Origin of the sequence: Francisella sp. SYW-2 (assembly GCF_008711475.1) — a bacterium.
GTDB classification, from domain to species: domain Bacteria; phylum Pseudomonadota; class Gammaproteobacteria; order Francisellales; family Francisellaceae; genus Francisella; species Francisella salimarina.
In genome coordinates this window covers 1-50,321 of the sequence record NZ_VXKO01000012.1, presented here as the reverse complement: position 1 = coordinate 50,321, position 50,321 = coordinate 1, and the positions used below count along the sequence as shown (strand labels likewise).

Below are 50,321 nucleotides of genomic sequence, written 5' to 3'. Positions count from 1 at the left end.
TGTGCCAATTGAATATTTCAGATAGACTTCCTCTTAGCTGATTAAAGTACTTTTTCATCTTTCGCAAATAATGAATATATAAGGCTTTAATCAGTCCTTTCAATATTTTTTATCGTGTACAGAGAGCGATATCATTTAGATATTGATTCAAAGCACCTTTCGAGTGCCCAAATTCCTTTTTACCATTAATTAATAATATTTTTTTCATATATTTTGCCAATAATAACTAGATAATAGCCAAGTTAATCAATTGGCTTCCTTGACAGACAGCACCAGTATTATGAATACTAATTACAACACCACCATAAGGTAGAATTAAGTCTTTCTTTTGCATGGTAGATGTCTGAATATATTGACCAATTACATCTCCAGCTTTGAATATATCACCTGGCTTTATAAACCATTCATATAATCCACCTTCAATTGCTTTTAGGTGTTTATAGTTAGCTCCATAGACATGATGTCTAATATCAGTATTCAATAAATTTGTATCAAAAGGTGAATCGATAATATCTTTGAATTTCAGGTAATTAAGAATGCCCTGAGTTTGCATTTTAGCATTAGCGAAATTTATATACTCTTCAGAGCCTAATTCAAGTGTATAACCCTCTTTTAGTACTTTTTCATCTCTACCCTGCTTTTTAAACTCTTGAGATAAATGCCACCATGGACAAAATGTAGCTTCATCAAGAGCACCACCAGCTTTATCATTATCTATAATCAACATATCCTTATAGCCAAATTTTTCTGCTGTATATCTTGCAAAATCTGCAGTGTATAAATAAGTAGTAGCATCTGTATCAGTATGTAAATCAAGGACATAATCTGCCTTTTGGGCTTCTCTTTGGACTAGAAGATTTAATCTTTTAGCTCTAGATAGCTCCCACTCATTTGCTAGTTCTTTATCTAATTCTTGCTGTAAAAGATTTTCAAAAGCTTGCTTATACTCCGCTGTAGTAGAGTTGATATGTTCTTTGACAAATGCTGAGTAATCAATAGATGGGTAGAAATAGTATCTATTAAAGTTATCTCCTGTTGCAGAATCAAATCTACCTTGGTGCCCTGCTCCTATAAATACATCTTTACCGATAGGATTACATTGAGGGATTAGATAAACATCGCCTTTTGGCTGATGTTTTTTGAAATACTCAAGAAGCTCAACTATTACAGCATTTCCCTGTAATTCTGAAGCGTGCATACTTGCTTGCATATATACACTTGGTGCTGATGAATCAGAACCTTTGATAGTTATTTTTTCTACATGAATATCTTCACCTGTCGATGATTGACTTACTTTGATTTTTTGTTTGGAAATATAGTTAGACATAATGCTAATTCAATTTTTTATGATTACGTAATTATAGCAATATAAAACTTGTACTATAAGAATATTTACTATCAAAAACATTTATTGACTCAATAAGTATTTACTATTACACCACTAGTTCTAAAATGCTAAAATGACTCAATAAATATTAAAACTTAGTAATAATCTGATGATAAAAGTAATGACATTCAATGCTAATGGTATACGCGCAGCTGCTCGTAAAGGATTTTGGGAATGGTTTGTAGCTCAAGATATTGATTTTTTGTGTATACAAGAAACAAAAGCCCAATTTCATCAGATAGAAAAAGATGAACAGCATTTCCCAGATGGTTATTACTATGATTTTAAAGATGCAGTTAAAAAAGGCTACAGTGGTACAGCTATTTACGCTAAGAAAAAGCCTCTAAAGGTAATCAAAGAGCTTGGCTTAGATTGGGCAGATGATGAAGGCAGATATATTCAATTTGACTATGAAAACTTTAGTATTGCAAGTTTATATCTACCAAGTGGTTCTAGTGGAGATGTTCGCCAAGAGTATAAAATGCAGTTTCTTGAAAAATACAAAGAAATACTAAAAGAACAAGCAGAATCTGGTAGAGATTTTATAGTTTGTGGTGATTTTAATATTGTGCATAAAGAAATCGATATCAAAAACTGGAAATCTAATTATGGCAAGACATCTGGGGTATTACCAGAAGAACAAGCTTGGTTAGATCATATTTTTGATGATCTAGGTTGGGTTGATACTTTCCGAGTGATTAATCATGAGCCATTACAATACACTTGGTGGTCAAATCGTGGACAAGCGCGTGCAAATAATGTCGGCTGGAGAATTGATTATCATATTTCAACGTCTGCTCTAAAAGATAAAGTTGTACCAGATTCTGATTATGTTTACAAAGAGAATTGGTTCTCAGATCATGCTCCGCTAACTATTAGTTATGATTATGAGGTTTAATCTATCAAGGAGCTCTCAAAATGCTTAATAGAACTGTTTTAATTACAGGTGCCACAAAAGGAATTGGATTAGCTACAAGCTTATATTTAAATAATCAAGGGTGGCAAGTTATTGGAATAGCGAGATCATATATTGATAATTTTCCAGGAGAGTTGTTTTTATGTGACTTGGCTAATGAAGAACAAACTGCCTCTACACTCATTCAAATAAATGAGATTCACGGATGTCCGGATGCAATTATTAATAATGTTGGAATAGCTATTCCAGAACCATTTGGAAAAATTTCTATTTCAGCACTTAATGACGTCTATAATTTAAATGTTAGAAGTGCTGTACAAGTATCACAGTTTTTTATTGAAAAAATGAAATTAAAAGAACAATGCAAAATTGTTAATATTGCAAGTAGAGCTATCTTTGGAGTTAAAAATCGTACAAGTTATTCCGCTGCAAAATCTGCTTTAGTTGGATGTACTAAAACCTGGGCTCTAGAGCTTGCTAAGTATGGGATATGTGTAAATGCTATAGCTCCGGGTCCAGTAGATACTGAATTATTTAGAAAAACTAGACCTATTGGTAGTAGTGAAGAAAAAGAAGTTTTAGATTCTATTCCTATGATGCGCATAGGGAAGCCTGAAGAAATAGCTGCAACAATAGCTTTCTTATTATCAAATGAAGCATCTTTTATCACAGGACAAGTTATTTGTGTTGACGGTGGTGGAAGTTTATAACAATGTACTATATTTATATATTCTCAGGTTTGCCAGGAGTAGGCAAAACAACTTTAGCTAAGCAACTAGCTCAGGCTCTGACTAATGTAGCCTACTTCAGAGTAGATACTGTTGAGTACTATCTCAAAAAAGCATATTCGCAAGAGCTAAATAAACAAGGCTATGAAATAGTTTATTATCAAGCTAAGGAAAACCTTGAGCTTGGTAAAAATGTAATTATTGACTGTTGTAACCCTATCTTGGAGTCTCGAGAATTATGGAACTCATTATCACAGATAAATAATACAAAAGTTGTAAATATAGAATTTATCTGTAGTGATAAACAGATTCATCAAAATAGAATAGAAACTAGATATAAATCAAACCCTAATAAGTACCCTACTTGGCAAGATGTTGTAAATAGAGATTATCAATCATGGAAAGAAGACATTATTAGAATCGATACCGCAAAAACTGATATTATAGGATCGTTTAATATACTTATAAATCAACTCGAGGAATATTAATGAAACATAAATTATTTTATAAGTTATTTATTTTATTTGCATTTCTATTTATCACACTAGATAGCTTTGCAGAGAGTTTCAAACAGTATAATGTTTATCTAATCCCAGATACTACAGCTGATAAATATGTTAAAGAATTTGATGATTCTTTAGCTAAAACAAATGTACTAGAAAAATACAAGACTACTCCGTTTATCAAAAATCATCCAGTACATTTGACATTGTATTTAACAAGTTTTCAAAGCAAATATCTTCATAATATTGAGAGTCAGTTAGCTGATCTTGCTAAGAATACAAAATCATTTTTTATAATAGCTACTGGTTTTAGTGCTGGTAAAAGTGGCTTTGTAATGCTCGATATCAAAAATTCTCAATCATTACAGCAATTATCAAACTCTGCAATAAGTAACTTAGCAAAGTACAGAGATAAAGACTATCCTGCCCCAAGTTGGGTTAAATTCTATCCGAGTAAATTAGCATCTTTTGAAAAATATGGTTCACCAAATGCTTTTGCGGAATTTAATCCTCATATAAGTATATTAGCTGCTAATTTACAAACAGATCAAGAAAGAGATAGCTTTGACAAAGATTTTAATGCGATTATCAAAGATACGAAACTAGAACCAATTAGCTTTAAGATTAAAGCAATCGGTTTTGGTGAAGTAGATGAAAATGGACAAGTAACTAAAACTCTACATATTTACAAACTAAATAAGTAAAATTGTATTCATAAAATAAATAGTAAGGAAATAGAATGAGTAATAATCATTTTGATGTAATAAGTTTAGGTGGTGGTTCTGGTGGTATAGCATCTGCTGTACAGGCTGCTAAGTTTGGTAAAAAAGTTGCAATTATCGAAAAACGTGAACTCGGTGGTACATGTGTAAATAGAGGTTGTGTACCTAAAAAAGCTATGTGGTATGGAGCTAATCTAGCAGAAGCTTTAAAACACGATGTCGCAGGCTATGGTTTTGACGTTGAAGTTAAAGGATTTAATTGGGCAAAGCTCAAAGAAAAAAGAGCTACATATATAGGTAATATTCATGGTTTCTATGACAGACTATTAGATAAATGGAACATTACTCATTTTAATAATTGGGGTAAGTTTAAAGATAATAAGACTATCATTCTAGATGATGGTACAGAACTGACAGCAGATCATATCTTTATTTCTCCAGGTGCTTACCCTATTGTGCCAAAAAATATCGAAGGTTCTGAACTTGGTATCACATCTGATGAGTTTTTTGAATTAGAAGAAACTCCAAAAAAAGCTGTAATCGTTGGTGGTGGCTACATAGGTGTTGAGATCGCTGGAGTGCTAAATGCTCACGGTACAGATACAACTGTTATGGTGCGTAGAGATAAGCCATTGATGGAGTTTGATAATTGTATTAGTGATGCTCTGGTTGAATGTATGCAAATGACAAACCTAAATATCATGAATCATACAAATATCATTAAGGTTGAAAAAGCTGGTAGTACTCTAAAAATTACTACTGATACAGGTAAGGTTTTAGAAAATGTTGATACTCTAATATGGGCAACTGGACGCGCGCCAAATACTCATAATTTAGGTATAGAAAACACCGATATAGAAATTACTGATAAAGGTATAATTCCTGCTAATGAATGGTCTGAAACAAATGTTAAAGGGGTGTACTCTTTAGGTGATGCTTCAGGCGTGCCACAACTTACACCTGTAGCTATCAAAACAGGTAGATATCTAGCTCGTAGATTATTTAATGGTGAAACTAATCTAAAAGCTAATCTAGAATATATCCCAACTGTGATTTTCTCGCACCCTGCTATTGGTACTGTAGGATTAACTGAAAAAGAAGCTAGAGATAAATATGGTGATGATAATGTGAAAGTATACAAATCTCGCTTTACAGCTCTATATTGTGCTATCTCTGGTCATAGAATGCCAACCGTTATGAAGCTTGTTGTAACAGGTGATAATGAAAGAGTTGTTGGATGTCATATGATTGGTATAAATGTTGATGAGATGCTACAAGGATTTGCAGTAGCTATCAATATGGGCGCTACAAAGCGTGACTTTGATGATACTATAGCTATCCACCCTACTAGCTCAGAAGAGCTTGTAACTATGTAAGGAAATCTTATGATATTGACTACAGCTGATACTCTTGGTAAAAGAGAAATTATAGAACACAAAGGTCTAGTTACAGGGATAATTGTGCGAACTCCAACTATAACTCAAGGAATACTAGGTGGACTAAAAAATATAATAGGTGGCAAAAATACCTCTTATACTAATGTCTGTAAAGAAGCTAGATTACATGCTGAGCAAGAGATGATAAATCAAGCTCAAGAGTTAGGTGCTAATGCTATACTATACGATATGATTCAAGCAGTTTAGGTGGAACTACTAGTGGTACAGAAGTTTTTTGTTATGGGACTGCAGTAATTGTTAGATAGTTGATATTAAACGTATATTAATACATATTGAATAAAAATATAATCCTCCCTGTTATTTATCATTGTTTTTACAGCTTAAATACTCTATGATGAATTTTTGGCCTTTTTAAAAAGGTTATTTTGTATTGTTCAAAATAGGAGAATAATTGTGACTATTAGTGATGTAAATCATTCAAAAAAAAGTAATCTTACCCCTTTCTGGGTATTGTGGACATTAGAGTTATGGGAGAGATTTGGTTATTATGGTCTGCAAGCTATATTAGCCATATACTTTGCTAAAAAATTAGGCTTCAGTGAATCTGAGGCAATGTTGATTTTTGGTTCATTTTCGGCACTATTATATGGTGGTCCATTAATTGGTGGTTGGATTGGTGATAACTATTTGGGTGCTAAGCGTACGATATTTATCGGAGCAGGAATTTTATTTTTATCTTACCTATCTCTTAGTTTTAGTGCGGTTATAGCAGATTCATTCGGTAGTACAGAAAAAACTGTCGTAATGTACTCATTAGCAGGTGTTGCTATCGGTGGAGGTCTATTTAAAGCTAATCCTACTTCTTTAATTTCAAAATTATTTGAAAAAGGTGACCCAGCTCTAGATGGTGCTATGACTTTATACTATATGGCTGTTAATATTGGTTCATTTGTATCTATGCTTATAACTCCTATATTGGCTGCAAAGTATGGCTATTTACATGCTTTTTTATGCTCGGCATTTGGTATGTTTCTTGGTTTGATTAGTTATACTGTTTTCTATCCGAAAATCCAAAGAATTGCTACAGAAGCTGGTAAGCAAAAAATGTCTTGGATGAAAGTCTTAGTAGTGATTATAGGAGCTTGTATAGCTATATTTATTACAGGTAATATTTTAGAAGATACTACTTTATGTACTAGTATAGTGGTTGTAATTGCAGTATTAGCATTAATATACTTCTTTATGCAAATGTTCAAACAATCTGACCATGAAAGAAAAAGAATGTTAGTAGCTCTAATATTGATTGTTCAGGGAATTATCTTCTTTGTACTATATCAACAAATGCCTACTTCACTTAATTTCTTTGCAGTTAATAATGTTGATCCTCACTTCTTAGGTATGACTGTTCATGGTGAGCAATGGCAGGTACTTAATCCATTAGTAATTGTACTAATGTCACCTTTATTATCTGTAATATATAAGAAGATACCTGGTACGCATGTAACAAAATTCTGCTTTGGTATGACACTATGTGCTATGGCATTTTTAGTACTATACTTCCCACAGTTTACAGCTACTGATGGTATTGTATCTGGATGGTGGTTAGTTGCTAGCTATTTCTTCCAATCTACTGGCGAGCTTTTAATCTCAGCATTAGGCTTATCTATGGTTGCTGAGCTATTCCCACGCAAAATGAGTGGTTTTGCTCTAGGAATGTGGGCTCTAACAACAATGGTTGCTGGTCCAATTGGTGGTTATGTAGGTGCTTTGACAGCTCCAGAAGCAGGTACTGTATTTACAAAAGTAGAAGGTCTAGCAGTCTATGGACATGTATTTTTAACTATAGGAATATTTGTAGCAGTAATCGCAGCTATTATGTGGATTGCTCGCGGATGGTTAAACTCTATCATTGAAAGTACGAGAGTACATTTCGTATCTGAGAACACTCATGGAATGCATGAAGAGAATGCTGTATTACCTACAAAATAATTAATCTTGAGCCTTTGGCTTTCTGACACTTTTATTCTGATGAATTTTTTGTTTTATCTTTTTTGCAAAATCTTTATTATGATTTGAGCTTTTCTTTTGATTAGTGTTTTTATTATTTTTATTAGCTCTTTTGGCTGCTATTATTTTGACTTCATCAATTTTTTTAGCCTTAGTTTTACGTGACATACTTGTAATAGGTACATTATGAGTAGCCTCAAAACCTTCTAACTCTTCTCGTGGTAACAGATGCCCAATTAAATGTTCTATATTTGATAGTGATTCAACTTCATCTGCGCTTACTAAAGAAATAGCTAGACCATCTTGCCCTGCTCTACCAGTTCTGCCTATTCTATGAACATAATCTTCAGCCACATTTGGTAGATCAAGATTGATCACACATGGTAGTTGGGCAATATCAATTCCACGTGCTGCAATATCGGTTGCAACTAAGACGTTTATATCTTTGGATTTAAAATCTGCTAATGCCTTTGTTCTAGCTGTTTGGCTTTTATTACCATGTATTGCACTACTTGTTATACTAGCTTTATTTAGTTTCTCTGATATCTTATTAGCGCCATGCTTTGTACGCGAAAAAACCAAAACCTGATGTAGATCTTGATCTTTTATTAGTGAAATCAGAGCATTAATCTTAGTTGATTTATCTAGTGTATAAATTTTCTGCGTAATCTTTTTGACTGTTGTATTTACAACATCTGCTGATACTGATTGAGGATTATCAAGAAACTCACTTGCAAGATTTTTTATCTCTGGTGAAAATGTAGCTGAGAACATTAATGTTTGTAATTTTTTTGGTAAAAGCTTATGGATTCTTTTTAAATCATTAATAAAACCCATATCTAACATTCTGTCTGCTTCGTCTAAAACAAATGTATTTAAACTATCAAATTTAAGAGCATTTTGACTATATAAATCAAGTAACCTACCTGGAGTCGCTATCAAAATCTCAACTCCTTTGCGTAACTTCATCATTTGAGGATTGATACTAACACCACCAAAAACCACTGCTGAACGAATATGAGTATTCGCTGCATATATTTGAATTTGTTCTTGTATTTGTGCTGCCAACTCTCTTGTTGGAGTTAGGATTAGAGTTTTGATTCGATTTGCTTGAGCTTTTGGTTGATCAAGAAGTCTTTGGATAATCGGTAATGTGAAGCCTGCTGTCTTGCCTGTTCCTGTTTGGGCAGATGCCATGACATCATTACCTATTAGAACTAATGGAATCGCTTTGGCCTGAATTGGAGTTGGTTTTGTATAGCCTTTTTTTTCTAAAGCGCTACATATCAAAGGATTTAAACCTAAATCTGAGAATTGCATGAATTTTTTATTTCCGGTATTTTTTAGCATAGCTATATTAACACTAATAGCCTCTATTTACTCTATAAAGATGAGTTATTAAATAATATAATACCTAAAGCCCATTTAATTAAATTGAAAGCTAATAAAACATGAATGATAAATACTGTTCTAAGCTAGGTAGAGATGTACAACAACATCTCATAAAATTAGGTCTAGAACAAGCTAGAAATTTTGAACTTGATAACGATGCTAAAATTGCTAAGATCTCAAAAGCATATCGTGAAATATTAGATGCTCTAGGCTTACAGACACATGAATTTGAAAAAACACCTTTTAGAGTAGCTAGGATGTTTACTCAAGAAATATTCAATGGCTTAGATTATGCTAATTTTCCAGCTTGTGCATTATATGAGAATGAATTCAAATATGAAGGAATACTTACACAAAAAAACATAACTATAATGTCATTTTGTGAGCATCATTTTGTGCCATTTGAAGGTATTGCTGAAGTTTCATTTATTCCTAAAAATAATAATATTATAGGCTTATGTCGTATCAATAGTATTTGCAACTTTTTTTCAAGACGTCCACAAATACAAGAAAGAATGACTGCTCAAATATTTGAAGCTCTAAAATTCATCCTCTCAACAGATGATGTAAGTGTAAAGATAAAAGCAAAACATACCTGTGTATCATTTAGAGGTACAAATAATCAAAACTCTGAAACATATACCGAAATGCTTGGTGGTATTTTTGCTAAAAAAGAATGATTCTAAAATGAGTAGTTTATTAGATATTGGATTTTTATTTTTTATTATCCTAATAATTGTTTGTATATTTGCAACAGGCTACCTTAGATATTTTGTTATCATTGTAACAATTATCTACTATCTTGTGGGTAATGGCCTTATTGGTAATATCTTGGCTAAACCTATTAGATTAGAATCTACAGATATTAAACAATGTGCGAATACCAAAGCTATAATATTATTAGGGGCTGGTATTAATCAAGCATTTGATAAATTAGAACCTAGCCTCAGTGCTTATGATCGTATTCTTAAGACTGCTGAAGTCTATAACCGATATCCTCAAGATATCATAATAAGTGGTGGCTCTCCATCTGGTTATAAGTTATCAGAAGCTGAAGTTTATGCTGATATTCTCTATAAGTTAGGAATTCCTAAATCAAAAATAAGATTAGAAAAACAATCTAAAAACACTTACGAGAATGCTCAATTTACCAAAAAGATTTTAAGCGATCACAATAATACATATTGCTTAATTACAGGAGGTATTCACTATCAAAGAGCTAAGTTAATCTTTGATAGCTTTAATATAAATACAATAAACATAGCTTCATCTAAAGTAACTCCTGAAATAGGTCTTCTACCTAGTGCATATAATTTTTATATAACGCAGGCTATAGTCCATGAGTATTTGGGAATAGCTAAATTTTACTTAAAAAGATATTTTTAGTTTATTAAAAGATTGAGCCGAGATTGAAGAAAGATTTTAAAACTATATAATGGTATAAATGTTATAATTTTATATTGTGGAATAATATGTTCAAAGAAATGTTATTGAAAGTCGCAATTATATTCGGTCTCACGATTGGTATGCTTTTTTTGCTTTTAGATACATCTGATGCTCATGCAGTTAGCAATCCACCTATTTTAGAGATAGTCTCTTTTAAAACATCAGAAGATACATCTACTAAACAAGTACTCGATTTGTCTAGTAAAGTGACACAAGAGCTAAAAGGATATCAGGGTTTTATAAAAAGGACTCTAACGCAAAATACTGTTAATCCAAATCAATGGGTTGATATCATTGAGTGGAAATCAATAGATGATGCTCATGCTGCTATGAATCAAGCTCTTAAAAATAAAGATGTAGAAGCATTTCTTAAACTAATGAAGAATGGCTCTAAAGTTTATCAAACTAAATCAGAATATTTAAGTATACAGTCTCAGGCATCTTAAGATCTAGAAAGTAAATTACTTTCCTAGATAGGAGAATAACTAGAATGGTTAAACACCTAAAATATTTAATAATTATCATCATATTTATTAGCAGTTATGGATATAGCCAAACAATTAATATTGCTGCTGCGCAGATGCTAATCAAACAACAGTCTTTTGATGAGTTTGCCAAAGATATGAATAGACTAACTAAGCAAGCTAAAGACCAAGGAGCTGAAATTGTAGTTTTTCCTGAAGATAACACGGTAAACTTAATTGATGGTTTACCATGGGGCAAGGATAGTATTATTAAACTTAGTGAATACTATAGTAAAACTAAAAATTTGGTTACCGACTTAGCTAAAAAATACCAGATGATTGTTATAGGTGGAACTATTGCCAAAAATAATGATGGTAAAATATCCAATACTGTTTTGGTAGGTTTGCCCAACGGGCAAGTAATAGAAAATGATAAAATTTATCTAACTCCAGAAGAAAGAAATGTTGGCTATAATAAGTTTGGTAAAAATATACTAGTACTAGATTATAAAGGCACTAAAATTGCTGTTGTAATATGTTATACAAGTGAATTTCCGAATGTCTCTGAACAACTCTCAAAAGTTAAGCCAGATATTATAATCGCACCATCTTACACCAATGATTTGTATGGTTTAAATAGAGTTCATACTGCAATGAAAATGCTATCTATCCAAAATTTTGCATACGGTATAGTAGTTGGTATGGCTTCAGGCTTAGATAAACAAAATACCCAAGGAGTTGATGGTGTAAGTCAAATAATTTTTACATCTCCTCAGAATAAAGCTTTTAAACTCAATCATTTAAATATGGGTAATTTCAATAAAGAAGATGTAGTTGTCGAAAAACTAGATATTACAAAATTACACCAAGCTCGTAAAAATTATGATGCATTCCCTAATGCTGATATTAAATATAATCCAACACTATCGACTAAATTAGTATCTATAGCTCAATAGAAAGATTTTATTAGAATAACTTAAGTTTTAAGCTATAATTTCTACACAGATTTAAATTTAAAAGTTAACTATGAAATATACTAAACTTGGTAAAACTGATATTGATGTTAGTAGAATATGTCTTGGTACTATGACTTGGGGACGTCAAAATACTCAAGATGAAGGCTTTGAGCAGATGGATTATGCTCTTGCTCAAGGTATTAACTTTTGGGATACAGCAGAAATGTATGCAATCCCTCCTACTGCTAAGACTTATGGCAAAACTGAAGAAATAATCGGTAACTGGTTTAAAACAAGGCAGAAACGAAATGATGTAGTATTAGCGACTAAGTTTTCGCCTATGACATGGGCTAGAAATGAGCAAAATCCTATTACTGATAAGACAAACATCATTGATGCTGTAAATAATAGTCTAAAGCGCCTACAAACCGATTACATAGATTTATATCAATTCCATTGGCCGACAAATAGACCTCACTATCATTTTGGCAATTGGTGGGATTTTGAACCTTTAGTAGGTCAACAAAATAAACAGCGTATAATTGATAATATCTATGAAATTTTAGTTACTTGCGATGAGTTAGTTAAAGCTGGAAAGATTAGACATATTGGGCTGTCAAATGATTCAGCTTGGGGGATAAATCAATTTATTAACTTAGCAGAAAAACATAATCTACCACGTCTTGCAAGTATTCAGCATGAATATAATCTGAATCGCCGTAGAGATGAAACGGATATTATGGAGACATGTGCTCTTGAAGAGATATCATATCTTGCATGGTCACCACTTGAACAAGGAGTTTTAACCGGTAAATATCGCAATGGTGCTCGCCCTGCTGGTACTAGAATGTCTGCTGAAATTCTAGATGGACAAGAAGATCGCTATGCTTTTAGATTTGCTACTAATGATGATGCTGTCACTGAATATATCAAAGTCGCTGAAAAACATAATCTTGATATATGTCAAATGGCTATAGCTTTTACAATTAGAAAAGCCTATATGAGTTGTAGCATAATTGGTGCTACATCTATGGAACAACTAAAAACAAATATTGAATCTATTAATCTAACTCTCTCTGATGAGGTTTTAGCTGATATTGAAAAAGTTAGAAGAAAATATCCTGTTCCATTTTAGAAAAAAATACAAATCAAATTTTGGCTATTATTTGTTATAATTTTTACAGTTTCAAATAATTAAAGATAAATATGAAATATACAAAACTAGGTAAAACTAATATTGATATAAGTAGAATCTGCCTTGGAACTATGACTTGGGGGGCACAAAATACTCAAGATCAAGGTTTTGAACAAATGGATTATGCTCTTTCTCAAGGAGTTAATTTTTGGGATACTGCTGAGCTATATGCTGTTCCGCCAACACCTGATACTTATGGTAAGACAGAAGAAATAATTGGTAACTGGTTTGCTTCTAGACAAAAAAGACAGGATGTTATATTAGCTACGAAATTCTCGCCTATTCCTTGGGCTAGAAATGAGGAAAATCCTCAGATAAATCGTGAAAATATTATTTCAGCTGTTGATAATAGTCTTAGAAGATTAAAGACAGACTATATCGATTTATATCAATTTCACTGGACTGTAAATCGACCGAACTATCATTTTGCAGATTGGTGGTCATTTGAACCAGCTCAGGGGGCTAATGCTAAACAACAAATACAAGATAATATTCTTGAAACACTTAAAGCATGTGATGAGTTAATCAAAGCTGGAAAGATTAGACATATTGGATTATCAAATGATTCAGCTTGGGGTCTAAATCAGTTTATTAACTTAGCCGAAGAACATAATCTACCAAGAATAGTTAGTTTACAAAATGAGTATAACTTACTTAGAAGAAGAGATGAAACTGATGTAATGGAGACTTGTGCTATTGAAGATATATCTTATCTAGCATGGTCACCACTACAAATGGGAATTTTAAGTGGTAAGTACTTAGATGGTAATATCCCCGCTGGAAGTAGAATGTCTGATGAGGTTATGGGATCACCTGAGCAGAAAGCTCGATTTGCAACTAGACAGAATGCTACAGTTGACTTGGCTGTTAAAGAATATTTAGAAATCGCTAAGAAATATAATTTAGATGTTTGCCAAATGGCGATAGCTTTCACAATTAGAAAAGAATATATGAGCTCTAGTATAATTGGGGCAACTACTATGCAACAACTAAAGACTAATATTGATGCTATAAATCTTGAGTTGTCAGCTGAAGTACTAGCAGATATCGAAAAAGTTAGAAGAAAATATCCAACACCATTCTAATACAGGTTCAAAACATTGTCCAAAAAAATCTTCCTAATCTTAATATGGTTAAGTGCAGTAGCATTTTATATGTATACTCGCATGATAAATACTTCACTTTCAGCATTTTCTATACCATTGATAAATCAATATGGATTTTCTAGTATTGACATTGCTTTTGCTATATCAATATACAGCATCGCAATGCTAATTATGAAAATACCTGTTGGAGTTATAGTTGATAGATATGGTATTGATATCCCTGTAATGATTGCGATGACAATAGTTCTAGTTGGAACTATAATTTTTGCGTTTCCTACTAACTCAACGACTCTACTGACTTCACGATTTATTATAGGTGTCGGTACAGCTTTTGCTATGATGAGTGCTTATAGACTAACAAGTATTATTCTTAGTAAGCGTCTATTTGCAATTGCAACAGGTTTTATTTATTTCTTTGGCTCGTTGGCAGTTTCTATTTCAGGAGCTCCGCTAAATTATGCTGTTAAACAATACAGCTATACTTACATAGTTTTGACATTAGCAGGTATTATGCTTGTTATATTGATGCTCTACTCTATTAGCAGATTTAAATATGGTAGGATTCCTAGAAGCGATGATATCAAATCATTTAGTGATTATTTTGCTGGTATTAAAGATATTTTCAAAGATAGACAAATAATTTTTACGATACTTTATGCTAGTCTTTTTACCTGTGTATTTTTCAACACTATTGGCTATTGGGGAAATACTATCTTATTAAATACTAAGCTAGCTAGCCAACAAGCTGGTTTAATAGGCAATAGCATTGCATCACTGGCTTCTGGTATTGCTTCAATCGTTGTTGGTCTAATTATTGCTACTCAATTTCTCAAAAGAAGTCATATTTTTATTTTTACATCACTAGCTAGTATTTCAGTTATTATGATCTTTTATACCAACATCAGTAATATTTATATACTTAGTTTGGCTGCATTGTTTTTTGGTATTGGTTTTGGTTTTACAGGTATAGTTTTTGATACTGCAAATAAACGTAAGCAAAGTTATCTTGTCAGCATATTGTCACTACTTTTTTTAGTTGAATATGTCTTAAATAGTATTATTAATCCATTAGCTGCCTATATTCAAAAAGCTTTAGTAGGCCTTGGTTTTGCTACTTTTTTGAGTTATAAAATAGCTTATAGTTTATTCTTGGGATTATTGATTATTGCTAATATTTTAAGCTTTTATATAAAACCTCAAAAAATATAATCAAAGAGCTAAAAAATTCTTTAAAGTTAATAAACCGTATTCGGTCAAATATGCTTCTGGATGATATTGAACACCAAAAATATTTGCATTTTGATGAGCAAAAGACATAATTTCACCACTATCGGTTGAGGCTAAAGTAATCAAAGGCTCTTTAATATCATTAACAATTAAAGAATGATAACGTGTTACAGCAAATTTCAGTGGATGATCTTTATATAATGCTGATGATTGAAGCTGTTTAATCTCTGAGAGTTTACCATGGTATATTTGTTTAGCTTTTATAATTTTTGCACCATAATATTGAGCAATAAGCTGATGACCTAAACATATTCCTAACAAAGGTAATTTTTTTTGCTGACAATACTCAATGATTGGATAGATATTTTTAAGCTCATCTGGATGACCTGGTCCTGGGCCAATAATAATATGTGAATATTGCTCAATATTATCAATTTGCTCATCAGTTTTTACCATTGATACTTGATAGCCAAGATAAGTTATATAATCAACAATCGTACTACTAAATGAATCATAATGATCGATATATAAGACCATTTCAAATCTCCAGATACGCTGGTATTAAGCCTCTGACACTATTGATAAGATATACTTTATCAGCAGTTTTTAGATCATCAAAACTTAGGCTTTTGGATTGCAGTTTGCCTTGAGAAATTAAAGATTTCCTTGCAACACCGGCTAAGACACCATCTTCTAATTTTGGCGTGTAAAGTTTATCATTTTTCTCAATAACTATATTGTGAAACCTAGTTTCAGTAATATTATCTTTTTCATTTAAATAGATAAGCTCACAATTATCTTCATGAATGTATTTGTGATGCATTTGAGTATAAAAGCCTCGTGTCGAACTATGTGTAGTTTTGTGCTGAAATAATTTATTCGCTGAATTTATTTTCTCAGGGCAGATTTTTAGTTTAATAGTTTGTTGATCTGTAGTATTAATTTCAGTATGCTCGATATTTATAGACTTATCATAATGATATTCTAGTCGGATTTTATATTCTTTATCATCAGTTAATTGCTCTACATAGTCATATAGTTGATCTCTAATCTTGCAAATATCGATATCAAAAAATAACTGTCTAGCAGAGTCCTCAAGCCTATCAAAATGTAACTCTAAATTTCTAAATTTATTATGGTAATAAATACTCTCAATTAAGCAAAAATCTGGTTGGTAAATTTGGCGTACAAAGTTTATCTTGGTATTCATTTCTTGCCATTCTGACTGTGCATCTGAATAAACAGTAATACCACCACCTACACCAATCTGTAAGTTATCACGATATTTTTGAATAGTCCGAATAGCAACATTAAAACACATATCATTATTTGGCATAATATAGCCAATGCTTCCGGTATAAACTCCCCTTTTATCTCTCTCTATTTGTTTGATTAGTTCCATAGTTCGTTTTTTAGGAGCTCCTGTAATTGAACCACATGGAAATAAGCCATCTAAAAGCTTTCGAAAAGATATCTGTTTATCTACTTTTGCTGAGATTTGTGAAGTCATTTGTAGTAGATTTTTGTATTTTTCTATTGAGAAAAGTTTATCTACTTTTACAGTATGAGTTTTTGCAATAGCAGATAAATCATTACGCAAAAGATCAACAATTATTAAGTTCTCTGCCCTATTCTTATCACATGATGATAATTCTTGATATATCTTTTGATCTTCTGAATCATTACCTGTCAACTTTGCTGTGCCTTTCATTGGGTTAACAAGTAAATTATTAGCTTCTTTTTTAAAAAAAAGTTCAGGCGAAATTGATATTATATCTGGTGTTAAAAATGGTAAATATGCAGCATATTTAACTGATTGTTGTTGTTTGAGTCTACTATATAACTCATAGCTAGTGAGCTTTGTAGTAGCTAGGATATTTTTAGTTAAATTAATCTGATAGCTCTCACCATTGATAAGTGCTTGTTGAACTTCATCAAAGCTTTTTTGATAATCTGCAAAATTAAGACTATCTATCATCAGATCTATATTTTTATCTGAAACTATATTCTTGGGGACTTCATTTGAATAATTACTAAAAGCGACAAAATGAAGTAATTTACCATCATCAAAATCGCATAAATCATAAAGATTATTATTAAGATAATAACTAGCTTCATAACTTAAATACCCAACTAGATATGAGCCTTGTTGCTGCAGTTCTTCCAATTGCCCAAAAGCTAACTCAAGTGACTCTTTATCGTTAGCTATAACCTCTGCAACCGGATTGTAAAAATAGTAACTTTGCTTATTCGTTAAAGTATCTTCAAGAACCGCAAATTGTGGTAATTGGGTATTACTCATGATTAATCATTTCTTTTAGTTTTTTTCTATCAGTTTTGCCAGTTGTAGTAGTTGGAATTTCATCAATATAAATAATTCCATCTAATTTTTTGTATTCAGCTATGTAATTACCTAGCTTATTATTTATAAACTCTAATGAGTATTGTTCAGATGCCACCAAATATGCCCAGACAGTTTCTCCCCATATTTTATCTTTTTTAGATGTAACTATGCAATTATCTATATTTGGTATTTTCAAAATCGCTGCTTCTAATTCAATTGGAGATATATTTGAGCCACCTTTTATAATTATATCCTTATAACGCCCATAAAAACTAAGCTCATGGCTTTGAGCATCGAAACTACCTATATCTCCTGTTTCTAACCACTCAGTTTGGATATTTAGAGGTAGCATATTATTTTTGATGAAGATTTTACCATAGTCACTATTTTCAAATTTAACTATTTTTACTTGAGTATCTGCAAAAACTTTAACTTTATTAACTGTATTGGCAGATATATTTTGACCATATCCAAAAACCTCTGTCATACCTAAACCATTTAGCAATGGTATACCAAGTTTATTTTCAACTTGATTTGCTAAACTTTCGCTAACTATATCACCAGCAACACTTAGATAGCATAAATTATTGTTACTATAAATATTTTGCTCTAACAAAAAATGATACATTGTTGGTAACAGTGCTAAAGCAGTTACATTATTTTGGTTAATAATCTCTGCTATTAATCTTGCATCAAATTCACTGATAATTGTTATATTTAATCCAATAGCTAATGCTGGTAAGATTTGATAAGAAAAAGCAAAAGCGTGATTTATTGATAATGCTACTAATAAGTGATCATTTTGTTTAAGACCTAAATCATTAATTCTATAATTAGCATATTTGATTATTTGATTAATATCATGAAAATGCTTTTGATAAAACCCTGTTGTCCCAGAACTTACATGCGCTGTTAGAGATCTAGCATAAATCGAATAATCTTGCGTATATTCAAGACTTTCAAAAAACGATGTCGGATTTTCTATATACAATTTATTTACTTCAAGACTAGATATTTTATCTGTAATAAATAAACTATCATCTTCAATTATCGCTGCTAGCTCATTATCAACTAATCTTGGATTGATTGGCACAAAAATATCTATATCTGCTATCCAACTAGCTATATATAAGCTTATAGATAATGGCGAATTTTTTAGATTAGAATATATTTTTTTAGAACCTGATGACTCTAAAAATCTACCTAAACTATATGATTTTTGCAAAATTTCATAATAGCTATATTTAGCATTATCAAAATATATATAAGTATCTTTACCATATTTTTCTATATTTGCTAAAAAATCTCTAAGTTGATACATATTTGCGGGCAATAAGTTATATAAGCATTTGCCAATATGATATATTAAATAACAAAATTTACTCTAATTTATCTAACAAAATGAAACAATCTCTATTTTTATCTAATATGGAAATATATGTAAGTCTTGGCTGTTCTGAAGAGGAAAGATCTCACAAACAAATGATAACTCTAGACTTAGAACTTGAGTTTAGCCAAAACTATAGCGCAAGCAATTCTGATAATCTTGAAGAAACTATTTGCTATTATACTCTGAGAAATAACATTCAACACTTTTGTGATAACGTTAGCTGTAATCTTATAGAGTACTTAGCTAAGCAAATTTATCTGTTTATTGGAGAAAAACATAGAGATATAACAATCAAATACTTGAAACTTAACAAAAAGCCCCCAGTTTCACAGATAGGTTCTGCTTCTTTTATTATTAGGAATTAATGTGCAATATATTATAGGGATTGGAACAAATATTGGTTTCACTATCGAGAATATTCATCTTGCGTTAGATGCTCTAGCATCATACCAGAACATAAGAATTATTAGAAAAGCTAGCTTATATAGTAGTAAAGCATTACTCAAAGAAAATGCCCCAAAAGAATGGGATATTACATTTTTAAATACCGCTGTAAAAATTAGCACCTCTCTCAAACCTCAAGATTTGTTGATAGTTTTAAAAGATATAGAAGAAAAAATTGGTAGAGATCTAGATGCTCCAATTTGGTCTCCTAGGCTTATTGATTTAGATATACTATCAGCTGAGGATTTAGTAGTAGATGCAGCTAAACTTACAATTCCTCACAAAGAATTAATAAACCGTAGCTTTGCTCTAGCTCCATTACTAGAACTATCCAAAGGTTGGCACCATCCAAAATATGTTGAATGGAATCTAAGCCTAAGACTAAAAGAGCTAGAACCAATTGAAAAACTTAATCAAACACTATCAAATACAATGCGCATGGGTATAGTTAACTTATCAGATCAGTCTTTTTCAGACGGAGATTTTGATGATACTCAGCGTAAATCAAATTTTATTGAGCTAATAAATAATGGTGCTGAAATTATTGATATTGGTGCTGAATCAACCAAGCCTAATGCTACTACTACTAGTGTAGATGAAGAGTTTAATAAATTAGATGAGTTCTTAGAATACCTTAAAGAACAACTTAATGATTTGAATTATAAATCTCTTATAAGTATTGATACACGTAGATTTGAAGTCATGAGTAAAATCTTAGAAAAACATCATGATATCATTTGGATGATAAATGATGTTGAATGTAATGATATTGATAAAAAAGCTCAACTTATAGCTAAATATAAAAAGAAATATGTAATAACTCATAATTTAGGTATCACAGATAGAAACCAATATTTAGATAAAGAAGATGCTATAGATAAAGTATGTGAATTTATTGAAAACAAAAAACAAATTCTCCTAAACCATGGTGTAGAGCAACAAAATATATACTTTGATGTAGGCTTTGGTTTTGGTAAAAAAGCAGATACTGCAAAATACTTACTAGAAAATATTGTTAATATAAAACAAAAACTAAATCTAAAAGCACTAGTTGGACATTCACGTAAACCATCTGTATTAGGTATTCCTAAAGATAATCACATCAGTACTTTAGATAGTGCTACAAGAGAACTTTCAAGAAAATTAGAAAAACTCAATATTGATATTATAAGAGTACATAAAATTTAGTAAGGAAAAATTATGCCATACCATCCAGCATTAGAGTCACTATTAGATACTCCTGAAATAAGAAGAATAAAAAAATTAGATTTAAGAGATCAGCGTAAGATATTTGCAGATCTTTCAATAGCACAAATCAAGCGCCTACCTCGCCCTGATATTATCGAAGAAGATATTAAGTTAGAAAATGATACTATATTAAGGCATTATAAACCTAAAAAAGCATCTGATAAAGCTGTACTTTTTATTCATGGTGGTGGTTGGTGTTTGAGCTCTATAGATACTTATGATCACGTATGTAGATACTTATGTGATCAAGGTAATTTAAATATTTTCTCATTAGAGTATGGCTTAGGTCCTGAAGATAAGTATCCAGCTGCTGTTAATCATGCGCTATATGCTTATGACTGGCTTTATGAAAATATTACTAAGTTTAATTTATCTACTGAAAATATCTTTGTAATGGGAGATAGTGCTGGTGGAAATCTTGTAACTATAATATGCCATGAACGTCAAGAAAATATGCCAAAAGCACAAATTTTGGTTTATCCTGCTGTCGATATGTATACTAAATATGACAGCAATACTAAATTTGATGAGTATAAATATCATCTCACTACCGAATGGTCAGAACTATTTCTAAAAGCATATATAGGCGAAGATATTATGTCAGAGCCTAAAAAGCTTAGACAACCAAGAATCTCTCCACTATTTTATAAAGATACAAAGCAGCCTGATACACTAATTGTAGCGGCTACTCATGATATCCTTATAGATGGTATCTATGCTTATGAAGAAAAGCTAAAACAACAAGGTACTGATGTTGAAACTCACTATGATGATGAAATGTATCATGGTTTTATGGGGGGACTTGGTGTAGTTCCATTTAAAAATCCTAAAATAGCTTTAGATAAAGTAATTGAGTTTATAAATAAACGATAGATATTGGTTAGATATATGATTCCAATTTTTAAAACTGATAAAAAATCTGGTGAGAAATCAGAAGAACTTATTAGAAAATTTAATGACTTACCTGCTTTTGTTGCAACTGGTGGTGAGATAGTTTTTGTCTCAAATGACTTTTTGGAAGTACATCTAAGATTTAATTTGACAGATAACACTAAAAACTATCATGGTACTGGTTTTGGTGGAGCTATATACTCATCACTGGATCCAATTTATCCATTACAGTTATGTAATATTCTTGGTGATGATTATGTGGTTTGGGATTTATCAGCTAATATAGATTATCTTAGACCAATTACACATCATGTTTATGCAAGATTTCTACTATCACAAGAGATTATAAATAAAATAAAGCAAGATGTCGTAGCTAAGAATAAATCTGTAATTAGTTTACCAGTCTGCTATGAAGATACTGATAATAATATTTATGCTGAAGCAACCAAAACTATATATATTGCCGATCGAGAGTATTTCAATAATCGTAAAAAGTAGTTTAACTAAATGTATTTAATATAGATTGTCTTGTTGCGTTCTTTAACAACTCAATTTCTTGTTGTGTACTATTTAGTGGTGGTAGCCAGTAGATAGTATTTCCTAGTGGTCGTAATAATGCGCCTAATTTTATAGCTTCTCTATAAACATCTAAGCCAGCTCTTTTTTTATCAATATTTAAATCTGCTGCAATAATTGCTCCAATACCTCTGATATTTTTTATAATCGGTAATTGCTCTTGTAGCTCAAGAAAAGATTCACTAAATTGTTTTTCAAGATCTTTAACATTGTTAAGTATATATTCTTCTTCAAATATATCCAATACTGCATTTGCTACTACAGCTCCTAAAACATTACCACTATGAGTATGTGAATGTAAAAAAGCTTTAGTTAACTCATCATCATAAAACATCTCATAATACTGATTTTTTGTCAAAACAATACTAAAAGGTATAATCCCAGAGGTTAATCCTTTTGATACACACAAAAAATCAGGCTTAATATCAAGATATTCATAAGCAAAAAATTTACCCAATCGCCCTACTCCTGTCATTATCTCATCAAAAATAATATAAACATCATTTTCCTTACACCACCTACAAAGTCTATTTAAATAATCTTTACTATAAATCAACATACCTCCTGCACCTTGACAGATCGGCTCTACTATTAAAGCATTAATAAATTCTTTGTGTTGTTCAAGATATTGTTGCGATTTATTCCAATACCCTTCAGCATCTGACCATAGTGGATCACTTTTGCCACTAACATATGGAATATTTTTTAACTTAAAACTATCAAACAATAATGGTTTATATGGATCAGAATATAAACCACAATCACTAACACTCATAGTTGCCAATGTCTCACCATGATATGAGTTTTCAAGACAAATAAACTTAGTTTTTTTAGTTTGATTTTGAAAGCTTCTAAGGTGTGTCGTCATTTTTAGAGCTATCTCTACAGCACAAGATCCATCACTTGCGTATAAAGTTTTATCCATACCTGTCAAATTACAAATTCTTTGACTAAACCTATCTATTTCATCATTTGTAGTATTTGCAAATATTGTATGCTCATATTTATCTAGTTGTGTCTTAAGCTCATCTATTATGTATGGATGTCTATGTCCAAGAGATTTACACCACCAGCTTGATGTAACATCAAAAAGCTTTCTATTATCTTTAGTGTAGATATATCTCCCTTCAGTTCTATAAACATTCATAGGTGGTGATTTTTCAAAGTCTTTCATTTGCGTGCATGGATGCCATATGTTTGAGCTATACATATTGTAAACCTTTTGTGAAATATTAAGTTGACATAAATTGTACACAAGATATAAAATACTTTACAACTTTAAAACAATTTTTTATAAAAAATGACATTGGAACAAATCAAAGAAATTTACTCAAGACCATTAACAGAATTAATTTTACAAGCCTTAGAAATTCACAATAAAAACTTTGGTAATGATATTGAGTTATGCTCACTAAAAAGTATCAAAACTGGTACTTGCCCAGAAGACTGTAAATATTGTCCTCAAAGTGGCCATTACAATACTAGTATCGAAAAGCATAAACTATTAGATAAAGATAGTATATTGGCAGAAGCAAAAAATGCGAAAGATGCTGGATCGAAAAGATTCTGTATGGGTGCTGCTTGGAAGCACATTCCCAAAAAAGACTTTGATCAAGTAGCTGAGATTATTACTGAAGTCAAAAATCTTGGCTTAGAAACATGTGTGACTCTCGGAAGTATTAATGCTGATGAAGCAACTAAGCTAAAGCAAGCAGGACTGGATTACTACAATCATAATCTTGATACTTCAAGAGAATTTTATCCTGAAATAATTACCACACGCAAATTTGAAGAAAGAATTGAAACTATAAGAAACGTTGCTAACGCCGATATAAATGTCTGTTGTGGTGGTATATTAGGTATGGGCGAATCTCTAGATGATAGATTTAATTTATTACTTGAGCTATTACAATTACCCGCTGCTCCAAAAAGTATTCCTATCAATACATTAATACCAGTTAAAGGAACTCCTCTAGGAGATAAGTATACAGATGCTCAAATTGATAGTTTTGAATTAATAAGATTTATAGCGACTACAAGAATACTATTTCCTCAAGCACGCTTGAGATTATCAGCAGGTAGAGAGAATATGTCTTTAGAGACTCAGACTCTATGTTTTCTTGCTGGCATTAACTCAATATTTTATGGTAATAAATTATTAACAGAGAATAATGCTACTGTTAATTCTGATAATTTTTTATTAGCTAAGCTTGGTTTGGAATCAAATGTCGAATTATGTTAAACCTACAAGACAAATATACTCAATATCAAAAGGATAATTTATTAAGAGAGTTAACTCCTTTTGTAAAGGATGATTCTACTATTGATTTTACAACTAGCGATTATTTAGATCTATCATCAGCACACAATCTTAAAGATGCCATAGTAACTGGTTTTGATAAGTATGGTTTTGGAAGTAAGGGATCTAATATAGTCTGTGGTTACACCGATGAGACACAGCAATTTGAATATGAGTTTGCAAAATTTGTTAACTACCCTAGAGCTATATTTTTTAGTTCAGGGTTTATGGCAAATTTAGCAATTTATTCAACACTATTTAGTAAGCATGATAGTATCTTTGCAGATAAGTATATCCATGCGTCTATTATTGATGGAATCAAACTTTCACAAGCTAAACTAAAAAGATATAAACATCAACAATTTGGTCACCTTCAAGATATATATGATGGCAGAAGCTTCACTACTACAGAAGGAGTCTTTAGTACCTCAGGTTCAATTACTCAACTTGATAAGCTTGCTAAAATCACACCAGAAAAGCTTATAGTTGATGAGGCTCATAGTTTTGGGATTTTAGGTAAAAATGGTCGTGGTGCGATCAACAGCTTTCAAATAAGTTATAAAAATTGTCCTATCTGTATTTTTCCTCTTGGTAAAGCATTTGGTGGAGTCGGTGCTGTAGTTTGTACTACAGAAGCAATTGCAGAATACCTAATACAATTTGCGCGTAACTATATCTATACAACAGCATTACCACCAATGATATTAAAAGCTGCTTTGATACAACTAAAAAATCTTGAAAAGGCTAATGATAATCGAGCAAAACTTCAACAAAATATCATTTTTTTTAATGAACTATGTCATGATAAAGATCTTGAACTAGTGTCTAAAGATTTATCACCTATTAGAAGTATCCAACTAAATGATGCTAATCTAGCGATTAGATTAAAGGATAAGCTCTTTGAAAATAAAATAATAGTGTCTTGCTTTAGATATCCTACAGTACCTAAAGATCAAGCTATATTGAGATTTTCACTGCATAATAATAATACCTTTGACCAAATTCATCAGGCTTTAGAAATTATCTCAAAAGAGGTCAAATATGAACATATATGATCAAGTTAAAAGTAACTTTGCAAAAGCTACAGATTACTCTAAAAACTCAACTATCCAAAATCAAGTACGCCAATTACTTTTAGAGCAAACACTAAACTATTCAAGACTAGTCAGCTACAATCATACTAATAATATTCTAAATTTAGGAGTACGCGACTTATCAGAGCCATTAGAACTTAATAGGATATTTTCAGCAAAGCAAATAGATGCCTGCGATATTGCTTTAACAAAAAACTCAAAATATACAAATATAAAAACACTAAAACTTAATTTTGATACAGATTTACGTCTGCTTAAAAATAGCTATGATTTAATATTTTCAAATATGTCATTTCAATGGAGTCAAGACATAGAAATATTAATTAAAAATCTAGCAAAAAAATTAAATAATCGTGCAATTTTAGCCTTTAGCACTGTTTTGGATAACAATTTTCATCAAGTAAAAGACATACTAAGAATAAATAAAATGCACAGTAGTTCTAGCATTTTAGAATTTATCAGAAAATCTGACTTAAATTGTCTACATCATGAAGATTTATATTTAGATATTAAATTCAATAACTTTAAAGAACTAACAAATCATCTAAAATCTACGGGAGTTAATACTTATACAGGAAGCAATAATAAACCTAGCTTTTCAAATATCAAAAAGTTTCTTACAAATACTGACCGTATAAACCTTAGTTATCATATTGGTTTATTTATATGTTTTAAGGAATAGTTTATGAAAAAGTTTTTTATAATTGGTACTGATACTGAAGTAGGCAAAACATATATATCAACTAAACTGATTGAGGCTTGTGAGTATGAAAATATTAAATCACTTTGTTTGAAACCTGTAGCGTCTGGACAAAGTCAATTTTCAGATCTGTGTGAAGATGTAGAGAATATTCTAAATGCTTATAAGAACAAATTTACAGCAGATGAAGTAAACCTAATTTCATTCAGTGAAGCAGTTGCCCCACATATAATAGCAGCAAAATCAAAAGTAGATATTTCAATTGAAAATCTCAAACAATTTATTGAAGATAAGTATACTCGTCGAGATTTAGATATTCTCTTTATCGAAGGAGCTGGTGGATTATTAACTCCATACTCAAATCATGCTACCCAGTTTGATCTAATAAAAGCTCTGCAAATACCAGTACTACTAGTATCAGCTATAAAAGTTGGTTGCATAAACCATACCTTACTAACTATAAATGAGTTAAATCGCCATAATATTAAATTAGCTGGTTGGATTGCTAATTGTAATGACTCAAATATCAAATATATTGATGAACAAATAAATACTATAGAAGAGTTATCAGAATATAAGTGTAGTGCAAAAATTTCTCAAAATGCTGATTATTTAGATTTTATAGATTTATCCAAGATACTAATATCGCCAGAAGAAAATGAATAATTCCCTTCAGTATTCTTAATAAGAATTTCGCCATTATTTGCTAAGTCAACATAGCTACAGTTATTATAAGTTTTATCAACTAAAGCCAATGAAAACTCTTTATCTCTTAGATAATTAAGTGATTCAAATTCATTTTTGAAATGTGTAAAACCTTTATTAATAAAAACTGCTAAATCTTCTTTAATAGCCTTGATAATTTGTATAGTTAGGTTAGTTCGATTAGCATGACGTTGAGATTGTAACTTTATTGATGTCCAATCTTTAGATATTTCTTCATTATATTGCATATTAACATTTATACCAAAACCTATAAATAGCTTCGCTCTACCATTAATTTCGGCACTAACATTTATAATAATACCAGCTATCTTTTTATCATCTACATAGATATCATTAGGCCATTTTAATTTAGCATCTAAATTAATATTTTTTAGAACTCTTGCAATACTGATTCCAACAACTAGGGATAATCCATTAAGTTTCGATATGTCTAACTCAACTATTTCAAGCATAGTACAGTAGATATTTTTGCCAAATGGTGAAATCCATTTACGTTTAAATCGTCCAAATCCATCTGTTTGAAATTCTGAGATAAAAATTGCATTCTCACTATACTTAGCTTGATTTTCTATTGCATATTTTGAAGTTGAGTCTATAGAATAAAAATAGTTTATATTGTTAAAAACTTTGATTAATTCATCAACTTTGATTAGATCTAATTTTTCTTGGAGTCGATATCCAACCCTAGAGTTAGAAGATACTATTATTTGATAGTTATCCTTAAGTGCTTTGATATTTTTTGAAATTGCTGCTCTTGATATACCTAACTTTTGGGCAATATCTTCACCGCTTACATATTTTTTATCATCTAAAAAGGTTAATATTTGTTGTTGAGTTTTATTCATTTAACCTTGCTCTTTTAACAAAATTATAAATTGCTACTTCTATCCAAATAAACAGCTGCAGCACCAAAAACTTGGAAGTCACCTTCCGTTTCTGACCATTCTATTTTAATTTTTTTAGCTGACTGAGTAAAGGCAAATGTTTTAATCTCATCCCACATTGCTTTTTCAAAATACTCTCTAGCTGACATTATTGATCCTGCAATTATTATCACCTCTGGATCTAAAGTATACATTATAGACTTTATTGCTACTCCAAGATGTTTCCCAAATTGCTTATAGATGTCTATAGCATCACTATCATTATTTCTTGCTCGTTTAAGAATCTCAACACCTTCAATACCTATCTTTTTTATAAAGAATTGGCCACTACAATAATCTTCCAAGATTCCATCTAAATATGGCAACATGCCAAACTCTCCTGCTCCGCAATTAGAGTCTTTTAGTAAAGAGCCTTTGTTGATAATACCGCCACCAATACCCGTGCCTATTGTAATACCAACGAAATTTTCATGCTCTTTGCCCTTGCCATATAGTCTTTGACCTATAGCAAAGCAATTAGCATCATTATCTATAAAAACTGGTACTTTAAACTTTGCCTCTAGTATTTCTTTTAGATGAATCTCTTGCCATGATTTAATATTTTGTACATCATATACAATTCCCTTCTCTCGATCTGCAACACTAGGAATACCAACGCCTATGCCCTCTACTTCAGAAGTGAAAACTTTTGCTATAGTATCTATGACAACATCAATAACAGATTGAGCATTATGTTCTGCATCTGGCGGAATTTTGCTCAAGTAAGAGTCTAATAAATTTTCTCCACATACCCTACCAGCATTGACTTTAGTGCCACCGATATCAACACCAACCACAGTTCTATTCTTAATTTGAATTTCTTTACTCATATCACTTCAACTTATTTTTTTAAATAATTCTGTTAGCCTTATAGTTTTATTATCAATTAATGGCTTAGCTGTTATGGCTACATATAAAATATATATTATAGTTAGATATACAAAACACATTCCTATTCTTAAGCCTAAGATATCTCCAATATTACCAACCACTAATGGCACTATAGCACCACCAATTATCCCCGTACAGAATATTCCTGATACTGTTCCATGATGTGATTTTAGAGAATTCATTCCTAATGAAAAAACTCCTCCATACATTATCGATGTCAAAAAACCACAAACAGGGAAAAATATCAAAGCCATAGTAGCCGTTCCAAACAATGCTAGAGACAATGATATTAGTTGTAAGATTAGAAATACTTTCAAAATATTTTTGACATTATATAACTTCAATAAAACTATACCTAAAATACCGCCAACACATTGCATGATCCAGAATAATGCTACAGTAGTATTGCCTACAGTTTCAGTATTAAAGCCATGATAGTCACTCAAGAATTTAGAAATCCAGACACTAATTCCTTGTTCTTGACCAACATAAGCAAAGATCGCTAAAAAATATATTATTACGACTTTATTTTTTAGAAGATGTAATACAGTAGCAAAACCCTCTAATTTCTCATCTTCCTTCAACTGAACTTTTGGAAACTTAATTAAAGCAATAAATATTACTAGCAAAAACATTACAATTGCATTGAACCAATAAATAGCAACCCAACTAAAGTTTGTCCCTGTTAGCTTATTAAAAAATAGTAAAAAATAATTACTATCTCCAGAATATGGAAGATTCATAACTAGATACGATAGTACAAATGGACTAACAAATGATGCTCCGCCAAAAAATACTTGCTGTAATACAGAGAAAAATGAGTAATTCTCCTCACCACCAGCAACTCTTAATAAAGGCCAAAAAGCAACTTGTAGTATCGCAGCAGCTGTACCAACTGTAAATAAACTTACAATATAAGTAAGATAGCTAACTTTTAGACAGAATAAAATTGAACCCAGAGAGCCCAATAAAAAGGCAAATAAGATCATCTTTTTAGATCCATATTTCTCTAGCGCATAACCTGCCGGAATTGAAATAATGTAAGCTATAAAAAATGCAAAAGGTAATACCCCAGCTTGCGAAAGTGTCAAATGCAGATCGTTAGTTGCATCTGGAATTATAGGTCCTAAAATATTAGTCACAAACGATACAGCAAAAAAGCCAATCATCACCACAGATACTATTAAATAGTTTTTTTTCATAAAATTTGCCTCAAAAAATTTCTAAGTATGAATCCGTAGCCTTAAATTACCACTTAATAAAATCATAAGATAATCAAAAGCTTACTTTTAACAAATATAATACATAATTCAACTTTATACTATTAAATAGATATTTTTATTGAGTATTTTTAATTCAAAAAAATAGTAAATATGCTTTTAATCAAACATCTTTGAGTTATTACTATTACTAAAAAAAATATTAAAGCTTATAATGTTAACTGGAACAAAAACAATTCTGGAGATCTAAATGAAAATAGAAGATGTTAAAAAAAATGTTTTTTCGATGCCACTAGTATCACCTACAGCAAATAGAATAGCTTATAAATTCACTAATAGAGAATATTTCATAATCGACTATATGGCTGATATAGAAATCCTAAAAAAATATGTACCAGAGCCTCTTAAGCCAACTGGTCTTGTAAAATTTGAATTCATGAAAATGCATGATGCAAATGGTTTTGGTAGTTTTAATGAAGCTGGACAACTTATCGAAGTTGAATTTGAGGGTAAGAAAGGCTTATATTCTCACATCATGCTATTAGATAATTTACCATCAATTGCAGCTGGTCGTGAAATATGGGGCTTTCCAAAAAAATATGCTCACCCTACCCTTACAGTAGATTCTGATACATTATTAGGGACAGTAAAATATAATAGTGTTGATGTAGCTTTTGGAACAATGGGATATAAATATCAAGAGCTTGATAAAGATGCTATCAAAAAATCGCTAGAAGAAACCCCTAACTTCTTACTTAAAACCATACCTCATGTTAATGGTAGAGATGTAAGTATTTGTGAACTTGTTAAATACCATGTTAAAGATGTAACTGTAAAAGGTGCATGGACTGGGCCTGTAGATTTACAAGTATTTAACCATGTTCAAGCGGCTCTTCATCATTTACCAGTTTTAGAAATTGTCAAAGGCTCTCACTTTATCGCTGATGTTACATTAGGTTTTGGTGAAGTAGTTTTTGATTACCTTAAATAAAATATTTCAAGGAGATTTTAAATGTCAGTTAAAAATAAAGTGACTTTAATTACCGGAGCTGCATCAGGTCTTGGACTAGGTATGGCGACAGAATTTGCAAAACAAGGAGCTAAAGTTGTAATTGCAGATTTGGATTTAGAAAAGTCGCAAGAAGTAGCTATAAATTTATCATCAAAATATGATGTAGAAACTATGGCTGTACAAATGGATGTAACAAATGAAGACCAAGTAAAATCAGGTGTAGATCAAACTGTTAAAAAATTTGGTCGTATTGATACTGTGATTAATAACGCAGGTATTCAAATAATATCACCTATAGTAGATTTTAGTGTATCAGCTTGGAAAAAATTATTTGATATTCATATGACTGGTACATTACTTGTAACTCAAGCAGCTATGAGACATATGATTGAACTAAAAACTGGTGGTAGAATTATAGTTGTAGGTTCTGTTCACTCAGTTCTTGCATCAAAAAATAAAGCTGCGTATGTAGCAGCAAAGCATGCTCAAGTTGGCTTTGTCAGAGCTCTTGCTAAAGAAGGTGCTGAGCATAATATATCTTCAAACCTAATTGGCCCAGGGTTTGTGCTAACTCCATTAGTAGAAAAACAAATACCAGAACAGGCAAAAGAGCTAAACATCAGTGAAGAAGAAGTGGTCAAAAATGTTATGCTTGGTGGTACTGTTGATGGTGAATTTACAACTGTTCAAGATATTGCTGATACAGCTATATTCTTAGCTGGATTTAAGACTAATGCTCTAACAGGTCAGAAGATTTTGGTAAGTCATGGTTGGGGAATGTAAACAAAGCTAATACTTCTGTGATATATTTATTCTCATATTAATTATTATTCTAAAACTGTAGATGCCTACAAACTCAAATATAAGACAAAAACTAGGTCAACTAATTATGCTGGATTTTCGCTATTGGGGTGAAGATTCAAATAATCAACGTATACCTTTTACAAAAACCAATGATATCGTCAATAAAATCTTTAAAGATTATAATCTAGGTGGTTTTATCCTTTTTAGAGAGAATATTCAAGGTAATGAGCAAGTTATTTCTCTATTAAGAGATATTCAAGCTAATACCAATACACCAATATTTTTCGCTACAGATCAAGAAGGTGGTAGAGTTAATCGCTTACAACAAGGTACTAGTGGCTGCGGTAATATGGCACTAGCTGCGACAGATAATCCTAGTAATGCTTATACTATGGCTAAAATAATTGGTGATGAATTATATTCTTTAGGTATCAATATTAATTTTGCTCCAGCTGTAGATGTCAACTCTAACAAAAATAATCCTATTATTGGTGTAAGGTCTTACTCAGATAATCCCAATGTAGTTACTGACTATGCCAAAAATGCTATAAATGGTTATCATGATGCTAAAATCATAGACTGCATTAAGCACTTCCCTGGTCATGGTGATACTGCAACAGATAGTCATTTAGGTAATGTAATCTTAGATAAAACTTTGAAAGAATTACAGACAACAGAACTACTACCTTTTAGTAAACTTGCTAGAGATTGTAGTATGATAATGACAGCTCATATTAGTGTACCAGCCCTAGATGATACCCAGTACCAATCAGTTTCAACAAGTGAAAATATTTATGTGCCAACTACTCTTTCTTATAAGATAATAACTAAATTACTAAAACAACAAATGAAATTTGATGGTCTAGTAGTATCTGATGCTATGGATATGCATGCTATTGCTAAACACTTTGGAACTATTGAAGCTTCAAAATTAGCTATCTTAGCTGGTATTGATATTTTACTAATGCCTGTTCGAGTATGGTCAGAAAGTGATCTTTATAAGTTAGAAGAGCTTTTTTGTGAACTAGAAAACGAATATAATCATAATCCTAATTTTGCTAATGCAGTTGATAATGCCTACACGAATATTACTGATTTCAAAGCAAAACATAAACTCGATAAAAGTTTAATATTCAAACTCTCACACGATGAGCAATTAAAATATGCTAATCAAATAGTTAATTGTAGTAAACATCAACTGATATCTTTAGATATAGCTAAGCAAAGTACAACCGTAGTTAAAAATTTAGGTATTATTCCATGCAATATCAATATGCTAAAAAATATTTTGATTGTAGATAGTGATAACCAACGCTTAGCGGATTTTCATAGCGAGTTGCAGAAAATAGTGTTAAAAAACAACTCAACTACTATCATAAACATTGAAAATATTAATAATCAAGATATAAAAAATAGTATTGAGAATGCTGATATAATTTTGCTAATTTCGGCAAATCTTCGTGAATATAATAATGCTTATAGTTATGTAACTTCTATAAAGCCAGAGCAAACTATAAATATCGCAGCACTTACTCCTTATGATATTAACTATATCGATAATATTATTAATTATGTTTGTATTTATGGTGCGACTTCTATGGATCAAACAAATTATACAAAGACTTCTTTGAAAATTAATATTCAAGCAGCATTAGAAAATATTTTTAGCGATAATATCCCAACAGGAAAATTACCTGTTCAGATTTAATATCTTAAACTGTTTTTGAACCAAAGAATTCATAATGAATATTTTTTTCTCTAACGCCATTTTTTAATAACTTTTCATGTATAGAAAGCATAAATTCTTTAGGTCCACAAAAGAAGTATTGAGCATCATTTTTACCTTCACTAATGTGTTGTTGGACAGTATCTATACACACTAGTCCTTGCTTTGCATCAGATCCAGAATTATCTTCATAGAAAAAAATAGTTTTAAGTCTTGGGTTCTCACTTGATAGTTTTTCTAACAGCTTAGCAAAGGGATGTTCATTTTTGTTTTTCTTACCACAAACAAAAAGTACTTGTCTTCGATTTTGTGTTTTTAGCTCCGATAAAAGCATACTCATTAAAGGTGTAATACCGATTCCTGCTGAAATTAAAACTATCGGTTTATCAAGATTTTTATTTACTTCCAAGAAAAATTCGCCGCAAGGAGGCGCTATTTCTATTCTATCACCAACTTTTATCTCATGCGATAGGTATTGAGATACATAACCTTGCCCCTCTCTTTTAACAGTTATTCTTATATAATCTTCACCAGTAGCTGAAGAAATACTATAATTTCTCATAGTTGTAGTTCCATTATATGGAACTCTAACAGTAATATATTGTCCTGGTTTGAAATCATATCTTCTGAAAAGATCATTTTTAAAATAGAAAGAATATGTATTTATACTCTCATTTTCTTTTTTGATTACCTCAAACTCTTTAAAATTATTCCAACCATACTGCTCTAAATTCTCTTCGTATATACTCTTTTCACGATTAATCAAAATTTCAGCTAATAAATTATAGGCTTCTGTCCAAGCTATAACTATGTCATCATTATCATTTAAGTCTAGGACTTCTTTGATTGATTCGATTAAGTTAGACCCTACTATTGGATAATGCTCCGCTTTGATTTGTAATGATGCATGTTTTTGAGCTATTAGCTCTACTGCATTGCCTAAAACATCAAGATTCTCAATATTTTTTGCATAAGCCAAAATTGCTACAGCTAAAGCTTCTGGTTGAGATGAGTTTTTTTGTCTTGAGGTATTAAAAAACTTTTTAACTTCGGGATTATGCCTAAACATTCTATCATAGAAATGTTTTGTTAAAGCAACTCCATTTTCTTCTAAAACAGGAATTGTTGCTTTTATAGTATCTATATTCTTTTGGCTTAACATAAGATATTTCCATATACTCAAATTATAATATGCATTATATATGCATATTATAATTTATGCAAATTTATCCTATACTTTGGAAACATCTTTTCTAAAATATTTTGTATGAATTTAACTTCTTTTACTGATTACTCTCTTAGAATATTAATAATTTTAGGATCAAATCCCAAACAAAAATATAAAACTAAGGATCTTGTAGAGTTATTAGATATTAAACTTAATCATGCTACTAAAATCATTAATAAACTATCCAATCTCAACTATATAGAATCATATAAAGGTAGGTTTGGTGGTGTATCAATTTCTAAAGCTACATACAATATAAAACTATCAACTATTGTCAAAGAACTAGAACCAATGAACATTGTAGAATGTTTTGATAAGGATAAAGCAACCTGTCCATTAATACCAAACTGTAAACTCAAATTTATACTAAATCAAGCAAGCAATGATTTTATAGCACGATTAAATGACTATAGATTTATTGATATATGCAATATCGTGCCTTCAAATCAAAATAATGATTAAATCTTTAGACTATATTTTTATATCTTCACTAGCAACTATCGTAGCATTATCTTGACTAGAGATTACATAGAACTTACTTGGATTAAGTTGTTTTTTATAGTCAACAAAAGCTAGAGGACTATGCTCTTTAGGCTTATTTTTTACAACAAGAATATTTAACTGGTTTGAGTTGTTCCAATATTTAATAAATTTATCAAATTTCATTAAATATTTATCTACATTCGATTTAGGAAACTGTCTAACATCATCTAATTCTCCCTCATCATTTATAATAATTACATTACGTTTAGTATAGAAGATAATGTCATAAAATCGATCACTCTCAAAAACTTGAGCATTTGGATATTTCTGATATATTTTAGATATTTCTTGAGCTGTCTTATACTTAGAGCTTGTATCAAAATAATCTCCTAGTACATAACCTAAATTTGCAATAGTCATCATCATAATACAAATATAAGCAACTAATTTATTTACTGAAAAAGTATTTAATTCTTTGATTAATTTGATCGTGATTACAGTAGCTATTATTGCAATTGCTAATAAGATTAAGAAATATTTATAGCCAAAAATCCAATACTGAGGAAGACATAAAAGAGCCACAGCAACGATAGGTAGCAAAGCAAAAATAAGGATAATAAATTTAAAGCTTATACTATCCCACTTATCAAACTTTTGTAAGTCTATACTCTTAAAGTGCATAGCTACAAGTATTGATAATGGTAATATTAATGGTGCTAAATAACCAAATAAGAAAGATTTAGAAATCCCAAAAAATATAAATATAAATGTCGCCCAACTAAATAAAAACCACTTATCTGAATTTTGCTTACGATTTTTAAAAGCCTGTTTTGAGAAGAAACTCTTAAGAATTTTAGGTAAAAACAGAGTCCAAGGAAAAAAAGCTCCCATAATTGCTAACAAATAAATAATTTTAGAAACTTCTCTATTTTGCTCATCTGTAGAATATCTAAGTATCTGTTGTACTACTATGTAATAATAAGCAAAATTAGGATGATACTGCTCAACTGCAAATATCCATGGTAACGAAATAACTGCTACAATTACCAAACCTAGGTAAAGCCTAATATCAAGTAACCTTTTATACTGTCCCATAATAACAGAATATAAACCTACTATAGCCATAGGAAAAACTATTCCCATTAGTCCTTTAGTCATAACAGCTAAACCAGCAAATATAAATGCTAAAATAAGCCAATACGTACTTTTCTTGTAGTCATCATCATATTTAAGGCTTACCCAATAACTAAGCATAGTCATATTTAAAAATACAGCTATTGCTAAGTCCATGTTCAAATATCTACCAACAAATAGAAATAAAATTGTACTTAAACTTACTGCTACTGATAATAATGCTGTTTGACGGCACTCTAATACTTTGCGTACTGCTATATATGTAAAAATTAAACATGTACCTAGTAATACAGGATTTACAAGTCTTGCTCCCCATGTATTCTCGCCAAATATGCTCATAAATATACAAGTAATCCAATATACTAGCGGAGGCTTATGAAAAAATATCATTCCATCAATATATGGAACTATAAAGTTATGATTTGCAAGCATCTCTCTTGCTACTTCAGAATATCTAGTTTCATCAGGAGCATAAAAATTAGCTACGCCATACATACAAAAAGCTACAATCATTGTAGCTAAAATTAGCAAAATATCTTTAAATTTGTTATTCATCGAGATTTATTAGTTTTGATTTTCTTGGAAGAACTTTTTAGTGAGACAAATAGTTTTTTCGATATCTTCATCACTATGAGTAATTGATATAAAGCCCGCTTCATAAGCAGATGGAGCGAGATATACTCCATTATCAAGCATATATCCAAAATATTTATTAAACATTTTAAGATTAGTTTTACCTAAATCTGTAAATGTATTAACAGCGACCTTTTCATTACAGAAAAATAGTCCAAACATTCCACCTAAATATTTCGCATGGAAATTAAAGCCATAGGCTCCAGCAGCTTCATTCAACCCATCAACTAACTGTTTAGCTTTAGCTTCCAATCTGACAAAGAAGCCCTCTTGTGAAACTTTTTCTAATGTTTTGATACCAGCTGCCATAGCAATTGGATTCCCTGATAAAGTACCTGCTTGATATACTGGTCCAGCGGGAGATACTTTTTGCATAATTTCTTTACGACCTCCAAAAGCGCCTACTGGCATACCACCACCAATCACTTTACCTAATGTTGTTAAATCAGGCTTCACATTATAAATACTTTGAGCACCACCCAAAGCAACTCTAAAACCAGTCATCACTTCATCAAAGATAAGTAAGCTATTATTTTCATCACATACTGCTCTAAGCTTAGCTAGGAAATCATCTTGTGGGAAAATCATATTCATATTGCCCGCGATTGGCTCAACTATGATACAAGCAATTTCATCTTTGTATTTTTCAAAGAGCGCTTGTATAGATTCGATGTCATTGAAGCTAGCAACTAAAGTATCTTTGACTACATCTTCTGGTACACCTGGTGAATTTGGCTGACCTAATGATAGTGCTCCAGATCCAGCAGCTACAAGAAACTCATCAGCATGTCCATGATAGCAGCCTTCAAATTTTATAATTTTATTTCTACCTGTATATGCTCTTGCTAATCTAATAGCACTCATTGTCGCTTCAGTACCGGAATTTACGAATCTAACTTGTTCAATATTTGGCATAAGCTCTACTATTTTTTTAGCAAGCTCAATCTCTTGTTTACAAGGAGCACCATAACTTAGACCATTTTTTAGCTGACATTGTATAGCTTCAAGGACATCATCATCACCATGACCTAAAATCATTGGCCCCCACGATCCGATATAATCTATATATTTGTTCCAATCAACATCATATAAATAAGCACCTTTCGCTGATTTTATGAATCTTGGGAATTCTTGTCCAACACTTTTAAATGCTCTAACTGGAGAGTTGACTCCGCCAGGAATATATTGCTGCGCTTCTTGGAATAAACTTTGAGAGTTAATTTTATTCTCCATGTTCTTGTTCCTGCCTCATTTTATTTATTTTTTTCTCGACTGCTTGCATTAATAGGCTTGCAGCATTAACTTTTGTAGCTTTATAAATTTCTTGAATGCCTGTTGGGCTAGTAATATTAACTTCTGTTAGTTTATCTCCTATCACATCTAAACCAGCAAACATTACCCCTTCTTTTTTCAGCTTTTTAGCAACTTTTTTAGCTATTTTATAGTCTTGTTCCTGAAGTTCTCTTACTTCAGCTCTAGCTCCAACTGCTAAGTTACCGCGATTATCACTATCACTAGGAACTCTAGCCAAGAGATATTTAATAGGTTCTCCATTGACTATCAAAATTCTCTTATCACCATCTTTTATTGCTTCTTGATAATCTTGTACCATTATATATCTGGTTTCATGATGAGTTAACGTTTCAAGTATGACGTTTTTGTTTTTGTCGCCATCTTTGATCCTAAAGATAGAGCTACCACCCATTCCATCAAGAGGTTTAACAATAATATCTCTATGCTCTGCGTAAAATTGATTAATCTGTTTATAGCTTCTAGTTATCAGAGTGTTTGGTGCAAATTTAGGATAATTTGAAATAGCTACTTTCTCATTAAAATCTCTAAGTGCTTGTGGATTATTTACGATTAACACCCCATGTTTTTTTGCCAAATCAAGCATATATGTCACATATATATACTCCATATTAAATGGTGGATCTTTGCGCATAAAAATACAATCAAGATCTAATAGTGATAAATCATGGTGTTGAGATAATACTTCATACCAAGACTCTTTTGCTTTATGGATTTTTATCTTAAGCGCATCGCCTTTTGGCTTACCATTGATTATAGATAAATCATTTAAATAAAAAGTATAAATTTCCCAGCCTTTATCTTGAGCTGCTTGTAGCATCATATACGTGCTATCTTTTGAAATATTAAAAGAGTTTAAGTTATCTATTATAAATCCTACTTTCATTATTTATCCTATTTTATACCCAATATATTTATCTAAATCTTTACCATTTAAAATATCTGCAATATTTAACATTTTCTTGTTGGGAAATTGTAATTGCTTAAATCTAATTATCCTGTCATTTGTAGCGATATCAAAACCATTTTTAGTTATATCTATAATTGCTGTAACTTCATCATCTGCCGATTTTTCAAGTATCTCAAAATCACCTACTTTGACTTGCTCACCTTCTAGCATAAAAAATGCTGATGGCCATGGGGTAAATGCTCTAATATGACAACTAATTTCTTTGGCAGATTTTGTGAAATCTATAAGACCTTCTTGCTTAGTAATCTTATGTGCATAAGTAGGCTCACCTTGCTGAGGTTGCGACTTAATCGTATCAATATTTTCTAGAGTTTCTAATAATGGTTTTATTGATAGTTTAGCAAATTTATCATGTAGTGATTGTGATGTATCTGTATCTTGTATATCAATCTCTAGAGTATTCAATATATCTCCAGTATCAAGTCCAGCATCCATTTGCATTATACAGATCCCAGTTTTAGAGTCTCCTGCTTGAATTGCTCTCTGGATAGGTGCTGCACCACGCCATTTAGGAAGTAATGAAACATGAATATTTAAACAACCATATTTAGGAATATCCAAAAACTCCTGAGGCACTATAATTCCGTAGGCTATCACAACTATGACATCTGGTTTTAGTTCTCTAATTTGCTCAAGTACTTGAGGATCTTTCTTAAAAGACAATGGTTGAAGCACTGGTGTGTTGTTGGCTATAGCGACTTCTTTAACAGGCGAGAACTGTATTTTCTTACCACGCCCTTTTGCTCTATCAGGCTGAGTAAGCACCGCTTGAATATTATGCTGTGATTGGTATAGATCTTTTAAAACTTGTGCTGAAATATCAGGAGTTCCAGCAAAAACTATATTTAACTTTTTCACACTTATCCTCTAAATCCGAAGGCTCTTAGCTGAACATTATTATGCTTGTCGATTGATGAGCATATATATTTTAATTTAAATATACCATTGTCAGCAGCAATCGCCACAGCAACTTTTAAATCTTCAGCGCAAAGCATTTCTTTTGTTTGAACTGGTGACTTAATATGTCCTACGACATTTATAACACCAACACTATTATTCAAATTATCTTCACGTGCTAACTTCGTAGTAATCACTTCACTCTGATCTATTTTTTGTAACTCAACAAAGTTATGACCAGGCAAAAATATACCTTTTGGCTCATTTTGGAAATCACCACCAAAAGCTTTTATACAAATAAATAATAAAATTACACTAATAAAAGTGTATAAGATATTTTGATACATTTTTGTCATATCTAATCTCTAAAAGCGTATGCTCTCAGCTGAACACTACTTAATTCAGTAATTTGCCCCTCTGGGAACAGACAAACATATCTTATCTCATGCGCTCCATTTTGAGCAGCTAATTTTGCAGCTTCTCTTATATTTTCATTACATAGTTTTTGGAAATCTCTCTCTTTATCTACACCTATTACTACTCTTATTTCACCTATACTATCTTGTGTATCTGTCTGATAGCGTAAATTGAAAATCTTGACTTGGCTTGGGTCTGTTGCAGGTAGCTTTGCACTATATTTTGATAAATAGATACCTTTTGGTTCAGGGGTGTTTTTAGAAACAAAAAAATATATACAAGATATAAAAACTATAACCAATATACCAACATACATCAAATTTTGACTGAATCGACTCATTAAAATTAAATATTACTCTAAACTAGCTAGATTTTAACACATCTAGTCTATATTGGCTAAATATTAAGTTATTCAGATAAGTATTAGAAACAAATTGAAAATCATAACTAAAACAGTTATTATATTTATAAATTTAAATATATATTTATTTCAATATGTCATCCATCACAAGTTTTTTAAAAGTAATTTCTGATAAAAATAGATTAATCATTTTATATGTATTAAACAAAAATACTCTTTGCGTATGTGATATCCAAAAACTTATCTCATTAACTCAAGGAGCGTTATCAATACAGCTAAAAAATCTTGTAACTGCTGGGTTGCTAGAGTCTTTTAAACAAGGCAAATGGGTATTTTATAAACTAGATAAAAATATTCCAGAATATCAGTTAAATATTTTAAATGCGCTTTTCAAACAAATAGATAAAGACGAAGAAGTTCAACAAATAATATCCAAACTAGAAATTTCTGAAATTTGTAAAATTTAAGGAGTAATAAATGAAATTAAAGTTTCTCGATAGGTTTCTAACCTTATGGATTTTTTTAGCTATGATTGTGGGTATCACCATTGGATATACTCTACCAGAAGCTAAAAATTTTATATCAAAATTTGATATTGGATCAGGTAATTGGTTGATTGGACTGGGTCTAATTGTGATGATGTATCCACCACTAGCAAAAGTTAAATACTCAACAATGCCTAAAATATTTAAAGATACTAAAATTTTGCTTTTATCTTTAATTCAAAACTGGCTGATTGGTCCTATCCTGATGTTTATTTTAGCAGTTGTTTTTTTCCATGATCAACCTAGCTTTATGATAGGACTAATTTTAATAGGGTTAGCAAGATGTATTGCCATGGTAATTGTGTGGAATGATCTGGCTAAAGGATCTAGAGAATATTGTGCTGGATTAGTTGCATTTAATTCTATTTTTCAAATAATATTTTATGCTGCTTACGCATATATATTTATTACAGTTATTCCAAAACTACTGGGATTTGATACGAACATCAATATAAATATATCAATGTTAGATATAGCAAAAAGTGTCGGAATATATCTAGGAATACCTTTTGTAGCTGGAATATTAACTAGAGCTATCTTAATCTCTAAAAAAGGTGAACAATGGTATATAGATAAATTCACGCCAGCGATATCACCTCTGACATTGATCGCTCTACTATTTACTATAGTGCTGATGTTTACTACAAAAGGAAATGAAATAATTAACCTACCATTTCAAGTAATCAAGGTTGCTATTCCGCTTTTGATATATTTTTTGATAATGTTTAGCATATCATTTTTTATGTCATATAAAGCTAAAGCAACTTATGAGCAAGCCGTATCTTTGAGTTTTACAGCAGCTTCAAATAATTTTGAGTTAGCTATAGCAGTTGCAATCTCAGTATTTGGCATAAACTCTACTGAAGCTTTTGTCGGTGTAATTGGTCCTCTAGTTGAGGTGCCAGTTTTGATTGGGTTAGTAAATGTGGCTTTGTGGTTGAATAAAAGATATTTTAATTAAGCCAATTCTGCAATATTATTAAGAATATAATACCTAAATTATACATCTTCTATGCCATACGTATATCTAGTTATAGCTATAATCACTGAAGTCCTTGGTACAGTTTCATTACCATTATGCAGTGGTTTTACAAGGATTGTTCCTTCACTATTTGTTTTGATATTTTATGGACTTTCATTTTACTTTTTATCATTAACATTAAAATATATGAATATTGCTTTTGCGTATTCTGTATGGTCAGCATTTGGAATTATTCTAATAGGAATTATAGGATATCTATTTTTCAGGCAAAAGTTGGATTTACCATTTATCTTAGGAACACTGTTTATACTTATTGGAACTATTATTATTTGTGCATACTCAAAGACTATTATGCATTAAGTTTATAATTTTTATTTCTTGTATTTAATTTCCCAACAATTATGGATATTTTTGTTAGATAAAAAGTCTCTTGATAAACATTTTTTATCAATATTTTCACAGTCAAATTTAGCAATTATCTCTGATGACATTTTGAAGCGACGATAATTATTAGAGAAATATAAGGCTCCATCTTTTTTGAGAGAGTCCATAGCTAAATTTATAAGTAACTCATGATCTCTTTGAATATCAAGAATATCATCCATACGTTTAGAGTTTGAAAATGTTGGCGGATCTAAAAATATCACATCAAACTTCTCGCTGTTTGATTTTAACCAGCTAATACAATCTGCCTGAATAAAATTATGCTTTTTAATATCTAAATTATTTAATTCAAAATTATTCTTACCCCACTCAAGATAAGTATTAGACATATCTACACTTGTAGTTTTTGCTCCCTTTAAAGCAGCATGAACACTAGCTGTACATGTATAACTAAATAAATTCAATAAAGTCTTATTTTTTGAAGTTTTTGCTACAAGTTGTCTAATTTTACGATGGTCTAAGAAAACACCAGTATCTAAATAATCATCAAAATTCACATAAAATTTAACATCAAATTCATTAATAACATGAAAGTTATTTTTGTCATTATTTTTTTGATACTGTTCTTTGCCTTTTTGACGCTGACGGACTCTTGTATGTATATTTTCATATTGAATATCAAGAGTTTTATGTATCTGATATATAGCTTGATAAAATCTTTGTTTAGCAATATTCTGATCTATAGTAGCATCGGCACGATATTCTTGTAAAAACACATGCTCACCATATATATCTACAGCTACAGCAAAAGTTGGAATATCAGCATCATATAAACGATAACACTCTACTCCCGACTGCTTTAACCATGGTTTTAAGTTTTTAAGATTCTTCTTTAACTTGTTAGAAAAATCTATATGCTCATATGACTTTAGTGCACTTGCTTCAGCTAAACGAATATTTTTCTCAAGCTGGCTTTCATGTTTAAATCTTGCATGCTCATTTATATCAAACTGATACAATACTGTTTCAATAGCACCATTATAGAATTTATTCTTCTTGGTAGTACGTAGCTGCATTTCTTTAATTGATTCATCAAAACTTGTCAAAATAGCAACTTTCCAACCATAAAAATCTTGAGATAATCTATCACCGAAACCATTAAATATGTCTAAAAGTTCATCAAGTTGATCACCATATAAACGCTCACCATAAGGAGGATTTGTAACTATCAAACCTTCACTTTCAAACTCATTTTCAAGATCACGGATATCTTGTCGTTTGATATTAACAACATCTTCAACACCTGCTTGATAAATGTTTCTATCAGCCTTATCTAAAACATTATTATCAATATCATAGCCTTGAATAATTGCATTTGTTGGCTTTTGAGCTTTTTTTGCGATTTCTAATAAGTTATTCCATAAGTCTTGATCATGAAGCTTTGAATTGAATAGTTTAAATTCTTTATTTAACAACACAGGAGCTATATTTTTTGCCATAAGAGCAGCTTCAATAAGAATAGTCCCAGAGCCGCACATTGGATCAATCAATATAGGCTGTTCTTTTTTAAGCTCATCTAACCACCCTGCTTTGATAAGTATAGCTGCTGCTAAAGATTCTTTTAGAGGTGCTTGACCCTGAAACTGTCTATAACTACGCTTATGTAGGCTCTCTATATTTAAGCATAAAAACACATTCACATACTGCTTATGTAAATGTAATTTTATTATATTATCGGGATTATCAGTATCAATATTTGGTCGTTCATTAGTTTCTCTACGAAACTGATCGACTATAGCATCTTTTGTCTTTTGCGAAACAAACATAGTATTATTGAAATCATAATGCTTACCTGAGATTATGATTTTAAAAGCTGTGTTAACATCAAAGTAATCTAACCAATTTATTGATGATATAAAATCATATAAAGCTTGCTGATCTGTAGCTTTTTGAGTAGCTATTTTCAGCATAACTTGGCTTGCTAGATGAGAGTAAATACAAACTTTGTAGGCATCTTCAAAAGATCCCTCAAACTCAACCCCAGCAAGTTTTTCAGATGATGGTATGCCTAACGTATCTAGCTCATCTTTTAATAAAAGCTCGATACCCTTTGCACAGCTAGCGAAAAATGTAAAATTTTGCATAAGAAATTATAAATTATAAAATATGTGTTAAATAATATATTAATTCCAATAAATAACAATTAATAAGCGAAAATCTATTGATTTTATAAGATATAAAATTATAATATCTATTCTAAATACTCGCATAGCTCAGTTGGTTAGAGTACTACCTTGACATGGTAGGGGTCACTGGTTCGAATCCAGTTGCGAGTACCATACTTAGATTAACTCTCTATATGGTTCTAAATACTTAAAGTTCTCTACATATACATATTATAATTGACATTATTAATATCGATAAGATACTATAAAGCAGATTATTGAATCTAGAAATTTTTATTAAAAAAATAATGTTCAAACAGATTAAAAAATTAAAATTACTTATCCTATACATATTTATTATAACAATATTTTCCTCATGTGTTGTTTATAAAGATGGTTACGATAACATTATTTCAAACACAATCACTTATCAGGAGATGGAAGAACCTTCTTTCGGAAAATTTAGCATAAAATTTCCCAATTCTGAAATTACTCTAGATTCAAAAGATACCTCAATAGAATGGACTTGTCCAGCTCCAACGGTAGTACCATCAGCACTTATATCTAATATACCTTATAATAGAGAAAGAGAGACTTTAAGATGTATCGCTGTTGGTGGTTGCGATACTTATTCAGCCACTGCAATACGTCAGAAATCTTCTAATAAATGGTCTATAGAAGATGATAAGGTTGCTGTTACATATACACAAAATGCAACTGTACCAATACACAATAATACAATTAATAGTTCAGGAGATACTAAACTTAGTATCATTTGCGTACCAAAATCTCAAGTTGACTATTGGGAATAGGCAAACTTTGGTAAATATAAAATAAGGAGTGATAGATTATGAAAAAAGTTACAATTAAAAGCTTACTTACATTAACAGCAATGACGCCATCAATATTATTTGCTTCTTTTGAAAGTGTAAGTGATAGCTTTAATACAGTATCCAACTCAGCCCAAAAGACAGCTGAGGTATCAAATCAAACTCAAGCAAATATAGATAAAGCAAAAAATTTACCTAATAGTTATGATTCTGATGCGAAGCAATATGTGACACAAGAACTTGATAAGCATACAAATAATAGTATATCTAAGACTCAACAAACATCTAATAATATAACCCAAACTAGAGATACTATAGCTAAAACAAACAAATCATTAAATAATCTTTTTTCATAAGATTTAAATATTAATAAACCCAATACTCTAAAAAAATACTTTGGCTCAATTTGCTTACTTGCTATACTAAAATTATTAGATTTATTTATACTAGTAACCAATAATGTCTACCCCACTAACGATAGAGTTATTCAATGAGTCTACAACTTTAGATTTACAAGTTAATGAACTAACCATCAAATCAGCTATTAATGAACTCTTTGAAGTTAGCCTTAGCTGTGGTGTTCCAGTTAGTGATGATTTACTTGCAAAGTTAGATAACTATGCAGATTTTACTCTAAGCATAAATGGCGATTTCGGTAATCCTAAATTTGAATTAGAATTACAATCTTATGATATTAATTATCAACCTAATACCGATATTCAAATCTTAGAACTTAAACTAACTGATAGATATGCTAAGTTTAGAAAACTAGACCATAAAGGAGCTTTTTATTATCATAATCTCAATGATATTTGGTTAAAGTTTTATGATGGGTTTAAAGATAGACTTAATAGAAAAATATCAGATAATATATTATTTGACTCTAATAATACTAATAAATACCCTACCCATCCTATTTATGTACAATATAATGAAACACATTGGAATTTCTTAACTAGGATTCTGCTAGAACACGGTGTTAATTATAACTTTGTTGCTAGTCAAGATGGTTTTAATTTTGTTATGTACAATACTAATGAAGATATAACTAAATTTATCCAAAGTGACAAATCTAGTAGTATAGATGAACTTTATAGTTACAATCTCAAACTCGATGCTAATATCAAAGGTAAAGATGATACGGTTCTAGCTTACAATATTATCCCAGCAAAATCTGGGTATGTGGCAAATAGTGATATTAAAGACTTTTGTAATTATCATAATAAAGAAAAACAACGACCTACTCTTCGTCCCAAGAAATTCATAAAAAATATTAACTTTATTCATCATAATCCATATACTCCTGAAAGTTTTTTGATTAGTAAAGCGACTCTGGATTCTAAATTCCCTATAACTCAAGACTTTAAATCTAGATTCAATACTCTTACTCAATCACAATTAGATGAATGCTTAAATACACAAAAGAATGTATTAAATAGCTTAGATGCTGAACAGCTTATTTGTAATATTAGTAAGGTATTTTTATTGGCTGGGGCTAAACTAGATATATCTGGCAATAACAAACTTAAATCTAGAGAACATATTGTTACTTCAAGTTTAGTAAAGTTATCAGCTAGTACATCAACCGATAAAGTTATTGGAGCTACTCCTAAAAAGAACTACAATGTTATAACTACACTAATATCTCAAGATATTCATATAGACTATCATCAAGAAACTCCCGAACAACCGCAGATTAGTAGTTTAGTGGGAGTATTTCCATATCTTGCCGAGTCTAGTACAAATCATGATGTAGTTGATCCTGATGATATTGGTAATGTTAGAGTTAAATTACCTCTAGATTACGAAGTTTGCCCTAATAATGAAAAAGATATTCGTTATTATGTACCCCGTGTATCAGATTATGGAGATACTAACTCTAGTCATAGTGTACAGTTATATCGAGAAAGTGAGCTACTATTGATGTTTATAGATGGTAATCCTAACAAACCGATTATTTATGGAGCTCTTTCACATGGGCAGACTTCAGATCAGTCTATGGCAGAACATCATAATAGACATGTCAAAGAGTGGGGACAAGGCTCTGGTTTTGGATATTCATCTGATGCTAAAAGTACTAATGATATATTTATCAAATCTCAACATAATGATGGTATAGCTTGGGTAGCTCAAAGTAATCATGGTTCTAAGAATGAATTATCTTTAGATCAGCTCTTTGCTAGTACTTCTAATAGAAGTGATACAGTTACTGGAGAATATCAACATTTCTATGGCTATGATGACAATACAAACTTTGCTGCTAATCAGCATAAATCTATCAAGCCCAAGACTATAGTTGAAGATATTCAAACCGTTAAACAAGAAACCTTAAAAGCTGTAACACCAACTCAAACAAACACCTTTACAACCTACAAGCTAACTAAAGAAGAACTAGCTGAAAAACAAGAAAAACCTGTATCTATAGAATATAAAGATTTCCTAGATAGAGAACCTGAAGGAATGTATCTAAAACATGATAGAGGTACTGAAAACTCTTTAGCCTTCAATAATAATATTGCTAATATTATCGATGAATCAATCCTTGGTAATCATAGTCAAGTGTGTTTAGTCCCTAGTGATATTGATATACTTGAAGATGAGTTAAAAGCAAAAAGAGAAAACCTATCTAACTTACTAAATAGCTTATATGAACAATCAAAAATAGAAGCTGAATCTCACCAATCAGCTTATGATGATTCTAGTTGGTATGAGAAACCATTCTTACTTTTAGCTATAGGTACAGTTGGTATATCAGAAGGATTTTATAAATCTGTAGCTGGTATGTTAGAGGGAGCAAAAGATTTAGCTTTGCACCCTGTTGATACTGCTAATGATATATCAAAGAGTGCTGAAGAAGTAGTCAATACAATGTCTTGGATTATGCGAGATGAAAAGACATGGGGAATCATATTAGCAAATGGAATAAGGCAACTTCAATTATTCGATAAATATCCAATCTATGGTTTAGAAATGGGTTCAAGAATAATTGGTGGTGCTGCAACATTAGTTGTGGCTGCTATGCTAACAGAGGGAGCAGCTATGGCATTAGCTGCAACAAGAGCTTCTGGGTTACTTACAGAAGTATCAAATCTAATGGTTGGTATAGCTAAAAATATTTCTGAGATTTCTAGAAAGACTATACCAGTAGCTAAAAACTTTGATAAAGGGGTTAAAGTTGTAGTAGAAAGTAAAAAACCGCCTATCGCTAAGAATGTGGCTGAGGCAGAAAGTTTAAAAAGTATTAAGCGAAAAGAAGCAATTGCTTTTTATCAAAAACATAACCCTAATATGTCGATTGACGATATACGTTCTCATATATCTGGAATAGATTTTACTAAACCAGTAGAAGTTGTTGAATTACCAAAAGGGACACAATTAGTACAATACACAAAAACAAATACTGAAGGTAAAGCTTTGAAAGGAGATTATTACACTACTGATATTAATGCTACTCCAAATGATCTAGGGATTTCAGAAAAATATAGTGTAAGAGATACTAACTGGGAACATACTAGTGAAATTAGAAGTGTAAAAAAAGAAAAAATATATTTATCTAAGGATGTGTCTGGGTTAAAAAGTAAGGCGGCAAAAATAGAAGATACATGGAGCTTAAAAGATACTCCTATTCCTACCGAAGGTGGTGGAACTCAAATTTATATACCAAAATCACAATTTTAAGGAAGTATTATGTACATTCGATTAAATAAAAATAGAACAAAAAAATATTACCAAACAATAGTTAACTTAGCAATTAAAGAAACAGAAGCTATTTTAGAAAAAAACTCGAAAATAACACTTTACAATTCCATATATAATCAATTATTAGATATACAAGAGCAAATAATTAACAACAATGCCATTTTATCTGAAGATGAGTTATATGATAGATATTCATTGGGAGCAATTGCAGTAAAAAATTTCAGCCTAGAAAATGATGAATATGCACAAAAATTAAGTGATTCTTTCGGTGGGGCTTTTGATTATTCATCGATGCCTGAAAGATAAATAAATACTTTAAAAACTATCTTTTATAAATTTATAAACAACAAGTTTAACTTAACTTCAAAAAATAAATAAATCAAGTTAGATTCAACTTATAATAAAAACCTTAAAATTTAAATTCTCTGTACACGATAATTTTTTCATATTTTAAGTTCCTTAGTAGTTTTATTGAATATTTTGAGACACAAGGAGAAATCATTGCTATAAAATCCAATTTTTTGAATAGCATTTACAATCATGTCTAG

General features: G+C 30.9%; 49 protein-coding genes, 1 tRNA gene and 2 pseudogenes. 34 read left to right on the top strand and 18 right to left on the bottom strand.

Translation table 11 applies throughout. The features are described 5' to 3' along the window. Positions 1-124: 124 nt before the first annotated feature. Both F3D57_RS05465 and F3D57_RS05460 read right to left on the bottom strand, forming a co-directional pair. Positions 125-208: pseudogene (locus F3D57_RS05465) on the bottom strand (NADPH quinone reductase MdaB); the annotation flags it as partial. Between the two features lie 18 nt (positions 209-226). Continuing rightward, on the bottom strand, positions 227-1,327 hold the full coding sequence (locus F3D57_RS05460; RefSeq protein ID WP_150465494.1) for a succinylglutamate desuccinylase/aspartoacylase family protein: 1,101 nt from the start codon (positions 1,325-1,327) through the stop codon (positions 227-229). A 169-nt stretch (positions 1,328-1,496) separates the two neighbouring features. Here F3D57_RS05460 and F3D57_RS05455 point away from each other — a divergent pair, with 169 nt between their 5' ends. The 7 genes and pseudogenes from F3D57_RS05455 (at position 1,497) to F3D57_RS05425 (ending at position 7,642) form a co-directional block, all read left to right on the top strand. Then, positions 1,497-2,285, top strand: a complete 789-nt coding sequence (locus F3D57_RS05455) for an exodeoxyribonuclease III (protein ID WP_150465493.1) — start codon at positions 1,497-1,499, stop codon at positions 2,283-2,285. A 20-nt stretch (positions 2,286-2,305) separates the two neighbouring features. Continuing rightward, entirely contained in the window at positions 2,306-3,013 is a 708-nt protein-coding gene (locus tag F3D57_RS05450) for an SDR family oxidoreductase (protein WP_146421400.1), read from the top strand. A gap of 2 nt (positions 3,014-3,015) precedes the next feature. Then, positions 3,016-3,519, top strand: coding sequence for an AAA family ATPase (locus F3D57_RS05445; RefSeq protein WP_150465492.1), 504 nt, complete (start codon positions 3,016-3,018; stop codon positions 3,517-3,519). Then, entirely contained in the window at positions 3,519-4,238 is a 720-nt protein-coding gene (locus F3D57_RS05440) for a 2'-5' RNA ligase family protein (RefSeq protein WP_150465491.1), read from the top strand. Before F3D57_RS05445 ends, F3D57_RS05440 begins: the two co-directional genes overlap by 1 nt. A 35-nt stretch (positions 4,239-4,273) precedes the next feature. Beyond that, the gene (gene gorA / locus F3D57_RS05435) at positions 4,274-5,632 is read left to right on the top strand and encodes a glutathione-disulfide reductase (RefSeq protein WP_150465490.1); all 1,359 of its coding nucleotides are present in this window, start codon (positions 4,274-4,276) and stop codon (positions 5,630-5,632) included. A 9-nt stretch (positions 5,633-5,641) separates the two neighbouring features. Further along, a pseudogene (locus F3D57_RS05430) lies at positions 5,642-5,958 on the top strand (YbjQ family protein). Positions 5,959-6,106: 148 nt separating this feature from the next. Then, the gene (locus tag F3D57_RS05425) at positions 6,107-7,642 is read left to right on the top strand and encodes an oligopeptide:H+ symporter (RefSeq protein ID WP_013923094.1); all 1,536 of its coding nucleotides are present in this window, start codon (positions 6,107-6,109) and stop codon (positions 7,640-7,642) included. On the opposite strand, the gene F3D57_RS05420 is transcribed toward F3D57_RS05425, so the two are convergent. Then, positions 7,643-8,980: a DEAD/DEAH box helicase gene (locus F3D57_RS05420; protein ID WP_150465495.1), complete on the bottom strand. Its 1,338-nt coding sequence runs from the start codon at positions 8,978-8,980 to the stop codon at positions 7,643-7,645. A 131-nt stretch (positions 8,981-9,111) separates the two neighbouring features. Here F3D57_RS05420 and folE point away from each other — a divergent pair, with 131 nt between their 5' ends. From folE to F3D57_RS05385, 7 genes are all read left to right on the top strand, one after another. Beyond that, positions 9,112-9,732 (top strand): GTP cyclohydrolase I FolE, encoded by a 621-nt coding sequence (gene folE, locus F3D57_RS05415; protein ID WP_150465489.1) that lies wholly within the window; start codon positions 9,112-9,114, stop codon positions 9,730-9,732. Positions 9,733-9,739: 7 nt separating this feature from the next. Beyond that, the gene (locus F3D57_RS05410) at positions 9,740-10,438 is read left to right on the top strand and encodes a YdcF family protein (protein ID WP_150465488.1); all 699 of its coding nucleotides are present in this window, start codon (positions 9,740-9,742) and stop codon (positions 10,436-10,438) included. An 86-nt stretch (positions 10,439-10,524) separates the two neighbouring features. Continuing rightward, the gene (locus tag F3D57_RS05405) at positions 10,525-10,944 is read left to right on the top strand and encodes an antibiotic biosynthesis monooxygenase family protein (RefSeq protein WP_013923090.1); all 420 of its coding nucleotides are present in this window, start codon (positions 10,525-10,527) and stop codon (positions 10,942-10,944) included. 44 nt (positions 10,945-10,988) lie between these two features. Beyond that, complete coding sequence (locus F3D57_RS05400) at positions 10,989-11,918, top strand: nitrilase-related carbon-nitrogen hydrolase (protein WP_150465487.1); 930 nt, start codon at positions 10,989-10,991, stop codon at positions 11,916-11,918. Between the two features lie 70 nt (positions 11,919-11,988). After that, positions 11,989-13,053 carry an aldo/keto reductase gene (locus F3D57_RS05395; RefSeq protein WP_150465486.1) on the top strand — a complete coding sequence of 355 codons (1,065 nt, stop codon included), beginning with the start codon at positions 11,989-11,991 and terminating at the stop codon, positions 13,051-13,053. A 71-nt stretch (positions 13,054-13,124) separates the two neighbouring features. Then, positions 13,125-14,198 carry an aldo/keto reductase gene (locus F3D57_RS05390; protein WP_150465485.1) on the top strand — a complete coding sequence of 358 codons (1,074 nt, stop codon included), beginning with the start codon at positions 13,125-13,127 and terminating at the stop codon, positions 14,196-14,198. A gap of 15 nt (positions 14,199-14,213) precedes the next feature. Then, positions 14,214-15,428: an MFS transporter gene (locus F3D57_RS05385; RefSeq protein ID WP_224728155.1), complete on the top strand. Its 1,215-nt coding sequence runs from the start codon at positions 14,214-14,216 to the stop codon at positions 15,426-15,428. On the opposite strand, the gene F3D57_RS05380 is transcribed toward F3D57_RS05385, so the two are convergent. From F3D57_RS05380 to F3D57_RS05370, 3 genes are read right to left on the bottom strand one after another with little or no spacing between them, the layout of a single operon-like run. Then, positions 15,429-15,983, bottom strand: a complete 555-nt coding sequence (locus tag F3D57_RS05380; RefSeq protein WP_150465483.1) for an anthranilate synthase component II — start codon at positions 15,981-15,983, stop codon at positions 15,429-15,431. It lies immediately after the preceding gene. A gap of 1 nt (position 15,984) precedes the next feature. Beyond that, positions 15,985-17,748, bottom strand: a complete 1,764-nt coding sequence (locus F3D57_RS05375; RefSeq protein ID WP_150465482.1) for a bifunctional chorismate-binding protein/class IV aminotransferase — start codon at positions 17,746-17,748, stop codon at positions 15,985-15,987. Further along, positions 17,741-19,111, bottom strand: coding sequence for a class I adenylate-forming enzyme family protein (locus F3D57_RS05370; protein ID WP_150465481.1), 1,371 nt, complete (start codon positions 19,109-19,111; stop codon positions 17,741-17,743). The genes F3D57_RS05375 and F3D57_RS05370 overlap by 8 nt, the downstream gene beginning before the upstream one ends. Before the next feature lie 80 nt (positions 19,112-19,191). Here F3D57_RS05370 and F3D57_RS05365 point away from each other — a divergent pair, with 80 nt between their 5' ends. From F3D57_RS05365 to F3D57_RS05350, 4 genes are read left to right on the top strand one after another with little or no spacing between them, the layout of a single operon-like run. After that, entirely contained in the window at positions 19,192-19,545 is a 354-nt protein-coding gene (locus F3D57_RS05365) for a dihydroneopterin aldolase (protein WP_150465480.1), read from the top strand. Position 19,546: 1 nt separating this feature from the next. Then, on the top strand, positions 19,547-20,812 hold the full coding sequence (gene folP, locus F3D57_RS05360) for a dihydropteroate synthase (RefSeq protein ID WP_150465479.1): 1,266 nt from the start codon (positions 19,547-19,549) through the stop codon (positions 20,810-20,812). Positions 20,813-20,824: 12 nt separating this feature from the next. Further along, positions 20,825-21,745 carry a pimeloyl-ACP methyl ester esterase BioJ gene (gene bioJ / locus F3D57_RS05355; protein ID WP_150465478.1) on the top strand — a complete coding sequence of 307 codons (921 nt, stop codon included), beginning with the start codon at positions 20,825-20,827 and terminating at the stop codon, positions 21,743-21,745. A gap of 15 nt (positions 21,746-21,760) precedes the next feature. Continuing rightward, positions 21,761-22,261, top strand: a complete 501-nt coding sequence (locus F3D57_RS05350) for a PaaI family thioesterase (RefSeq protein ID WP_150465477.1) — start codon at positions 21,761-21,763, stop codon at positions 22,259-22,261. A 1-nt stretch (position 22,262) separates the two neighbouring features. Here F3D57_RS05350 and bioA read toward each other — a convergent pair whose 3' ends face one another. Then, positions 22,263-23,549, bottom strand: a complete 1,287-nt coding sequence (bioA, locus tag F3D57_RS05345) for an adenosylmethionine--8-amino-7-oxononanoate transaminase (RefSeq protein WP_191092355.1) — start codon at positions 23,547-23,549, stop codon at positions 22,263-22,265. A 90-nt stretch (positions 23,550-23,639) separates the two neighbouring features. On the opposite strand from bioA, the gene bioB reads away from it, so the two are divergent. Genes bioB through bioD form a run of 4 tightly spaced genes read left to right on the top strand, consistent with a single transcriptional unit; the run spans position 23,640 to position 27,098 of the window. Continuing rightward, positions 23,640-24,581 (top strand): biotin synthase BioB, encoded by a 942-nt coding sequence (bioB, locus tag F3D57_RS05340; protein ID WP_150465475.1) that lies wholly within the window; start codon positions 23,640-23,642, stop codon positions 24,579-24,581. Then, positions 24,575-25,693, top strand: coding sequence for an aminotransferase class I/II-fold pyridoxal phosphate-dependent enzyme (locus F3D57_RS05335; protein ID WP_150465474.1), 1,119 nt, complete (start codon positions 24,575-24,577; stop codon positions 25,691-25,693). Before bioB ends, F3D57_RS05335 begins: the two co-directional genes overlap by 7 nt. Further along, on the top strand, positions 25,680-26,414 hold the full coding sequence (locus F3D57_RS05330; RefSeq protein ID WP_150465473.1) for a biotin synthase: 735 nt from the start codon (positions 25,680-25,682) through the stop codon (positions 26,412-26,414). Before F3D57_RS05335 ends, F3D57_RS05330 begins: the two co-directional genes overlap by 14 nt. Before the next feature lie 3 nt (positions 26,415-26,417). Further along, the gene (bioD, locus tag F3D57_RS05325; protein WP_150465472.1) at positions 26,418-27,098 is read left to right on the top strand and encodes a dethiobiotin synthase; all 681 of its coding nucleotides are present in this window, start codon (positions 26,418-26,420) and stop codon (positions 27,096-27,098) included. Here bioD and F3D57_RS05320 read toward each other — a convergent pair. The 3 genes from F3D57_RS05320 to F3D57_RS05310 are packed head-to-tail and all read right to left on the bottom strand — an operon-like array spanning position 27,041 to position 30,174. After that, positions 27,041-28,003, bottom strand: a complete 963-nt coding sequence (locus F3D57_RS05320) for a biotin--[acetyl-CoA-carboxylase] ligase (protein ID WP_150465471.1) — start codon at positions 28,001-28,003, stop codon at positions 27,041-27,043. The genes bioD and F3D57_RS05320 overlap by 58 nt on opposite strands. Before the next feature lie 23 nt (positions 28,004-28,026). Then, positions 28,027-28,911 carry an ROK family protein gene (locus F3D57_RS05315; RefSeq protein ID WP_088821188.1) on the bottom strand — a complete coding sequence of 295 codons (885 nt, stop codon included), beginning with the start codon at positions 28,909-28,911 and terminating at the stop codon, positions 28,027-28,029. Between the two features lie 6 nt (positions 28,912-28,917). After that, positions 28,918-30,174 (bottom strand): sugar MFS transporter, encoded by a 1,257-nt coding sequence (locus F3D57_RS05310; protein ID WP_150465470.1) that lies wholly within the window; start codon positions 30,172-30,174, stop codon positions 28,918-28,920. Positions 30,175-30,442: 268 nt separating this feature from the next. Here F3D57_RS05310 and F3D57_RS05305 point away from each other — a divergent pair, with 268 nt between their 5' ends. From F3D57_RS05305 to F3D57_RS05295, 3 genes are all read left to right on the top strand, one after another. Beyond that, a complete protein-coding gene (locus F3D57_RS05305; protein ID WP_150464280.1) occupies positions 30,443-31,183 on the top strand; it encodes an acetoacetate decarboxylase in 741 nt (246 codons plus the stop codon). A 21-nt stretch (positions 31,184-31,204) separates the two neighbouring features. Beyond that, positions 31,205-31,987 (top strand): 3-hydroxybutyrate dehydrogenase, encoded by a 783-nt coding sequence (locus tag F3D57_RS05300; protein ID WP_146421428.1) that lies wholly within the window; start codon positions 31,205-31,207, stop codon positions 31,985-31,987. 61 nt (positions 31,988-32,048) lie between these two features. Further along, a complete protein-coding gene (locus F3D57_RS05295; RefSeq protein WP_150465469.1) occupies positions 32,049-33,716 on the top strand; it encodes a glycoside hydrolase family 3 N-terminal domain-containing protein in 1,668 nt (555 codons plus the stop codon). A 4-nt stretch (positions 33,717-33,720) separates the two neighbouring features. On the opposite strand, the gene hmpA is transcribed toward F3D57_RS05295, so the two are convergent. Further along, positions 33,721-34,896, bottom strand: coding sequence for an NO-inducible flavohemoprotein (gene hmpA, locus F3D57_RS05290; RefSeq protein WP_150465468.1), 1,176 nt, complete (start codon positions 34,894-34,896; stop codon positions 33,721-33,723). 105 nt (positions 34,897-35,001) lie between these two features. Here hmpA and F3D57_RS05285 point away from each other — a divergent pair, with 105 nt between their 5' ends. Beyond that, entirely contained in the window at positions 35,002-35,424 is a 423-nt protein-coding gene (locus F3D57_RS05285; RefSeq protein WP_150465467.1) for an Rrf2 family transcriptional regulator, read from the top strand. A 9-nt stretch (positions 35,425-35,433) separates the two neighbouring features. Here the strand turns inward: F3D57_RS05285 and F3D57_RS05280 are convergent, their stop codons facing one another. The 6 genes from F3D57_RS05280 to F3D57_RS05255 are packed head-to-tail and all read right to left on the bottom strand — an operon-like array spanning position 35,434 to position 41,147. Beyond that, positions 35,434-37,134, bottom strand: coding sequence for a phospholipid carrier-dependent glycosyltransferase (locus F3D57_RS05280; RefSeq protein ID WP_150465466.1), 1,701 nt, complete (start codon positions 37,132-37,134; stop codon positions 35,434-35,436). Between the two features lie 9 nt (positions 37,135-37,143). After that, positions 37,144-38,445: a glutamate-1-semialdehyde 2,1-aminomutase gene (hemL, locus tag F3D57_RS05275; protein ID WP_150465465.1), complete on the bottom strand. Its 1,302-nt coding sequence runs from the start codon at positions 38,443-38,445 to the stop codon at positions 37,144-37,146. Then, positions 38,435-39,409, bottom strand: coding sequence for a glutathione synthase (gene gshB / locus F3D57_RS05270; RefSeq protein ID WP_150465464.1), 975 nt, complete (start codon positions 39,407-39,409; stop codon positions 38,435-38,437). The genes hemL and gshB overlap by 11 nt, the downstream gene beginning before the upstream one ends. A 3-nt stretch (positions 39,410-39,412) precedes the next feature. Then, a complete protein-coding gene (gene fmt, locus F3D57_RS05265) occupies positions 39,413-40,351 on the bottom strand; it encodes a methionyl-tRNA formyltransferase (protein ID WP_150465463.1) in 939 nt (312 codons plus the stop codon). A 2-nt stretch (positions 40,352-40,353) separates the two neighbouring features. Then, positions 40,354-40,746 carry a hypothetical protein gene (locus F3D57_RS05260; protein ID WP_150465462.1) on the bottom strand — a complete coding sequence of 131 codons (393 nt, stop codon included), beginning with the start codon at positions 40,744-40,746 and terminating at the stop codon, positions 40,354-40,356. Between the two features lie 2 nt (positions 40,747-40,748). After that, the gene (locus tag F3D57_RS05255) at positions 40,749-41,147 is read right to left on the bottom strand and encodes a hypothetical protein (RefSeq protein WP_150464289.1); all 399 of its coding nucleotides are present in this window, start codon (positions 41,145-41,147) and stop codon (positions 40,749-40,751) included. A gap of 155 nt (positions 41,148-41,302) precedes the next feature. Here F3D57_RS05255 and F3D57_RS05250 point away from each other — a divergent pair, with 155 nt between their 5' ends. The 3 genes from F3D57_RS05250 to F3D57_RS05240 are packed head-to-tail and all read left to right on the top strand — an operon-like array spanning position 41,303 to position 43,055. Beyond that, positions 41,303-41,635, top strand: coding sequence for an ArsR/SmtB family transcription factor (locus tag F3D57_RS05250; RefSeq protein ID WP_150465461.1), 333 nt, complete (start codon positions 41,303-41,305; stop codon positions 41,633-41,635). Between the two features lie 10 nt (positions 41,636-41,645). After that, a complete protein-coding gene (arsB, locus tag F3D57_RS05245; RefSeq protein WP_150465460.1) occupies positions 41,646-42,674 on the top strand; it encodes an ACR3 family arsenite efflux transporter in 1,029 nt (342 codons plus the stop codon). Between the two features lie 51 nt (positions 42,675-42,725). After that, positions 42,726-43,055 carry a DMT family transporter gene (locus F3D57_RS05240; RefSeq protein WP_150465459.1) on the top strand — a complete coding sequence of 110 codons (330 nt, stop codon included), beginning with the start codon at positions 42,726-42,728 and terminating at the stop codon, positions 43,053-43,055. 11 nt (positions 43,056-43,066) lie between these two features. On the opposite strand, the gene rlmKL is transcribed toward F3D57_RS05240, so the two are convergent. Further along, on the bottom strand, positions 43,067-45,223 hold the full coding sequence (gene rlmKL / locus F3D57_RS05235) for a bifunctional 23S rRNA (guanine(2069)-N(7))-methyltransferase RlmK/23S rRNA (guanine(2445)-N(2))-methyltransferase RlmL (protein WP_150465458.1): 2,157 nt from the start codon (positions 45,221-45,223) through the stop codon (positions 43,067-43,069). 118 nt (positions 45,224-45,341) lie between these two features. On the opposite strand from rlmKL, the gene F3D57_RS05230 reads away from it, so the two are divergent. From F3D57_RS05230 to F3D57_RS05210, 5 genes are all read left to right on the top strand, one after another. Beyond that, a tRNA-Val gene (locus F3D57_RS05230) sits at positions 45,342-45,418 on the top strand. Positions 45,419-45,681: 263 nt separating this feature from the next. Beyond that, positions 45,682-46,056 (top strand): hypothetical protein, encoded by a 375-nt coding sequence (locus F3D57_RS05225; RefSeq protein WP_150465457.1) that lies wholly within the window; start codon positions 45,682-45,684, stop codon positions 46,054-46,056. Between the two features lie 38 nt (positions 46,057-46,094). Further along, positions 46,095-46,430 carry a hypothetical protein gene (locus F3D57_RS05220; protein ID WP_150465456.1) on the top strand — a complete coding sequence of 112 codons (336 nt, stop codon included), beginning with the start codon at positions 46,095-46,097 and terminating at the stop codon, positions 46,428-46,430. Positions 46,431-46,533: 103 nt separating this feature from the next. Then, positions 46,534-49,752, top strand: a complete 3,219-nt coding sequence (locus tag F3D57_RS05215; RefSeq protein ID WP_150465455.1) for a polymorphic toxin type 46 domain-containing protein — start codon at positions 46,534-46,536, stop codon at positions 49,750-49,752. A gap of 9 nt (positions 49,753-49,761) precedes the next feature. Further along, a complete protein-coding gene (locus F3D57_RS05210) occupies positions 49,762-50,079 on the top strand; it encodes an immunity protein Tsi6 family protein (protein ID WP_150465454.1) in 318 nt (105 codons plus the stop codon). The last annotated feature ends 242 nt before the right edge of the window (positions 50,080-50,321 follow it).

What these genes read in the sequence shown, in the direction of transcription:
- F3D57_RS05420 (WP_150465495.1), bottom strand. Translation starts at nt 8,980, where the DNA reads ATGCAATTCTCAGATTTAGGTTTAAATCCTTTGATATGTAGCGCTTTA.
- F3D57_RS05370 (WP_150465481.1), bottom strand. Translation starts at nt 19,111, where the DNA reads ATGTATCAACTTAGAGATTTTTTAGCAAATATAGAAAAATATGGTAAA.
- hmpA (WP_150465468.1), bottom strand. Translation starts at nt 34,896, where the DNA reads ATGTTAAGCCAAAAGAATATAGATACTATAAAAGCAACAATTCCTGTT.
- folE (WP_150465489.1), top strand. Translation starts at nt 9,112, where the DNA reads ATGAATGATAAATACTGTTCTAAGCTAGGTAGAGATGTACAACAACAT.
- bioJ (WP_150465478.1), top strand. Translation starts at nt 20,825, where the DNA reads ATGCCATACCATCCAGCATTAGAGTCACTATTAGATACTCCTGAAATA.
- F3D57_RS05440 (WP_150465491.1), top strand. Translation starts at nt 3,519, where the DNA reads ATGAAACATAAATTATTTTATAAGTTATTTATTTTATTTGCATTTCTA.
- F3D57_RS05455 (WP_150465493.1), top strand. Translation starts at nt 1,497, where the DNA reads ATGATAAAAGTAATGACATTCAATGCTAATGGTATACGCGCAGCTGCT.
- F3D57_RS05225 (WP_150465457.1), top strand. Translation starts at nt 45,682, where the DNA reads ATGGAAGAACCTTCTTTCGGAAAATTTAGCATAAAATTTCCCAATTCT.
- F3D57_RS05240 (WP_150465459.1), top strand. Translation starts at nt 42,726, where the DNA reads ATGCCATACGTATATCTAGTTATAGCTATAATCACTGAAGTCCTTGGT.
- gshB (WP_150465464.1), bottom strand. Translation starts at nt 39,409, where the DNA reads ATGAAAGTAGGATTTATAATAGATAACTTAAACTCTTTTAATATTTCA.
- F3D57_RS05365 (WP_150465480.1), top strand. Translation starts at nt 19,192, where the DNA reads ATGAAACAATCTCTATTTTTATCTAATATGGAAATATATGTAAGTCTT.
- F3D57_RS05330 (WP_150465473.1), top strand. Translation starts at nt 25,680, where the DNA reads ATGAACATATATGATCAAGTTAAAAGTAACTTTGCAAAAGCTACAGAT.
- F3D57_RS05390 (WP_150465485.1), top strand. Translation starts at nt 13,125, where the DNA reads ATGAAATATACAAAACTAGGTAAAACTAATATTGATATAAGTAGAATC.
- bioB (WP_150465475.1), top strand. Translation starts at nt 23,640, where the DNA reads ATGACATTGGAACAAATCAAAGAAATTTACTCAAGACCATTAACAGAA.
- F3D57_RS05220 (WP_150465456.1), top strand. Translation starts at nt 46,095, where the DNA reads ATGAAAAAAGTTACAATTAAAAGCTTACTTACATTAACAGCAATGACG.
- F3D57_RS05395 (WP_150465486.1), top strand. Translation starts at nt 11,989, where the DNA reads ATGAAATATACTAAACTTGGTAAAACTGATATTGATGTTAGTAGAATA.
- F3D57_RS05320 (WP_150465471.1), bottom strand. Translation starts at nt 28,003, where the DNA reads ATGAATAAAACTCAACAACAAATATTAACCTTTTTAGATGATAAAAAA.
- hemL (WP_150465465.1), bottom strand. Translation starts at nt 38,445, where the DNA reads ATGGAGAATAAAATTAACTCTCAAAGTTTATTCCAAGAAGCGCAGCAA.
- F3D57_RS05215 (WP_150465455.1), top strand. Translation starts at nt 46,534, where the DNA reads ATGTCTACCCCACTAACGATAGAGTTATTCAATGAGTCTACAACTTTA.
- F3D57_RS05315 (WP_088821188.1), bottom strand. Translation starts at nt 28,911, where the DNA reads ATGAGTAAAGAAATTCAAATTAAGAATAGAACTGTGGTTGGTGTTGAT.
- F3D57_RS05260 (WP_150465462.1), bottom strand. Translation starts at nt 40,746, where the DNA reads ATGACAAAAATGTATCAAAATATCTTATACACTTTTATTAGTGTAATT.
- gorA (WP_150465490.1), top strand. Translation starts at nt 4,274, where the DNA reads ATGAGTAATAATCATTTTGATGTAATAAGTTTAGGTGGTGGTTCTGGT.
- F3D57_RS05310 (WP_150465470.1), bottom strand. Translation starts at nt 30,174, where the DNA reads ATGAAAAAAAACTATTTAATAGTATCTGTGGTGATGATTGGCTTTTTT.
- F3D57_RS05460 (WP_150465494.1), bottom strand. Translation starts at nt 1,327, where the DNA reads ATGTCTAACTATATTTCCAAACAAAAAATCAAAGTAAGTCAATCATCG.
- F3D57_RS05300 (WP_146421428.1), top strand. Translation starts at nt 31,205, where the DNA reads ATGTCAGTTAAAAATAAAGTGACTTTAATTACCGGAGCTGCATCAGGT.
- F3D57_RS05445 (WP_150465492.1), top strand. Translation starts at nt 3,016, where the DNA reads ATGTACTATATTTATATATTCTCAGGTTTGCCAGGAGTAGGCAAAACA.
- F3D57_RS05400 (WP_150465487.1), top strand. Translation starts at nt 10,989, where the DNA reads ATGGTTAAACACCTAAAATATTTAATAATTATCATCATATTTATTAGC.
- F3D57_RS05295 (WP_150465469.1), top strand. Translation starts at nt 32,049, where the DNA reads ATGCCTACAAACTCAAATATAAGACAAAAACTAGGTCAACTAATTATG.
- F3D57_RS05350 (WP_150465477.1), top strand. Translation starts at nt 21,761, where the DNA reads ATGATTCCAATTTTTAAAACTGATAAAAAATCTGGTGAGAAATCAGAA.
- F3D57_RS05250 (WP_150465461.1), top strand. Translation starts at nt 41,303, where the DNA reads ATGTCATCCATCACAAGTTTTTTAAAAGTAATTTCTGATAAAAATAGA.
- arsB (WP_150465460.1), top strand. Translation starts at nt 41,646, where the DNA reads ATGAAATTAAAGTTTCTCGATAGGTTTCTAACCTTATGGATTTTTTTA.
- F3D57_RS05210 (WP_150465454.1), top strand. Translation starts at nt 49,762, where the DNA reads ATGTACATTCGATTAAATAAAAATAGAACAAAAAAATATTACCAAACA.
- bioD (WP_150465472.1), top strand. Translation starts at nt 26,418, where the DNA reads ATGAAAAAGTTTTTTATAATTGGTACTGATACTGAAGTAGGCAAAACA.
- F3D57_RS05375 (WP_150465482.1), bottom strand. Translation starts at nt 17,748, where the DNA reads ATGAGTAATACCCAATTACCACAATTTGCGGTTCTTGAAGATACTTTA.
- F3D57_RS05335 (WP_150465474.1), top strand. Translation starts at nt 24,575, where the DNA reads ATGTTAAACCTACAAGACAAATATACTCAATATCAAAAGGATAATTTA.
- rlmKL (WP_150465458.1), bottom strand. Translation starts at nt 45,223, where the DNA reads ATGCAAAATTTTACATTTTTCGCTAGCTGTGCAAAGGGTATCGAGCTT.
- F3D57_RS05450 (WP_146421400.1), top strand. Translation starts at nt 2,306, where the DNA reads ATGCTTAATAGAACTGTTTTAATTACAGGTGCCACAAAAGGAATTGGA.
- bioA (WP_191092355.1), bottom strand. Translation starts at nt 23,549, where the DNA reads ATGTATAGCTCAAACATATGGCATCCATGCACGCAAATGAAAGACTTT.
- F3D57_RS05380 (WP_150465483.1), bottom strand. Translation starts at nt 15,983, where the DNA reads ATGGTCTTATATATCGATCATTATGATTCATTTAGTAGTACGATTGTT.
- F3D57_RS05405 (WP_013923090.1), top strand. Translation starts at nt 10,525, where the DNA reads ATGTTCAAAGAAATGTTATTGAAAGTCGCAATTATATTCGGTCTCACG.
- F3D57_RS05285 (WP_150465467.1), top strand. Translation starts at nt 35,002, where the DNA reads ATGAATTTAACTTCTTTTACTGATTACTCTCTTAGAATATTAATAATT.
- F3D57_RS05255 (WP_150464289.1), bottom strand. Translation starts at nt 41,147, where the DNA reads ATGAGTCGATTCAGTCAAAATTTGATGTATGTTGGTATATTGGTTATA.
- F3D57_RS05305 (WP_150464280.1), top strand. Translation starts at nt 30,443, where the DNA reads ATGAAAATAGAAGATGTTAAAAAAAATGTTTTTTCGATGCCACTAGTA.
- F3D57_RS05410 (WP_150465488.1), top strand. Translation starts at nt 9,740, where the DNA reads ATGAGTAGTTTATTAGATATTGGATTTTTATTTTTTATTATCCTAATA.
- F3D57_RS05280 (WP_150465466.1), bottom strand. Translation starts at nt 37,134, where the DNA reads ATGAATAACAAATTTAAAGATATTTTGCTAATTTTAGCTACAATGATT.